This is a genomic window from Phormidium sp. CCY1219, assembly GCF_035615515.1.
GTDB lineage: Bacteria > Cyanobacteriota > Cyanobacteriia > Cyanobacteriales > Laspinemataceae > CCY1219.
Window position 1 is genome coordinate 1 of record NZ_JAJENT010000530.1, and the last position, 43671, is coordinate 43671.

The 43671-nt window shown below is 50.1% G+C and carries 48 protein-coding genes, 1 pseudogene and 1 riboswitch; of the genes and pseudogenes, 21 read left to right on the forward strand and 28 right to left on the reverse strand.

All coding sequences use genetic code 11. From position 1 onward, the window contains the following. The first annotated feature begins 326 nt into the window (after positions 1-326). Entirely contained in the window at positions 327-1397 is a 1071-nt protein-coding gene (locus LKK83_RS14155; RefSeq protein WP_324631824.1) for a C39 family peptidase, read from the forward strand. Between the two features lie 377 nt (positions 1398-1774). On the opposite strand, the gene LKK83_RS14160 is transcribed toward LKK83_RS14155, so the two are convergent. From LKK83_RS14160 to LKK83_RS14170, 3 genes are read right to left on the reverse strand one after another with little or no spacing between them, the layout of a single operon-like run. Then, a complete protein-coding gene (locus LKK83_RS14160) occupies positions 1775-2710 on the reverse strand; it encodes a phosphate ABC transporter substrate-binding protein (RefSeq protein WP_324631825.1) in 936 nt (311 codons plus the stop codon). Between the two features lie 59 nt (positions 2711-2769). After that, complete coding sequence (locus LKK83_RS14165; protein WP_324631826.1) at positions 2770-3699, reverse strand: phosphate ABC transporter substrate-binding protein; 930 nt, start codon at positions 3697-3699, stop codon at positions 2770-2772. 14 nt (positions 3700-3713) lie between these two features. Further along, positions 3714-4418 carry a PspA/IM30 family protein gene (locus LKK83_RS14170; RefSeq protein WP_324631827.1) on the reverse strand — a complete coding sequence of 235 codons (705 nt, stop codon included), beginning with the start codon at positions 4416-4418 and terminating at the stop codon, positions 3714-3716. 386 nt (positions 4419-4804) lie between these two features. On the opposite strand from LKK83_RS14170, the gene LKK83_RS14175 reads away from it, so the two are divergent. The 3 genes from LKK83_RS14175 (at position 4805) to LKK83_RS14185 (ending at position 7900) form a co-directional block, all read left to right on the forward strand. Beyond that, positions 4805-5053 (forward strand): hypothetical protein, encoded by a 249-nt coding sequence (locus LKK83_RS14175; protein WP_324631828.1) that lies wholly within the window; start codon positions 4805-4807, stop codon positions 5051-5053. A 272-nt stretch (positions 5054-5325) separates the two neighbouring features. Then, positions 5326-6567 (forward strand): AI-2E family transporter, encoded by a 1242-nt coding sequence (locus LKK83_RS14180; protein WP_324631829.1) that lies wholly within the window; start codon positions 5326-5328, stop codon positions 6565-6567. Between the two features lie 151 nt (positions 6568-6718). After that, positions 6719-7900 (forward strand): homocysteine biosynthesis protein, encoded by a 1182-nt coding sequence (locus tag LKK83_RS14185; protein ID WP_324631830.1) that lies wholly within the window; start codon positions 6719-6721, stop codon positions 7898-7900. Positions 7901-8024: 124 nt separating this feature from the next. On the opposite strand, the gene LKK83_RS14190 is transcribed toward LKK83_RS14185, so the two are convergent. Beyond that, a complete protein-coding gene (locus LKK83_RS14190; RefSeq protein WP_324631831.1) occupies positions 8025-9044 on the reverse strand; it encodes a hypothetical protein in 1020 nt (339 codons plus the stop codon). 933 nt (positions 9045-9977) lie between these two features. Between LKK83_RS14190 and LKK83_RS14195 the strand changes: the two genes are divergently transcribed. Then, positions 9978-10892, forward strand: coding sequence for a tetratricopeptide repeat protein (locus LKK83_RS14195; RefSeq protein WP_324631832.1), 915 nt, complete (start codon positions 9978-9980; stop codon positions 10890-10892). 408 nt (positions 10893-11300) lie between these two features. Here the strand turns inward: LKK83_RS14195 and LKK83_RS14200 are convergent, their stop codons facing one another. From LKK83_RS14200 to LKK83_RS14210, 3 genes are read right to left on the reverse strand one after another with little or no spacing between them, the layout of a single operon-like run. Further along, the gene (locus LKK83_RS14200; protein ID WP_324631833.1) at positions 11301-13028 is read right to left on the reverse strand and encodes a succinate dehydrogenase/fumarate reductase flavoprotein subunit; all 1728 of its coding nucleotides are present in this window, start codon (positions 13026-13028) and stop codon (positions 11301-11303) included. Between the two features lie 37 nt (positions 13029-13065). Next, positions 13066-13371: a hypothetical protein gene (locus LKK83_RS14205; protein WP_324631834.1), complete on the reverse strand. Its 306-nt coding sequence runs from the start codon at positions 13369-13371 to the stop codon at positions 13066-13068. Next, on the reverse strand, positions 13334-13648 hold the full coding sequence (locus LKK83_RS14210; protein WP_324631836.1) for a hypothetical protein: 315 nt from the start codon (positions 13646-13648) through the stop codon (positions 13334-13336). The genes LKK83_RS14205 and LKK83_RS14210 overlap by 38 nt, the downstream gene beginning before the upstream one ends. Before the next feature lie 677 nt (positions 13649-14325). Here LKK83_RS14210 and LKK83_RS14215 point away from each other — a divergent pair. Continuing rightward, entirely contained in the window at positions 14326-15018 is a 693-nt protein-coding gene (locus LKK83_RS14215) for a tetratricopeptide repeat protein (protein WP_324631837.1), read from the forward strand. Positions 15019-15355: 337 nt separating this feature from the next. On the opposite strand, the gene cobW is transcribed toward LKK83_RS14215, so the two are convergent. The 10 genes from cobW to LKK83_RS14265 all read right to left on the reverse strand — a co-directional run bounded on the left by cobW (position 15356) and on the right by LKK83_RS14265 (position 21768). Next, positions 15356-16417: a cobalamin biosynthesis protein CobW gene (gene cobW / locus LKK83_RS14220; RefSeq protein WP_324631838.1), complete on the reverse strand. Its 1062-nt coding sequence runs from the start codon at positions 16415-16417 to the stop codon at positions 15356-15358. Positions 16418-16656: 239 nt separating this feature from the next. Further along, a complete protein-coding gene (locus LKK83_RS14225; RefSeq protein ID WP_324631839.1) occupies positions 16657-17076 on the reverse strand; it encodes a DUF1636 domain-containing protein in 420 nt (139 codons plus the stop codon). Positions 17077-17205: 129 nt separating this feature from the next. Beyond that, a complete protein-coding gene (locus LKK83_RS14230; RefSeq protein ID WP_324631840.1) occupies positions 17206-18057 on the reverse strand; it encodes an energy-coupling factor ABC transporter ATP-binding protein in 852 nt (283 codons plus the stop codon). 42 nt (positions 18058-18099) lie between these two features. After that, positions 18100-18897: a cobalt ECF transporter T component CbiQ gene (cbiQ, locus tag LKK83_RS14235; protein ID WP_324631841.1), complete on the reverse strand. Its 798-nt coding sequence runs from the start codon at positions 18895-18897 to the stop codon at positions 18100-18102. Positions 18898-18946: 49 nt separating this feature from the next. Further along, positions 18947-19243, reverse strand: a complete 297-nt coding sequence (locus tag LKK83_RS14240) for an energy-coupling factor ABC transporter substrate-binding protein (RefSeq protein WP_324631842.1) — start codon at positions 19241-19243, stop codon at positions 18947-18949. Positions 19244-19246: 3 nt separating this feature from the next. Then, complete coding sequence (locus LKK83_RS14245) at positions 19247-20023, reverse strand: energy-coupling factor ABC transporter permease (protein WP_442957315.1); 777 nt, start codon at positions 20021-20023, stop codon at positions 19247-19249. Positions 20024-20031: 8 nt separating this feature from the next. After that, positions 20032-20217, reverse strand: a complete 186-nt coding sequence (locus LKK83_RS14250) for a hypothetical protein (RefSeq protein WP_324631843.1) — start codon at positions 20215-20217, stop codon at positions 20032-20034. A gap of 83 nt (positions 20218-20300) precedes the next feature. Further along, a complete protein-coding gene (locus tag LKK83_RS14255; RefSeq protein ID WP_324631844.1) occupies positions 20301-20444 on the reverse strand; it encodes a hypothetical protein in 144 nt (47 codons plus the stop codon). Between the two features lie 23 nt (positions 20445-20467). After that, a riboswitch (cobalamin riboswitch) is annotated at positions 20468-20645 on the reverse strand. Between the two features lie 141 nt (positions 20646-20786). Further along, complete coding sequence (locus LKK83_RS14260; RefSeq protein ID WP_324631845.1) at positions 20787-21374, reverse strand: Crp/Fnr family transcriptional regulator; 588 nt, start codon at positions 21372-21374, stop codon at positions 20787-20789. A 148-nt stretch (positions 21375-21522) separates the two neighbouring features. Continuing rightward, positions 21523-21768: a DUF7219 family protein gene (locus tag LKK83_RS14265; RefSeq protein ID WP_324631846.1), complete on the reverse strand. Its 246-nt coding sequence runs from the start codon at positions 21766-21768 to the stop codon at positions 21523-21525. Between the two features lie 496 nt (positions 21769-22264). On the opposite strand from LKK83_RS14265, the gene LKK83_RS14270 reads away from it, so the two are divergent. Next, entirely contained in the window at positions 22265-22462 is a 198-nt protein-coding gene (locus tag LKK83_RS14270) for a hypothetical protein (protein WP_324631847.1), read from the forward strand. A gap of 134 nt (positions 22463-22596) precedes the next feature. Further along, entirely contained in the window at positions 22597-22986 is a 390-nt protein-coding gene (locus LKK83_RS14275) for a hypothetical protein (RefSeq protein WP_324631848.1), read from the forward strand. A gap of 101 nt (positions 22987-23087) precedes the next feature. Here the strand turns inward: LKK83_RS14275 and LKK83_RS14280 are convergent, their stop codons facing one another. Then, a complete protein-coding gene (locus LKK83_RS14280; RefSeq protein WP_324631849.1) occupies positions 23088-24128 on the reverse strand; it encodes a metal ABC transporter solute-binding protein, Zn/Mn family in 1041 nt (346 codons plus the stop codon). 96 nt (positions 24129-24224) lie between these two features. Between LKK83_RS14280 and LKK83_RS14285 the strand changes: the two genes are divergently transcribed. From LKK83_RS14285 to LKK83_RS14295, 3 genes are all read left to right on the forward strand, one after another. After that, entirely contained in the window at positions 24225-25034 is an 810-nt protein-coding gene (locus LKK83_RS14285) for a metal ABC transporter ATP-binding protein (RefSeq protein WP_324631850.1), read from the forward strand. A gap of 29 nt (positions 25035-25063) precedes the next feature. Then, positions 25064-25960, forward strand: a complete 897-nt coding sequence (locus LKK83_RS14290) for a metal ABC transporter permease (protein ID WP_324631851.1) — start codon at positions 25064-25066, stop codon at positions 25958-25960. Between the two features lie 102 nt (positions 25961-26062). Then, positions 26063-28021 (forward strand): heavy metal translocating P-type ATPase, encoded by a 1959-nt coding sequence (locus LKK83_RS14295; protein WP_324631852.1) that lies wholly within the window; start codon positions 26063-26065, stop codon positions 28019-28021. A 123-nt stretch (positions 28022-28144) separates the two neighbouring features. Here LKK83_RS14295 and LKK83_RS14300 read toward each other — a convergent pair whose 3' ends face one another. Then, complete coding sequence (locus tag LKK83_RS14300) at positions 28145-28780, reverse strand: tetratricopeptide repeat protein (protein ID WP_324631854.1); 636 nt, start codon at positions 28778-28780, stop codon at positions 28145-28147. A gap of 179 nt (positions 28781-28959) precedes the next feature. Between LKK83_RS14300 and LKK83_RS14305 the strand changes: the two genes are divergently transcribed. Next, positions 28960-29427, forward strand: a complete 468-nt coding sequence (locus LKK83_RS14305) for a peroxiredoxin (protein ID WP_324631855.1) — start codon at positions 28960-28962, stop codon at positions 29425-29427. Between the two features lie 226 nt (positions 29428-29653). On the opposite strand, the gene LKK83_RS14310 is transcribed toward LKK83_RS14305, so the two are convergent. The 4 genes from LKK83_RS14310 to LKK83_RS14325 form a co-directional block, all read right to left on the reverse strand. Next, positions 29654-30451, reverse strand: a complete 798-nt coding sequence (locus tag LKK83_RS14310; RefSeq protein WP_324631856.1) for a glucosamine-6-phosphate deaminase — start codon at positions 30449-30451, stop codon at positions 29654-29656. A gap of 114 nt (positions 30452-30565) precedes the next feature. Beyond that, positions 30566-31735, reverse strand: a complete 1170-nt coding sequence (locus tag LKK83_RS14315) for a pyridoxal phosphate-dependent aminotransferase (RefSeq protein ID WP_324631857.1) — start codon at positions 31733-31735, stop codon at positions 30566-30568. Between the two features lie 70 nt (positions 31736-31805). Then, entirely contained in the window at positions 31806-32489 is a 684-nt protein-coding gene (locus LKK83_RS14320) for an SDR family oxidoreductase (protein WP_324631858.1), read from the reverse strand. A 144-nt stretch (positions 32490-32633) separates the two neighbouring features. Beyond that, positions 32634-33197 (reverse strand): manganese efflux pump MntP, encoded by a 564-nt coding sequence (locus LKK83_RS14325; protein ID WP_324631859.1) that lies wholly within the window; start codon positions 33195-33197, stop codon positions 32634-32636. 294 nt (positions 33198-33491) lie between these two features. Between LKK83_RS14325 and LKK83_RS14330 the strand changes: the two genes are divergently transcribed. Continuing rightward, the gene (locus LKK83_RS14330; RefSeq protein WP_324631860.1) at positions 33492-34100 is read left to right on the forward strand and encodes a cytochrome b/b6 domain-containing protein; all 609 of its coding nucleotides are present in this window, start codon (positions 33492-33494) and stop codon (positions 34098-34100) included. A 74-nt stretch (positions 34101-34174) separates the two neighbouring features. Here LKK83_RS14330 and LKK83_RS14335 read toward each other — a convergent pair whose 3' ends face one another. Next, positions 34175-35683, reverse strand: a complete 1509-nt coding sequence (locus tag LKK83_RS14335; protein WP_324631861.1) for a multicopper oxidase family protein — start codon at positions 35681-35683, stop codon at positions 34175-34177. 140 nt (positions 35684-35823) lie between these two features. On the opposite strand from LKK83_RS14335, the gene LKK83_RS14340 reads away from it, so the two are divergent. Continuing rightward, entirely contained in the window at positions 35824-36396 is a 573-nt protein-coding gene (locus LKK83_RS14340) for a DUF981 family protein (RefSeq protein WP_324631862.1), read from the forward strand. Positions 36397-36763: 367 nt separating this feature from the next. Here the strand turns inward: LKK83_RS14340 and LKK83_RS14345 are convergent, their stop codons facing one another. Then, complete coding sequence (locus LKK83_RS14345; protein ID WP_324631863.1) at positions 36764-36970, reverse strand: hypothetical protein; 207 nt, start codon at positions 36968-36970, stop codon at positions 36764-36766. Positions 36971-37123: 153 nt separating this feature from the next. Further along, positions 37124-38482 (reverse strand): two-component system sensor histidine kinase RppB, encoded by a 1359-nt coding sequence (rppB, locus tag LKK83_RS14350; protein ID WP_324631864.1) that lies wholly within the window; start codon positions 38480-38482, stop codon positions 37124-37126. A gap of 475 nt (positions 38483-38957) precedes the next feature. Between rppB and LKK83_RS14355 the strand changes: the two genes are divergently transcribed. The 4 genes from LKK83_RS14355 to LKK83_RS14370 all read left to right on the forward strand — a co-directional run bounded on the left by LKK83_RS14355 (position 38958) and on the right by LKK83_RS14370 (position 42009). Further along, complete coding sequence (locus tag LKK83_RS14355; RefSeq protein WP_324631865.1) at positions 38958-40196, forward strand: permease; 1239 nt, start codon at positions 38958-38960, stop codon at positions 40194-40196. A 97-nt stretch (positions 40197-40293) separates the two neighbouring features. Continuing rightward, complete coding sequence (locus LKK83_RS14360) at positions 40294-40557, forward strand: hypothetical protein (protein ID WP_324631866.1); 264 nt, start codon at positions 40294-40296, stop codon at positions 40555-40557. A gap of 51 nt (positions 40558-40608) precedes the next feature. After that, complete coding sequence (gene msrA / locus LKK83_RS14365; RefSeq protein ID WP_324631868.1) at positions 40609-41289, forward strand: peptide-methionine (S)-S-oxide reductase MsrA; 681 nt, start codon at positions 40609-40611, stop codon at positions 41287-41289. A gap of 513 nt (positions 41290-41802) precedes the next feature. Next, positions 41803-42009 (forward strand): hypothetical protein, encoded by a 207-nt coding sequence (locus tag LKK83_RS14370; RefSeq protein ID WP_324631869.1) that lies wholly within the window; start codon positions 41803-41805, stop codon positions 42007-42009. 232 nt (positions 42010-42241) lie between these two features. On the opposite strand, the gene LKK83_RS14375 is transcribed toward LKK83_RS14370, so the two are convergent. After that, on the reverse strand, positions 42242-42382 hold the full coding sequence (locus LKK83_RS14375) for a hypothetical protein (protein ID WP_324631870.1): 141 nt from the start codon (positions 42380-42382) through the stop codon (positions 42242-42244). A gap of 22 nt (positions 42383-42404) precedes the next feature. Here LKK83_RS14375 and LKK83_RS14380 point away from each other — a divergent pair, with 22 nt between their 5' ends. Next, positions 42405-42611 (forward strand): hypothetical protein, encoded by a 207-nt coding sequence (locus tag LKK83_RS14380; RefSeq protein ID WP_324631871.1) that lies wholly within the window; start codon positions 42405-42407, stop codon positions 42609-42611. A gap of 27 nt (positions 42612-42638) precedes the next feature. Here the strand turns inward: LKK83_RS14380 and LKK83_RS14385 are convergent, their stop codons facing one another. After that, a complete protein-coding gene (locus LKK83_RS14385; protein WP_324631872.1) occupies positions 42639-42926 on the reverse strand; it encodes a hypothetical protein in 288 nt (95 codons plus the stop codon). 43 nt (positions 42927-42969) lie between these two features. Here LKK83_RS14385 and LKK83_RS14390 point away from each other — a divergent pair, with 43 nt between their 5' ends. After that, positions 42970-43266, forward strand: coding sequence for an NfeD family protein (locus LKK83_RS14390; protein WP_324631874.1), 297 nt, complete (start codon positions 42970-42972; stop codon positions 43264-43266). Positions 43267-43510: 244 nt separating this feature from the next. After that, a pseudogene (locus tag LKK83_RS14395) lies at positions 43511-43671 on the forward strand (photosystem II q(b) protein); the annotation flags it as partial.

Consider the following 43671-nt stretch of genomic DNA (forward strand, 5'->3'; position numbering starts at 1 on the left):
CGTAGGGCTTAGGCTGGTCAGCTACCTAAAGTCAGGGGCTAGAAGCCCCGTCTCTTTAGAGCGGGGTGCTGACAAGTTCGCGATCGGATGTTCTAGCAGGATAATCTTTTCCAAGATAGCAAGGAAATCCCCACCGAGGAGAGAAGGGGGAGGCGGGGGCGGTTAACTCTGGGGAAGGAATGGAGAATTTGGGTTTGTATTTCCCCACCGGGGGAACTCGAAGGAATTTTCCGGAGCGATCGCAATTTTGCTCGCAATAAATTTTAGACGCTAAACCTCGATTGTAGCGTTCTATTTGCCCTATTGTTTGCCCCACTCTTAACATTATGTCTGTCGTCAAAGAAAACACGCTCGCGGTTCTTCAAGCACAAGATAAGATTTTACCGCTCTCGCAAGTGGCACAGAATGAAATTCTCACCCGGGACGTGCAAGAGCGATTGATCGAGTTAAAATTACTCGACCCCCCGGTAGATGGCAAATTCGGTCCGCTAACCACCGCATCTTTGCAACGGTTTCAAATTTTGGCGGGGATTAAAGGAGAGTCAGAAGCATTGGGTCCGAAAACTGTGGCGGCGCTGCTGACTTACACCCCGGATAATTTGCCCTCACCTGCGATCGCCCTGCGAACCCGCCGGGAAACCATTTTTAAAACCCGTCCCCTGCAATCTTCCACCTTAAGTCCCCACGAACAATTTAAAGTAGACGGGGGTCAAGGTTTTGCCCTGGCGAATTACGAAGGGGGTCATCGCCGTCACTATCGCATTACCTTGCAAGACGCCATCCAAAACCAATACATTTGGTATGCCTTCGAGGAGCATGTGGAACTGCTCTCCGACAACCAACCGATGTCTCGACCGCAACAGCTTGCCAGTTCCGTGCGCTTAAACGTGCCGTATAAGTCGCAAATGGATAACTGGTATAATCCCAGTGGGTCTTGCAACGTCACCTCGTTGGCCATGTGCTTGGAGTATCTGGGTGTCCCGCGATACGATAACCGCTTTCGCCAGTTAGAGGACGAGTTATATCAATGGTGTCTGGATAAAGGGTATAGCCGTCACCATCCGGAAGATTTAGCCCAGGTGGTGCGTGACTACCACCGCACCGATGACTTCACCTATTGGGGCACCATCGAGCGCTGTCAGGACCACCTGCGCGGCGGGAACCCTTGTGTGATTCACGGCTATTTTACCAGCTTCGGTCACATTATTGTGCTGGTCGGGTTTGATGAAAAGGGCTTTATCGTCCACGACCCTTATGGCGAATGGTTCTCCTCCGGATATTGGCGCAACCAACCCGGGAATCAAAACCGGGGCAAATATCTGCACTACAGTTACAATCTGATTCGCCGCACTTGTCTGCCCGATGGCCAGTTTTGGGTTCACTACATCAGTCGCTAATGCGTGGTTTGGTGTAAACTAACATTTCTCCCTGGTGTCATCGCCGCCTTGAATGCTGATGCTTTGTAGCTGTTGCATTCGGGCGGCTTTTTTGTGGGAGCCAAAAATTTCCCAGTGGGACTTGCGATCGCCCTTGGAAATTGGCCACCGGGGGCGATCGCATACACCGTCCCCCCCATTCCATCCGTAATCAATTATACCAAATCTCGTCCCTCGGCCAGCAAATTATCGTGCATCCTCACAGTCAGACAGGAGCCTGGAAAGGGGAGACCCGGGCAAATGGTATAAGGACAGAGCCATGCTTTTTCCCTACGTTATTTCGCTATTTTATTAGCGCAAAAAAGACGTTTGCTATTTAACTTTTTATCTATTCTTAGTTATTTATTCTCTATTTTAAATGACTTATCCTCGATAATTGCTTGCCCTGTTGCAGAATTTATATATCCTAAAAAAGCTTTCACTGCCGCAGTGGGGGGATAGGAGTAAACGTAAAATAACTGACGCTGATAGGGATAGTTTGCTGCTTCTGGGGTCAAGCCGGCGATCGGCACCACCCGCACCGTTTGCTGGTTGGCAACCTGAGCGTAAGTAGCATAGCCGATTCCATCGGTGCCCAAAGCTTGCAGCAGGGGGGTGGTAGCATCCCGGTCCATCTGAGCGATATTGGGGGTGGTGCCAAATTCAGCCCCATCGAGCACCAATTCTCGAAACACCTGATGGGTACCGCTCACCGGGGGGCGATTGATGACCCGGATTTCACCGGCACTTCCGCCAACTGCAGACCAATCGGTGATTTTCCCCTGAAAGATCTGCCGCACTTGTTCCGGAGTCAAGCTGCGACGGTAGGGATTGTTGCGACCCACCACCACCGCGATCGCATCCGTTGCCACAGGCATTGCCATCAACCCCTGACTTTTTTCGGTCTCACTCAGGGGTCGAGAGGATGCCGCAATATCCGCTTCGCCTCTGAGCAGTGCCGCGATGCCCTCACTCGAACCTGTGGCTCGAGCGGTGACGGTAGTACCGGGAAACTGACTTTCAAACCCATCTTTGAACCGCTGATTAATCGTCACCATCGTGGTAGACCCTTCGATCCGCACCGTGGTACCCGCCGGCAAAGCATTGGGCGGGTCAATCCCAGACCCCGAGGGCGGAGGTGCCTGGGGCAGGGGGGCGCTGGGCAAATCCCCTGGCGTTACCACATCCCGCCGTTGGGGTGGGGATTCCCGGAAAAAAAACCAGTAGCCCCCACCTTCCAAGGCGAGAATCAGTAAAACGTAAACAATGCTAGGAATGCCACCGCTTTTAGCCATCAAACTCTCTGTGACAATTGCAGCTATTGTATCCTAGTCAAGGCTTAAGCCTAAAACAGTTAATTCCCCGACAACATAGCTTGCTGTCCTTCCGGGGAAGTGGCATATCCCAAGAAGTATTGCACTGCTTGATTCGGCGGGGTTTTGTACGCATAATAGAGAATGCGTTGCAAGGGATAGTTAGCCGCTTCCGGGGTCATCCCCCCAATCGGCACCACCCGCACCGTTTGCTGGTTGGCCACCTGAGCGTAGGTGGCATAGCCGATACCATTATCCCCCAATTCGCGCAGTAACCCGGTGGTTTCGTCCCGGGGCATCGTGGTAATGTTTGGCGTGGTGCCAAAATTGCCCCCATCGAGTACCATTTCCTGAAATGCCTGATGGGTTCCGCTCACCGCCGGACGATTGATGACTCGGATTTCCCTATCCGGTCCGCCCACTGCAGACCAGTTGGTGATTTCTCCTTGGAAAATTTGCCGCACTTGCTCCCGGGTTAACCCCTGGCGATAGGGATTGTCTGCCCCCACCACCACGGCAATTCGATCCGAGGCGATCGCCACCGCCGCCAACCCTTGCCCTTGTTCTTCCGGCGTCAGCGGGCGCGAAATCGCTGCGATATCTGCATTTCCCGACAGCACCGCTTGAATTCCATTGTCCGTGCCATTGGCTGTGGTTGCCACAGTGGTGCCGGGAAATTGTCCCTCAAAGCCTTGTTTGAGGTTTTGATTGATGGTTACCATACTGGTAGACCCATCAATGTTCGCTGTAGTCCCTGCCGGCACGGAGGTGGGCATGGAAAAATTCTCTCCGGAACTCGCCGTGGGTGCGGCGGGGGGTGCGGCGGGGGGCGTCTGTTGCGTCTCAGAAGTTCCCATCGGATTTATCGATTCTGAGCCTTGGTTGCGGGTAAAAAACCAGTATCCCAGTGCCGCGAGAATCAGAATGATGAGAATATATACAATTGGAGGAGGTCCGCTTTTTTTTGCCATGATGATTCTGTGCCTTATGGTTCGTTTGTAGACCCTTCTAACCGTTGCAAGCGGCGCGCTACTTCGTCGTCTAAGCTCATTTTTTCTAAGTCGGCTTGCAGTTTTTCGTTTTCGTTTTCCGAGAGTTCTGCCAACGCCTGTTGTTCGAGATTGCGCCGCTCTACTGCGCCTTTCGCCGATTCAAATTGCGATCGCGCCGAATCGATATTCAGGTCGCTATTGACTTTCGCCATCGCCGCGAGGGCTTCATTGATTTCCGACATATCTTTCATGTTTTGCATATCGGTTTTGTAGGCTTCGAGTTTGGCTCGCTCGCGATTGAGTTTATCTTGAGAAGCGTTTACATATTCTTCGGCTTGTTTTACTTGCGTTTCGAGCTGTGGCAGCAGTTGCTCGATTTGAATCACTTTCGACATCGCCAAGCGCGCGGCTGCTCGATTGCCATTTTTTTGGGCCGTCAGCGCTTGGCGCTCGAAGGTTTGCATTTCTTTAACTTTGGCTTCGTATTTTTGCTTGGCTCGCTGATAGGCGGCAACTTGAGTGGCGACGGCTTGTGCCAGTTTTTCGACGGATTCTTGCATCGATCGCAAGGATTCTTCCGCCACTGCTACGGCAACTTTGCCCCCGGATTCTACCGGGATGCCCCACAACCAGTTCCAAGTGCCCACAATGGTTCTGCCGGCTTTTTCGCCGAATAACCAATAAATTGCTTTTTTCATAAGCCCTCAACCCGCTACGGTTTGCTAGTTTTTTAGCCGATTGTACATCAGCAATCTGGTGGCGATCCGTTTCTTAACCCGTTTTTAACTCCTGTGAGTAAAATAGCGTTATGCAATGAAAATTGATGGGAGATTTGAGCCGAGCGAATTGATGGCAACACAGAGGCGAGGGAGGTTACCGAAGCCTTGTTTGCATGGATGTGCTTTTTTTGTGGTTTTGAGAATGGATCGCTCATCCCGGAATCCCCCAACCGATGCCCTTTGTAGACTGCTTTAGCATAAGTTTTTTAAATTGTCAATAGATTGAGTCAAATTTGTTGGATGTAATTGACGGTTCGATCGCTTCGGGTGGGCGTGCTTGAAAATCTGCTGATTCTGTCGCGATAATGAGTCAACAATCGAGCATCGAACCCAAACCCGGAATGACTATGGAGAGTAATATTGGATTTGTTCTCAAAGTGGCGATCGCCTCAGGGGTACTTTCGGCGGCGATCAAGTACCTCGGACCGTATTTGTCCATTCCCCCGACTTCGGCGATCGCTGGCATCTGCGTTGTTCTCCCCACCCTCGTTTTGCTGGCGGTGTTTGCCCGGCGGCTGTATTTTCAGCGCCACACCCCAAACCAATCCGAGTAAAATAACGAGTTGATGGTTGGTGATTTGTCATGCGTTACTGTCTGAAGAGAGACTCGCGATCGCTGCCTTGGTGAATTGAGGGCCAAGTGGGCAACTGCCCGGTAAAAAGATAGGGTAGGTAAGTCATTCAGGGAGAAGACGCAGGATGAAAAGCCAGGATAGGGCACAGACGGATCGGGGGCAAGGGGGGGAGAAATGAGCGTGAAAGGGAGAGAAAAAGCCACCGGGCGATCGGGGAGCTTAAACGGGCAGGAGAGGAGGGAATTCATATCGTGACATTAGGTCAGTGGCTCGGCTTACTAACCATCATCATTTCGTTATATATTCTGTGGCAGATTCGCGAAATTGTCCTGCTCGTTTTTGCGGCGGTGGTATTGGCAACGGCGCTGAATCGACTGGCGCGGCGGTTGCAAAATTTGCGAATCGAGCGCGGGTGGGCAGTGGCGATGTCCATCGCGATTTTACTGATTATTTTGGTGGGATTTTTCTGGCTGATCGTGCCGCCATTTGCCGCACAGTTTCAGCAACTCATTCAACTGCTGAACTTAGGATTTCAGGAATTAAACGAGTGGCTCGATCGCGTCAGAATCGTAGTGCCGCCGCAGTTGAAGCAATATCTGCCCGACCTGAACAGTATTTTCCAACAACTCCAGCCGTTAGTCAATCAACTGGTGGGCGGCGCTGGTGCGGTAGTGGGCGGAACCTTGGGCGTGCTGCTGAGCTTTTTATTGGTGTTAGTTTTGTCCCTGATGATGGTGACGAATCCGCAAGCGTATCGCAAAGCATTTGTGCGGATGTTTCCCTCATTTTATCGGCGACGAGTGGATGGAATTTTAGATAAATGCGATGTGGCATTAGGGGGGTGGTTAATTGGGATTTTGTTTAACATGATGGTGATTGCCGTATTTAGCTGGATTGGCTTATCCATTTTGGGCGTGCCCTTAGCGCTGGCGAATGGAGTATTGGCGGGATTGCTGACATTTATTCCGAATATTGGGCCAGCATTGAGTGTGATTCCCCCGATGGCGATCGCCCTCTTAGATGCCCCCTGGAAATCCCTAGCCGTGTTGATTTTGTACGTGGTCATTCAGCAAGGGGAAAGTAACTTCCTCACCCCTTACGTGATGGCGGAACAAGTTGCACTGTTGCCTGCGGTGACGTTACTCGCGCAAGTGTTTTTTGCCTCATTTTTTGGGTTTTTAGGGTTATTTTTAGCCTTGCCGCTGACCGTGGTAGTTCAAGTTTGGCTGCAAGAAGTATTGATAAAAGATGTGTTGGATGCATGGCGCATCCATCATCACTACCAAGGGGAGGAAGTCAATCCTCCAGAACTGATAGAAGGCGAGTCAGAAGCGGAAGAACCAACCGCCGCTTTACCCCCAGCAGAAGAAGAATCGATGCCGGAGAATATAGGGGAGCGAGATAACAGCGATCGCGAGGATAAACATCAGCAGTCAAAGAGCGATCGCTCGCCAAATCCAGATAATAGAATTGGCGAACAAAGCAGCTCTTAAAACCGAACTAGAATCGGCAATCATCCGAGCAATGATGGTTTAAAATATTGCAGGTTTTTCCCGGCGAATCGCCACAGGTTTACCCGGTATCAAAGCCTGCAGTGCGATTGGCCAAACCTGAAAGAGTTTCTCTCGAGATGTAATAGCGAATATGCGAACGATTGGCGAAATTAACGACAAAATCAGCCGCAAAGAAGCGGTGGTGCTAACGGTAGAAGAAGTTAAAGCCCAAGTTGCCGAACGGGGCGTAACGGAAGTGGTGAAGGAAGTGGATGTGATTACCACCGGCACCTTTGAACCGATGGAATCATCTGGGGCGATGATTAATCTGGGTCACACGGATCCGCCGATTAAAATACGTCGGTGTTGGTTAGATGGAGTCTGTGCCTATGCCGGTTTTGGCAGCGTAGATTTGTATCTCGGAGCAACCGAAATTTGCGAAGCGCAAGAGGGAGAAGATGCCAAAGAACGGGGTGGGGGTCATGTGATTGAAGATTTGATTGCCGGCAAACCGATTCATTTGCGAGCGATCGGGCAGATGACTCATTGCTATCCCCGGGGGTCTTTTGAAACCACGATTACCCGGGACACAATCAATCAGTTTTACTTGTTCAATCCCCGAAGTTTATATCAAAATTCTATCGTGGGGGTGAATGGCGGCGATCGCCCCCTGTTTACCTATCTCGGACCGTTGCAACCGAATCTCGGCAATGCGGTTTACTGCAATACCGGCGCACTCTCCCCATTGCTCAACGACCCCGAATTGAAGGCGATCGGCATGGGGACGCGGATTTTTCTCGGCGGAGGCACCGGTTATATCATCTGGGAAGGCACCCAGCATTTTCCCAAACAAAAGCGCTTACCGAATAAAACCCCCATTGGTCCGGCGGCAACCTTAGCCTTAATCGGGGATGCCAAACAAATGAACCCGCGCTGGGTGCGCGGGTGCTACTTCAAAAACTACGGTCCGTCATTAATGCTCGGCGTCGGGGTTCCCCTGCCGGTTTTGCAAGAAGAAGTAGTCTTGCGATGTGCCGTGCAAGATGAAGACATTGTAGCCCCCGTGGTGGATTTCGCGATTCCTCGCCGAGTGCGCCCCACCTTTGGGTTGGTGAGCTACGCCCAACTGAAAACCGGGCGAATCACCATCGAGGGCAAATCCGTGCGCGCCGCGCCCCTGGCGAGTATTTTCTTATCCCGTCAAGTGGCATTGGAATTGAAGCAGTGGATCGAAGCGGGGGAATTTACCCTCACCGAATCGGTTGGCCCAATTCCAATGGATCGCGCTTTTTTACCCCAAAATATGTGGGGGTCTCAAATGAATTTGGAATAGGAAAATCATTACTCGGCTCGATGTGGAAACCGAAACGCTTTGCGGAGGAAATGAAAAGAGAAACCGGGGCAATTTAATCATCTCCCCATTTCTGCTTGACCCTTCCTCCGGGCGCGAGTATTCTTTATCCCTCCTCTTTCGGTTTTGGCTTACTGGGCTTCACCGGACCCGAAGCGGAACCGCTGCGCGAAGATGACGAGTAAGACGGTGGTTTTCCAGAGCGTTTGGGACGGTTGGAATACCTTTTGCCTTGTGGTTTGCGCGAGGAAAATTTCTTCCGCTTCGAGGGAATCATTCCCATATCATTGCCTTGGCTAATTTTGAGAATATCTCCTTGGCGTTCCACGTGCAAATCCCAAAAGTGACCCACGGCTTTTCCCGGTAAGGTTCCTTGAAGTTGCAACTTGAAAAACTTCGCTTTGGCAGAATCCTTGCGACTCTGTTTGATTTTGACAACGATATATTCCTGGTCTTGGGATTGATAGACCACCTCACCTCGAACGGAAAAATAGCCCTCGGGCATATTGGGACTCATGGCTTCAGCTATGACACTTTCCTCAGAGGTGTCCGGGGAAGGTGGGGTAGCTGAGTCCGGGGTGCTGGTGGCTGACTCCGATGAGCGATCGCGACGGGCAAATTTCTCCACAGCGGTTGAGAGTTTTTCTGGCTCCCAAACCCCCATGATTTGAGCGTGTAAATTTTGCTCTTTTTGCCTGGTTCTCGGATAAACCACCCACAGGTGATCTTCTTCTAAGTTGAGGTGGTTTTTCACCAAACTCATCACTTTACCCAACAATACGGCATCGATGAGGGTTCCATCTTGCGTCACCAGGTTTCCGCGCGTGAATTGTTCGTCCGAGGGCTGATAGCGACCTTCTACTAAGCCGATCGCCCGGTACTGTCTGGGTTCAGACGGAGGCGGAATCGGCTGTTGTCGCATGTCTTGGACCTCCGCCTGGGGGGCGGTGTCTGTCTCGGTGGTACCCTCGGCGTTAGTGGCAGCATGATTCCCACTGGTGGGTTCTGCTGCTGCTGGAGTCGGTGGCGACTCTGACTCGGAGGACTGGACTGGCTCAGGCGGCTGAGACTGAGTGGGATCGGGCGTGTTGGGTGATTGGGAAAACTGATTGGGAGAGGAATTCATAAAACCTCCTTGCGGCGGAGACACATCCGGATAGGGCTAAATCAGAAAACGCGATAAAATTCTAAACCTGCTGGTTGGCAGGTTCTTGCAAAATCGCTGATGATATGGCAATCGACAATCCATCAAATAACAAATTCAACCCCTCAAGGGGGGGTCGATCGCGCTGATGTCTGCTTATTTTACCTAGAATGCAACGAGGCTAGGGAAAAATCCGCATTGTTTCTCGGTGGACCTCTAGCCCGGGAAAACACTTGCACCCGTGGAATCTACTCGGTTTCAGAGCGTCTCGGTGAGCAACGCGCGAAACACTCTGTTACATCGAGAGTGTTTGCGAGTGCCCTTCACTCTAGTCGAGGGAATCCCATCGCTACATTCTATTGGGTTGCCATTTCTCGATGCCGCTAAATTCCTAGTCAAGAATTTAATTGCACTGGCAATTGATTTTTTTGCATTTTCCCCCAGAATGGGCCAGGGGATATGGATTGACAAGAGGATAAGGCGATCGCGGATGACAGAGGCTTGCTGCTTTGAGAGAGCTAATACCATTTTTATTTAACAACGAAACCGTTAGGATGCCCCCCGTCGCTCCCCCTTGGATCCCCCTCCCGTGCCCCTTAAAAAGAGGGGGAGGCGAGAGGAATAAATGTTTATCTCACGGGGGAAACAACTCAGCCCCCCAATTCATCGGGGGGTTGGGGGGATCCGCTCGTGAATTCCTGGGGGATTCTTTTCGGTTAGGGGAGAAAGTAGATGCGGCGGGGCAATGGGGCCGCTGACCTCTCTACAATCCCCAGGTAAAAATTCCCTCGGGGTTCTGTGACAACCGAGGCAAATTTTGGCCCCTAAACGACTCACCGCCCACATCGGATCCCCTGACATTTGCTGGGGGAGAAACGCTCACAAAACTGTCATCGAGCGTTAGGATGGACTAAAATGGCAATTAGAGTTCAAGGGGATATTGTGTCGGAAAAGCGCGGGCGTTGGATGGTGAAGCTGGTGATGGCGGTTGGGCTAGTCGCCTTTTTGGGGATAGGACTCTATCCCGTGGTCAATGGAGTGCTCGAGACCACTCAAGCCAATAGTCAGACCCCTGCGGCTGAAACCACCCAGCAGACAACTAATCCGCAGCAGGGGGATCTCGAGGCGCGAGCTCGGGGTTACGAACTGGTGCTGGAACGGGAACCGGAAAATGAGACGGCGTTGCGGGGATTGTTGGAAACCAAGCTGCAACTGCAAGATCTCCCCGGGGCAGTGGCGGCGCTGGAAAAATTAGTGGAACTGAAGCCGGAACGTACCGATTATGCGGTGCTGCTGGCCCAAGGAAAGCAACAAATTCAAGATTTTGAGGGCGCGGCGCAAGTTTATCGCTCGATTATTAAATCGCAACCGGGCAATATCAATGGGTTGCAAGGGTATGTGAATTTACTGCTACAACAAGATCGACCCTCAGCGGCGATCGGTTTGCTCGAAGATACCCTGCAAAAGGCGGGACAAGCCAATCAACTGCAACCCGGAAGTGTGGATGTGGTGTCGGTGCAGGTGATTTTAGGGCAGGTGTACGCCGATCGCCAACGCTTTGAAGAAGCCCTGGCGGTTTATGATGAAGCCATTAAAGCCGATCCCGAGGATTTTCGCCCGATATTTGCTAAGGCGATCGTCCTGCAACGTCAAGGCAAATCTGAAGAAGCAAAACCCCTGTTCGATACCGCCGCACAATTGGCCCCGCCAGAGTATCGCGACCAAATTAACCAACAAGCCGAACAGCTTTCGGCTGAACCCCCAGCTAGCCCCTCCCCCGAGTCGGAAGAAGCCGCTTCCCCAGAACCGGAAACTGAGGCTGCAGAGTAATTTATCCGCCAAAGCGCGATCGCTTCACGGCTCAATTGAGCCTGGGTGGGCAGTGACCCACCCATTTTTAATGGCATTTTGCGATCGGGTTTCCCGCCTTTTGACACATTTAATTTGCAAGTTTCAATCATGCAAAATAATTGGCACGTTTTAACTCGTTAACTCGTTTAACTCGTTCCCCCCAGGGGGGAACGTCCCTCCCAAGGCTCCGCCTCCCCCCCAATCAATGTGCAACAAAATAATTTGCACCCTTGCTTACCGAAGGAGACGGGGACTGAAAGTCCCCGCCTCATAGCTGAAGTCGTCTAAAGACGACTGGGGGAATTGGGCATTGCTGACCCGAATGGCAATGCCCGAATTTTCCGATAACCCACGCCAAATAAATGTGCAATTTAAACGTTTCAGCGCTTAATACTTGCGTTCTTTTGGCTCGAACTGGGTGATGGTCACTGGGCGATAGCGAATATCCACCCCCGCCGGAGAATAATACGCAAGAGAGTGCTTCAGGAAATTGGCATCATCGCGATCGCCATAATCTTCCCGACAGTGGGCACCGCGACTTTCCTGGCGATTCAGAGCGCTGGTCAAAATCAACTCACCGACAATGGTCAAACTGCGAAGTTCTAACGCTTCCACAATTTCCGTATTCCACAACTTCCCTTTGTCATCTAAATAAATTTGTTCGTAGCGCTGCTGAATCTCTTGCAACTTCTCTAACCCCGTCTGCATCAGAGATTCGCTGCGAAATACGCCACAATATTCGCTCATGCAGTCTTGAAACGCTTGGCGGACTTCGCCGATGCGAGAGGAACCGTTGCGATCGAGCAGGGATTGAATTTCTTGGTGGGCGTCTTTCAGATAGCGTTGCTCGTTAACCGAGGGCAGTTTGCGGTTTTGCACGTAGCGGGCGATCGCCGCCCCGGTGAGTTTTCCATACACCACGCACTCCAGCAAGGAATTGCTCCCCAGGCGGTTTGCCCCATGCACGGACACGCAAGCGGTTTCCCCCGCCGAGAAAAACCCTTCCACCAATCCATCCGGACCGCTACGCACCTGTCCTTCGGTATTGACGGGAATCCCCCCCATCGAGTAATGGGCGGTGGGACGCACCGGCATGGGTTCATGTACCGCATCGATCCCCAGCAGACGGTGCGCTTCTTCCCAACAAAACGGAATCCGGTCCATAATTTTTTCCCGTCCCATGTGGCGCAGGTCGAGAAATACGCAAGGGCCTCCACTCCCCCCGTCGGGATGTACCCCGCGACCGGCGCGAATTTCCCGGGTGATGGCGCGGGAGGTAATGTCGCGCGGGGCGAGTTCCATGCGACTGGGGGCATAATTCGCCATGAAGCGATCGCCGTCACTATTAATCAAATACGCCCCTTCCCCGCGCACTGCTTCGGAAATTAACACCCCGACTGGATACAACCCGGTGGGATGAAATTGCACGAATTCCATATCCTGCAAGGGCACTCCCGCTAACGCTGACATGGCTAACCCGTCGCCGGTGGAGGCAAAATCATTGGAGGTGGTATTAAACACTCGTCCGTACCCCCCGGTGGCAAACATCACCACTTTGGCGCGCACTACTTCGATATGACCATCCACCAGACGGTACATCACCAACCCTTTGGCCACTCCGTCTTCTAAAATCAGGCGCATGACGTACCATTCGTCATAAATCCGCACCCCATACCGCCCCAGGTTATTCACCAATTCGTGCAACATGGCATGCCCGGTTTTATCGGCGGCGTAGCAGGTGCGGTTGTGGCTGTGTCCGCCAAAGGCTCTCTGGGCAATGCGTCCATCGGCCAACCGGGAAAACATCACGCCCATGTGTTCTAGGTCGATGACTACATCGGGCGCTTCTTTGGTGAGAATTTCTACCGCATCTTGGTCGGCGAGGTAGTCGGATCCTTTGACGGTATCGAAAGCGTGCGCTTCCCAGCTATCCTGCGAATCTACATTTTTTAGGGTGGCTGCGATCCCGCCTTGCGCCGCTACGGAATGGGACCGAATCGGGTGGGTTTTGGCCACTACGGCTACATCTAAGCTGGGATCGATACGCCCGATTTCTACGGCGGCGCGACACCCGGCAAGTCCACCACCTACGATAATAACGTCGTGTTCTAGCATTTCTGTGTCGGTTCTATTTCTTTTATTTAACCCACGTTTAATTGAATTGAAATTCAATCCGGGGAAAGGGATTCGTTTCGAGGGTACAACATTTTTCACCCTCTATTCCAGTGCCGGTCAAGATGCGATCGCCGGTTTGTGCGCTCAAAAAAAATTCCCCACCCAAGGGCGAGGAGTTTTTACTTGGGTTTGGCGATCGCCGCTTCTGGCGGCACAATCCATTGAGATGTCCGCCGGGGGTTGTGGTTTGCTCGGAGTCGGCGGCGATCGCGCTGCGTTTTTTCCTTCCCGGGTGCTTTTCGGATTTAGCTTGGTGCTTGGGCGGGATTACTGCTGGGAACATTTCTAGATTCGGATCCGGCGGGTTGGGTGGCGCTGTCTACCGGGTTGAGTTCGATGTGATTGAGCAAGGTGGTGACAAAGGCAAACACCAGAAATGGCAAGGATAAGACGAGAATCAGTCCTACGGTGGCGAGGGCGTAGATTTGGCGCTCGGTACTCCATAATGCTAATGCGGAGGCCAAACTGAGGAAAATCACGATTAACCAAATGATGATTTGTCCGTAGATATCCCCAAAGGTTAGGGTGCAGCTAAGCCGGTATTTTTGCAGATTTTTCATAAATCATTGCCTCTCAAATGCTAATTGTCAGATACTAAGGTACTATTTTGACGCAATTTGCATCGATGTCTAAAGATTTTTAACGGATTTGCAACATCACTTTACAATTGGCTTATCTTTGCTGCCTCGAGAAATATCCGGGGATTGCGAGGGGCTTGGTTCCTTTAAGCGAGAGGCTTTGCCCGCTTTTGAGCTGGGGGATGACAGGGGCAAAATTGGCTCGAAAAAAGCCTTTCTCGGGAGTCGCGATCGCCCTTTAATTGTTACAAAATTTTACATCCATTCCGGCGTTGCTTCAGGGTTGGGGGATTTTACGGCGTGGTTGTGGGTTGTTTGCGCCGCAATGAGTGCTCGGCAACTGGCCGATCCACCGGAAGAAGAGGGTTTGAAGGTTATAAAAAGGGAGTTCGAGGGTGCAAGGTTTCGGCGATCGCCGGAAAAAAAGCTAGCAGATCTAGGGGCTAAAAATGTAAGCTATATTACAAAATACAGTGAATTTTTGCCGCAATAATTTATAAAAAAGCAGGTGATTTCCATCGCCAATTCGGCAACTCTGTTAAGGAAAGTTAACTAAAATTACAAAAAACTCGGAACTATAAAATTTTCCCTAAGAAAACCCGGAGGGATAGAAAAGTTGGGATAAGGTAAGAAGCAAGCAGGTTGAGAGAAAATGTCCTATGGAACCAGTCATAGCTGCAGTAGCATTAATCGCGGTAGTTTGTTGGGCTTTAAGCCTCAACGAACAGCCTTGCGCCCCGATCGCGCCTGAGATAGAAGCGAGCGATCGCTTGTCTGTGACATCGCCGCAATCGAATCTAGTCTCGGGAATTGCCACTGCCACGGAGTCGGATAAATCGGATAAAATCGAATATAGCGAGCCGAGGGAGGAAAAACCGACGGGGACTTATGAAGAGTGGAAGCAAGAAGGCGATCGCTTGCGGTTGCAGAAAGCCTATATTCCGGCGATCGCCGCTTACGAACGCGCATTGATCCTCAAACCCAATGCGTCTTATGTCTGGCAACAGCGGGGTGAGGCGCTGAAGCGATTGCAACTGTACGAAGAAGCGATCGCCTCTTATCGCAAAGCTATTGAAGTCAGTGCCAATCCGATTTCGCGTTACCAAGGTTGGAATGGTTTAGGGGCATTGCTATTCACCCTCGAACAATATGAAGAATCGATTTTTGCCTACAAGCAAGCCTTAGCCTTGTGCCCCAATGGCATGGGTTCGCCTCATATTTTGGAAATGGAAGGAATTGCCTGGTCGAAGTTAAATCGCTTCCACGAAGCGGGGGATTGCTACACGCAAGCCTATGATAAAGCCGTAGAACTCTCGGAAAGCACGTTCGGAAAATTCAATTCCCTCGCCTAAGAATACTTGAGGAAGCCAATATGAGTGCAACTGGGAACTCCAAACCGATAACATGTGGGTGGGCGATGGTTAACTCCCTGCACAACACAACATGACATCCAAGGGGAGTTCTCTCAATTATTATCTAATTGCAAATCCACCCTCGACAATGCCCATTTTCCAAATCCCTAAAGAGACGCGCCGAGGCGCGTCTCTTCTGTTGCAGGGGGGGTGGGCAACGAGTTGCCCACCCTACGACTTGCAGTAAAAGCATTTCAGTCGGTTTCAACCGAATGCAATGTTGTGAGATGGGGGGATTTATCCCCCGTTGGGTGTTGCAACTGGTGCAAGATATGGGTTATACAGCACTCAGCGATGGTTCGGCGGACAAGCGAGACTCGATCTGCGTCCCATCTAAAGCGCGACCGATAAACACCAGTTGCGTATGACGGGCTGATTCGGCTTGCCAGGGGCGATCGTAGAAATATTCAAAGCGGTTGCCTACCCCTTGTACCACCAGGCGCATGGGTTTATTCGGCACGGAAACAAACCCTTTAATCCGATAAATTTCCTGCTGTTGCACCAGTTCTCGTAACTGCGCCACCAGGGATTTCGGGTCAAAGCTGCGATCGAGACTCACATTCACCGAGGTGATGTCATCGTCATGTTCGTGCTCTTCCTCGGTGTCGTGATGGCTGGGACGAGTTTCTAAATTATCTTCCACTGCAGCATTGAAGCCAAGCAGCAAATCCGCACTCACATCGCGACTTTCGCAGGGCACGATTTTGACGCTGGGGGGCAGTTGACTTCGCAACCAGTGGATAACTTTGGTTTGGGTTTCGGCGCTGACTAAATCTACTTTGGTCAGCAGTACCAAGTCCGCACAAGCGAGCTGATCTTCAAACAGTTCCTCGATCGGGGTTTCATGTTCCAGGTTCGGATCCGCTTGGCGCGCTTGCTCGATCGCCTCGATATCCCCCACCAGGGTTCCGGCGGCGATCGCCTCACAATCCACCACCGTCACGACGCCATCCACCGTGGCACCGGTGCGAATTCCCGGCCACCGGAAGGCTTGCACCAAGGGTTTGGGTAACGCTAACCCCGAGGTTTCGATCAAAATCGCATCCAGTTGGTCTTTGCGCTTTAGCAATTCCTGCATGGTGGGCAAAAATTCTTCTTGCACGGTACAACACAGGCAGCCATTGGTCAACTCCACAATGTTCCCCTCGCCGGTTGCGCTTGACTCTTCTTCGCACACTTGGCAAGATTTGAGAAACTCTCCATCAATGCCCACTTCGCCAAATTCGTTGACGAGGACCGCAATGCGCCGCCCTTGAGTGTTTTGCAGTAAGTGACGAATGGCGGTAGTTTTGCCAGCGCCGAGAAATCCAGTAATGACCGTAACGGGTAATTTGTGCATCGATATTCCTCCTGAGGATAACAATAAACCTGATTTGTCGGGTGGGCAATGCCCACCATCCCCTATCTGTCTGATGGCCTCTCGTTGAAAATTCTGGGTAACATCAAGTAAAAACGCAATAAATCGGCGTCGATACAGTAAAATTCACCCATCGCTTTCACCACGAAACGAATCGGGGGCGTTTCTCTCACTAATCGAACCCACCTGGGAAAGGCTAGCCTGTAGCGAGAATACCTCACTTAAACCGATTCGGCAGTTGGCGAGGCAACCGTCACCGACGAGAGGGGCGGAATTTTGGCCAACACCCCTTTTTTCAAAGCTTCGGGTCGCTCGGACCAGGGAAGTTGTCCGTCGGGTTTGGCGACATACTGTGCGGCACAGGCTAACACTGCTGTGGGGGTACACTCTTCCGTGGCGGGTAAGTCGCCGAACAGGTAAGTATATTTCCCGGGGGCAGAAAAGGCCACGGTACAGGCGTGAGTGCAACCGCTCATGCAGGCGACCGGTTGCAGGGAAACGCGATCGCGCAATTCCCACTTTTCGTGCAGGGTAGTGAGCTGTGCGAGCAGTTGTTCGCCGCCGCTGGTGCCGACTCGCTGCCCGTTTTTCCACGTGCTGGCGCAGGTGGTACAAACAAACACAGTATGGGTTTGATTCATGGCTCGACTTTTCCTAATAAAAATCAACGGGTTAACAAGTGTAAGAAAATTTATAGCTTATTGGGTTGACTCACTGGGGTTGGGTTGTAAAGAGGCGATTCATCGCCTTTCTCCGGGGAGTCGGTAATTTTATCTCCATTCCTCCAGTTGGGACATTCTTTCTTGCCATTCTCGAACGGTTTTCGGGGGAGTACCATAGCGCAACCGCATCTGCGGGGGTAACGCTTGCCAAACTTCCCATAAAATCGGGAAACCGAGTTGCAATTGTTCCAGAATATCGCGGCGATCGAAGATATCGGTTGCTTCTCCTTCCATCACCAATTGACCCCGATGCAAGATAAATATCCAATCGGCCCATTCATAGGCTAAATTTAAGTCATGGGTGGCCATCACAATGGTGGTGCCGGCTGCATGAATGCGATCGAGTTGGGCAATCAGATGTCGCGTCTGCATTTTATCTAAATACGCCGTGGGTTCGTCGAGTAATAATAGTTCCGGTTGCAGGGCCATGACGCCGGCGAGGGCGACGCGGCGTTTTTGTCCTAAACTCAGGTGATGCAAGGGGCGATCGCCTAAGCTTTGCAAGCCAAAATCCGCGATCGCTCGTTCTTGCCTTTTGTGGATTTCTGCTGGCGCTAATTTTAGGTTACATAATCCATAGGAAATATCCTCCGCCACCGTACCGGCAACTAATTGTTGTTCTGGATCTTGAAACGCCAGTCCGATTCGCTCTCGCCAGCGCTTTAATCGGTGGCGATCGTAGGTCAACGCTTCCCCGCGCCATGCAATCGTTCCCTTTTCCAGTTTGTGCAACCCATCCGCTAGCAATAACAAGGTGGATTTACCACAACCATTTTGTCCCACCAACGCACTTTTTTTTTCCGCCGGTACCGACAGGCTGAGTCCGTTTATGGCAGGGGTTTCTCCCCCGGGATAGCGGTAGTAAACCTCCTCAAATTTTAGCAGCGGATGGTTCATCATTTTGCCTTAATCTGACGCGCGGTGGATACCGAATATGCGATATTAACTGACACGCATCCAGACCTCCAATCCCCCTAATACAATACAGCCGATCGCCGCTTCTAAAGCATATCGTTTAGAATAGCACGATTGCCGGAGGGATTCAACCCGAAATTCGCCTTCAAATCCTCGGGCGGCGACGCCCAAAGAAAACTGTTGATAGCGCTGCAAACTGCGGGCCAGCAATTGACTGACGAGCAAACTAATGCTGTGCATCGATCGCGTCCAACTGCGGTATCCCCCCCGGGCTTCCTGTGCGGTTTTTAACTGATAAGCAGTTTGCAGCAGAATAAACACAAAACGGTACATTAATAACAACAATTCCCCCAGCAGGGCGGGCATTCCCAGGCGGCGGAAGGTCTGCAACAATTGAACAAACGGCACGGTTAACAGCAGAAATAACAAGCAACTGATGCTCGCCAAACTGCGGATGGCAATTAAAGCGGCTTGTCCGATACCGCTGCGACTGATATAAACGTACCATTGCCCGAAGTTGGCTCCCTTCCAGGCATCGCTGGCGATGATTTTTATCTGCGCCGAGGACACAATTTGCACCGCCAAAGCGGGCAAGCTCATTAACAGAAATACCGACATGACTGCCATCAGTTTCCAATACACTCGCGGGGGAATTCTCGCATAGGCCAATATCCACAGTGCCATCCAAATCGCGATCGCAATTTGAGTGGGAGGATGGGCGATCGCTGCAATTGCCAACAACACTACTGCGAAAATTAACTTCTGTTCTGGTGGCAAACTAGACAGACGATTTCTATAAGCGAGGGTATCGATTTCCAGATGCATTCTGCCGAGTTTACTGCCCCAGAGTCGGTGAGTGTCATCACGAGAACTTTTATTTTAACCGATGTTGCGATCGCCCTTTAAATACTCCGATCGCATAGCCGATGGTTCCCGCGCCAATTGCCGCTTGCAAGGCAAATAACAGACTTTCCGTTTCGCCTCCGGGCGGTTCGACAATCGGGCCAAACCAAGGCTCGTACTCGGGCTTAACTTCGCCGATCGCTTCTTCTGCTTGTCCATCTGCTCCGCCGAATTCCGAATCGCGAATTACAATCAATGGAATGGTGGCAAGCAGGATAACGCCAGCGAGCAATAGCCAATTATTCCATCTGGTTTTTGAAGCATTCACGGCTTATCCTCCTCGTTTGATGGGTTTCAAAACTTCCAGGTCTTCTCGGTTATAAGATTCTAACCAATTCCACACCATTACGGTGAGCAATCCTTCACTAATTGCCAGGGGAATTTGCGTCAGGGCAAAGATGCCGGCAAATTTGAGAAATGAGGCAAAAATGCCTCCCACGGGAGCGGGAAATGCCAGGGCCAGTTGAATGGAAGTGACCAAATAAGTAGTCAAATTAGCCAGTGCTGCACCGAGAAAAATGGCCACCTGATTTTTACCGGTGCTGGTGGCGATCGCGCGATAAACGCCATAGGCGACAAACGGTCCGACTACTGCCATTGAAAAGGCATTTGCTCCTAGGGTGGTTAAGCCCCCATGCGCCAATAGTAGGGCTTGAAACAACAAGACTAACGTGCCGAGAACTGCCATTGTTAGCGGACCAAATAACATGGCTCCCAATCCGGTACCGGTGGGGTGGGAAGAGCTTCCCGTCACCGAAGGAATTTTTAAGGCGGAAAGGACAAAGGTAAATGCACCGGCGAGGGCGAGGAGCAGTTTCATTTCCGGATTTTCTCGTACTATGCGGTTGAGCGATCGCAACCCTAAAACGAAAAATGGCAGAAACACGACCCACCAAAAAATTGCCCAGCCTACGGGTAAAAATCCTTCCATAATATGCATGGCTTGGGCGGGTTTTGGATACAAAACCGTGACGCCAAATCCCACGCCGAATAGGAGGAATTGCGCGAAACCCCGGGGGTTAAAAACAGACGCTAACTTTTGCTTCATGTTGTTGCTTACTGGCTCAAAGAGAGAGAAAGTGCAGGTTCGTAATCCGGGTTTGGGTTGCCCGGATTTCCCCGACCCACGAACGGCGGATCCATTGTGAGTTTGAGTTCAAACAATCGAGCGATCGCCTCGACGGATGGTTGTGGGGGGAGTTTGAAACGCGGGAGTTTTGTGAGGGCTTTCCCGATAGGCATCGCCAAATCTCACCCGTGGCGACAGATATTTTTTCTGCCCTACTGCCCCCACAGGGAACGAATGCTGTCCGAATCAGTTATATTTAAGCCCCAAAAACGCGCTTTTTTACCACAAAAAAAAACTGCCCTGGGGTCAGAAAAATCCGATGCATGTCAAACGAGGCACCATCACGAGCCAGTGCCGCGATCGCCGTTACCCATTTTTGCTGTCGCGATTCCATTCTCATCCGTACCTCGCAGATGAATTCAAAAGTTTACCATCCTGTCGGCGGGTATTCTGACTCAGAGACCGAATGGGAAGCGCGCTGTTTGACGTTCAGACCCATCCCTCTCATTACAGCTGCGGGACAGCGCCGGACTTTGCACCGGACTTTCCCCCTGTTGTCTGATGGCTGACCCCCATCAGAACCGACATTAAGAACATATCTTATCATACCGAGGCGATTTTTCTAGAGCGCTCTATCAATTTTTTTGAGGGGGTGCTGCAGGTGTGCTGGATGGAGACGGGCAAAAAAAAGGCGAACGCCGGGTTCGCCTGTATCCTCGCTTTTCTGAGTGCTTTTAAATCCCTACGCCGGGGGCTGCAGGGTGAAGCGATCGTACAATATAAAGGCGCTGCGGCGAGGGCGATGCAGAACCCCCTCCCGTTCGAATCGCTGCAGGAGGCGGGTGACGGTGACGCGCGAGATGGCGATCGCTTCGCCGATTTCCTGATGCGTCAGGGGCACCTCAACTAACTGCCCCCCTTCCACAGGACGGCCAAATTTGCCCCCTAACCAAAATAAAAATTGCAGTAAGCGGCGATCCACTTGTTTGGAATGAATGATGCTCAAGAGTTGTTCGGTTTGCTGGGCGTGGGTGCGGATGGCGTCTAAGGATTGGGGCCACTGTTGGGCGGAAATCATGCTGACTTCCACATCGCTTAAGCATTCGAGTTGATAGCCTTTGATGCAAGACACGGGTTGTCCCACCACATCCCCCGGTCCCCAATAGCCGGTGGCGATCGCGCTACCTTCTTCACTCCAAGTCATGCTGCGGACAATGCCACGTTCGATTTTCCACAGCACGTCTTTCCATAGGGGAATCAAGTCTTTGCGGCTAAAGGTTCGCCGCGCCGGTAGAGCTGAAACGGAAGCCAAAGATGCAATGGTCATCATAAAACTGTGATTTGATAAGTTATCTCGAAATTGTCAGGTTCGGTCACGATCGCAGGAGGCGAACTGCAATCGATTTTGCTGGGTCAACTGGGATCCGTTTTTTCAGCTACGGCAATCCCACCCCGCCTCCCTCTCGTCCTCGGGGTATTTATTCTCCCGGCGTCGAGTTCTGACCGATTCCCAATTGTTTTTTCGTTTTTTTCAGGTTTTTCCAAAGCGTTTTGATTTCTTGGTACGCCTCTTCCGGCGCTAACTTTCCCCCCGTTTCCAGGCCGCTAATCAAACTCACCCGATGGGCAAATTCCTGCAAATTGGCATTAAACATCATGTTTTCTGGGGTGAATTCGCCATAGTAGCGACTTCTAGGATGTAAAAAGTTAAACTTGTCTGTCATGGCTTTACTCCAACCTTGTCCCTTTCTATCTACTGGAAAATCAGGACGGCTACCGGAATTCACCGATAAAGTAACCCGGCCACCATTTCAATAATGGGGGAAAAAGGTTCCATCTAGCAACAACCGCGAGCGATCGCCCTTGCGGATCTCGCCTCGGGGGGTTTGGCGATTCGGTTGCTCATTGCATTCCATTGTTCTTGCCTTCATCTAACAAAAAAGTCAATCGACTGTCAGTGAAATTTACATCGCACAACCTCCTGATACTGTCTGATTTCCTCTCAATTTATCTCACGGGAATCGATTTAAAATCAATCAAAAGGTAGATTATTCAGTAGCTTGCGGGTGTTACGTATTTTTCACATTTTTGTAAAGGATTTGCAATTTGAGAGCAAAGAGGTACCCACAATAGCATTCCGAGGCAGAGAATTGCGATCGCGCGGGGGAAACCCCACGCGGCGGCTAAGACAGAACACCCTGATGGTGAAAGGGGGTTTCGGTGGATCCATCTGGTGCCAGAGACATTCACTCTGTCACCAAACGATCGCTCATTCCGTCCCTTGGGAATTTCCCCTCGGGGTGGGCGATCGCCCTCGGGAACGAGCCGTCTCGGAACGCAAAACAGTTGCATGCAGGCACTTTGGCCGTTTTGCCCACCGCTGCAACTGTAGATGATTTCCGTTTGATTATCCCATAAATCTAAATATTTTACATCATCAGACCGGTAGACTTTCATCTATCTCAGGGTAGAATTAGCCTATACGGAGATTGTCCGATCGCTCACCCATCCGTGGGCGCTGACTGGAGATAAACGCAAAGCAACCATCGCGAATGAATAATTTAGAGCTAGAACGACAAACCGGCAAAATAGTTCGCGCGATAATGACCCGCAACCGGGCGATCGCCGCTGACGCGATCCAACATCTGAAAACCCAGATGAGTCCCGCCGATTTCATCGGTGTGATGCTCGTCAGTATCGAGCGCTTGGTGTGGTTTGAACCCGAGACGGTTTCCTGGGCGATCGAAAATGCAATTCCTCAAGATGTAACCCGGGAAATCCAAACCCTAACGCGCCATTCTCTCTACAAACAATTAATTGGCAAAGGATTCATGCCCGGAATCGATTTTAGTGTGAACCAACAAGGGGAACTGCTGTTAAACCAAAAAGCCAAAAAAGCCGCATCCGCCGGCTACTTCAAATCATCCCCAATCCAACGCTAAAAACTCGGTTTTCTCCCATGTTTCAAAATGGATGTTAACTCGTTCCCCCCAGGGGGGAACGCCTCTCTCGCCTTACCGCTTCCCCCCAATCTTATCGGTGTTTATGGCTCAAAAGGCTGGTAGGTACCCCCGAGGTTTTCCACCAAAGTGCGGGTATTGGACACCATCATTTTGATATAGGAATCCCCCTCGCTACCTGGGGAACCAATCGAATCCGAATACAATTCGCGATCGGCTAATTTAACATTTGCTTCTTCCGCTACAGTAGCAATCAACTTCGGATTAATAGTGGTTTCGGCAAAAATAGTCGGCACCTGCGCCTGGACGATTTTCTCCACCAAATTCGTCACTGTCTGGGCGCTGGGTTGTTCCTCAGTGCTGATGCCAATTAAAGTGCCGAGGGTTTCGAGTCCATAGGCTTGGGAATAATATGCAAACGCATCGTGGGTAGTCACCAGTAAGCGGTTCTGCGGCGGAATGGTGGCAATTCGCTCGACAATCCAGCGATCGAGCTGTTGCAATCTCGCCTTGTATTGCGCGGCGTTTTCGGCAAACACTTCCGCATCTTCCGGGGAAATTTCAATTAAGGCATCGCGAATGGCGTTAACCATGACGATCGCATTTTCCACATCGCCCCACACGTGGGGATCCGGTTCGGTGGCCCCAACGTATTCCATTTCCAGAGAGGGCACCTGCTCTCCCACGGCTAACTTTGCCGCACCCACTCCCGCCGCATTCATCAGCTTAATCAGCTCTGGCTCTAGATTGTAGCCGTTATAGAGAATTAAATCCGCTTCCTCGAAGGCGATCGAGTCTTCCGGAACGGGTTCGTAAATGTGGGGATCCGCACCGGGTTCGAGAATGCCTGTCAGTTGGATTTCGTTGCCGGCGATCGCCTCAGTTAAGTTGGTGAGGATGGTGCTGGTGGAAACCACCTGCGGATCCTCGTCGCCTGTTTGCGCGCCAGAATTGACCTGCGGTTCCGTGCAACTGGTTAACCACCACCCGAGAAATACCCCCACTGCTAGATGCCACAAGGCTTTCGGGGGTTGAAAATAAAAAGCAGAAGGGGAGAATCTCGAATCAGTGCTAGACCCCAATTGTGCATCGGAACTCTTCCGGTGAGCGATCGCTTTCATCATTGCTTCACATTTCTTTTCACATTTCTTTCATATTTATCTCATATTTTGCTCATTTTTGTCATAAGCTGGGATAGAAGACCCCATTAAATTTTTCAAATGAACATCAAACCTTTATCTCCCAAAACCCCCGCCACTCAAAGACTCGACCTGGGAACTTCTCGCCCCAGAGATTCCCAAGGGATCGGCATCAGTCATCTGGGGGTCGCCTACCGCCAAGTCACCGCGATCGCCGATGTGAACTGCACGATCCGCCCCGGGCGACTCACCGGCATCATCGGTCCGAATGGCGCGGGCAAAAGCACCTTAATGAAAGCCATGCTTGGATTAACCCCCGTAACTCGCGGATCGGTGCTTTATCGCGCCCAACCCCTAATGAACCAACGAAATCGGGTAGCATACGTGCCCCAGCGATCGCAAATTGACTGGACCTTTCCCGCCACGGTGTGGGATGTGGTAATGATGGGAAGAGTGAAAAAAATCGGCTGGTTCCGTCGCTACAGCGCCGTCAGTCGCCGGATTGCCGCCACGGCATTAGAACGGGTGAGCATGAGCCATTTTAAACATCGCAAAATTGGCGAACTCTCCGGGGGTCAGCAACAGCGCGTGTTTCTCGCCCGATCGCTCGCCCAAGAAGCAGATATTTACTGCTTTGACGAACCCTTTGTCGGCATCGACCAAAAAACTGAAGCGGTTATCTTCGATATTTTTCACGAACTTGCCGCCACAGGCAAAATCGTCCTGGTGGTCAATCACGATTTAGGCGAATCGATTACCCATTTTGACGATTTGATTTTGCTCAATCGCGAGTTAATTGCCTGTGGCATCCGCCAACAAGTCCTCACCCCAGACAATATGTACCGCGCCTATGGCGGACAAGTTTCTTTCTTTTCCGATGTCGCCGCTTAATGTAGCCTGATTCTCTATTTTCCCCGCTTATGCTAGACGGATTACTCGAACCCCTGCAATATAGTTTCATGCAGCGATCGCTAATTGTCGCCATTCTGGTGGGTTTAATTTGTGCGGTGGTTGGCAGCTATCTGATGGTGCAGCGATTGGCATTATTAGCCGATGCGATTAGCCACTCGGTACTACCCGGATTGGCGATCGCGTTTATGGTGGGTGCTAATATCTTTGTCGGTGCCTTTATCGCCGGGGTACTCAGTACCGGCATTATTGCCTGGATTCGGCGGCGATCGCCTATCAAAGAAGATGCCGCAATGGGCATAGTCTTATCCGCATTTTTTGCCCTCGGCATCACCCTGATTACCCTCATCCAAAAAGATAATAAAATCGACCTCAATCACTTTTTATTCGGCAACATTCTCGGCGTGACGGCGGGGGAAGTGCGCGAAACTGCCATCATTGCTGTAGTGATTTTGCTGGTGGTGATTCTGTTGTACAAAGAACTGTTATTTTACAGTTTTGATGCCTTGGGTGCGGAAGCGGCAGGTTTACCGGTTAATTTGCTCAATTTTGGCTTAATGGTTTTGATTGCCATGACGGTGGTTGCTAGTATGAAAGCCGTGGGAGTGGTGCTGGTGTTATCCTTAATTATTACTCCCGCCGCCACCGCTTATTTGTTGGTGCCGCGCTTGCATCAAGTGATGGTTGTGGGTGCAGGGGTAGGGATGCTTTCGAGCATTAGCGGCATGTATCTGAGCTACTATCAAAACATTCCCTCCGGTCCGGCGATCGTCCTCGTGGCATCCAGTTTTTTCCTGCTGGCACTGTTATTTAGTCCCAGTCAAGGAATTTTGACTCATCCCCAGGCGAATACCGGCGAGTCGGCGTTGTGGCGCGAAATCAAAGGGTTATTTCAGCATCAGCGTTAGTCTTAAAATTTTATAAGGTTTTCCCGGCGGTACCCAGTGCCGCTGTTTTTTTGCTATCATACCTGAAAGTTTATTCATGTATTGTAATATATCGGTAAAAAAATGAGCGATCGCAGTTCTGCCAAATCTGGCTGTTGTAGTTGCAGTGGGGAGACAGACAATCAAACGGCTAACCCGAATCAAACCCAAGAAAAAGAAGAAGACTTGCAAGGAAAAGCACTTTCCATCGGAGTGGTGGTGGGTTTATTCCTGTTGGGGTTAATCTGGAGAGAAACGTTACAGGAGACTCCGTATCATATTGGCGAATATCTGGTTTTTATTCCCGCTTATCTTATTAGCGGATGGAACGTTTTGTGCAATGCGGGGCGCAATATTCGGCGCGGGCGAATTTTTGATGAAAATTTCTTGATGACGGTGGCAACTTTAGGCGCGATCGCCATCCATGAATTACCCGAAGCGGTGGGCGTCATGTTATTCTATCAAGTGGGAGAATTTTTCCAAGAAAAAGCCGTCAGTCGCTCTCGTCGGTCGATTAAATCCTTGCTAGAAGTTCGTCCCGATCGCGCCACCCTTCAGAAGAACGGACAACTGCAAGAAGTCTCCCCAGAACAAGTGGATATCGGCGACATTATTCTCGTCAAACCTGGGGAAAAAATCCCCTTAGATGGCAAAGTTCTCGAGGGCATCTCTCAAGTGGAAACTTCCGCCTTAACCGGGGAATCGGTGCCCCGGAAAGTGCGCGAAGGCGAAATGGTTTTAGCCGGCATGGTCAATCAATCCAACACCCTGCGGATTCGCGTTACCAAACCCTTCGCCGAATCTTCCATTTCCCTGATGTTAGAATTAGTGGAAAATGCCAGAAGTAAAAAGGCGAAAACCGAAAAATTTATCACCCGATTTGCCCGCTACTATACCCCCGTGGTAGTGGCGATTTCTCTGCTCACCGCACTGTTACCGCCGCTTTTCATTCCCGGCGCAACTTCCCAGGAATGGATTTACCGGGCATTAGTGATTTTAGTGATTTCTTGTCCCTGCGGATTGGTGATTAGTATTCCCTTGGGATATTTTGGCGGAGTTGGCGCGGCGGCGAAACGGGGAATTTTAGTGAAAGGCTCGACATTTTTAGATAGTTTAACCCAAATCGGTACGGTGGTCTTTGACAAAACCGGCACCCTGACGAAAGGGGTATTTCAAGTTCAGGAAATCGTGCCGAAAAATGATTGGAACGCGGAAGAATTGCTCGAAATTGCTGCTAACGCAGAGTTACATTCCAATCATCCAGTAGCGAAATCCATCCGCGATGCTTATGGCAAAACTCTCGATCCGGATCGGGCAAGCAAGTCGGAAGAAATTGCCGGCGAGGGGATTCGGGCGTTGGTTGGCGATCGCACCATTCTCGTCGGCAATTCGCGGTTGATGGCGCGAGAAAAAATTGCCTGCTCCTCGCCAGAGAGTTTGGGAACCGTGGTGCATGTGGCGGTGGACAATTCCTATGCGGGATATCTGGTGATTGCGGATGAAATTAAAGAAGATGCGGCGGCGTCGATTGAATGGCTCAAACGTCAAGGGGTCGATCGCGTGATGATGCTCACCGGGGACAATCGTACCGTGGCGGAGAAAGTGGCATCGCAATTGCAGTTAGATTCCTATTATGCCGAATTATTGCCCGAAGGAAAAGTAAAGGCGATCGAAAAGCTATTATCCACCAGGGATACAAACCGCAAACTGGCGTTTGTCGGCGATGGAATTAATGATGCAGCGGCGATCGCGAGAGCGGATATCGGCATCGCAATGGGCGCGTTAGGTTCCGATGCGGCAATTGACACCGCAGATGTGGTGATGATGACTGATGCACCATCAAAAGTACCAGAAGCTATGCAAATCGGCAGAAAAACGCGCCAAATTGTCTGGCAAAATATCGCCTTTGCCCTGACAATTAAAGCAGGGTTTATCGCCTTGGGCGCGGTGGGTTTAGCCTCCATGTGGGCGGCGGTTTTTGCTGATGTGGGGGTGGCACTGTTGGCAATCCTCAATGCCATGCGATTGTTGAAATTGAAGTAAGGAAAAATCATAAAAAGCGGGCAATTAAAATCGCGCCGAGGCAAAGGCATTCGTCCGCCTAGGCAGAGGATGAAAATGCTTTTACCGAGGCTTTGCTTCCCCATCAAAACTAAGCAAAATTATTCAAAACTGTTGGTTTTCAATTCGCTGCAAAAGGCGGTTGATTTCATCTACAGCGGGGCGGTTATTGAGCTGTAGGTACAAGGTTCGGGCTTTTTTCAAAGGCGCGATCGCTTCGGAAAGTTTCCCTTGGTTTAACAAGGCTAAAGCAAAATTATAATGGCAATCCGGAATATTGGGATTGAGAAAAATTGCCTCTTGAAACGCATCTGCCGCTTCGGGAAATCGACCCAAGGAACCGAAAGCGCTGCCGAGATTGTTATGGGTTTCCCAATTGCGCGGATTGATTTCAATCGCGCTTTCAAAGGCATCAACTGCTGCGGAAAAGTCGCCGAGGGAGGCGTAAGCAATGCCGAGGTTATTGTAGGCATTTTCATAGTCGGGATAGAGTTCGATCGCTCGCTGAAATGCGGCGATCGCTTCGATAAATCTTCCCTGACTCGCCCAATCTACCCCGAGGTTATTGTAAACTTCTGCCTCTTGCAGATCTGTGGGACTCGGTGATGGGTTTCTCTGTTGCACCAAGGGTGGCGTTTCCCGGGAGAGGGTCGGCTGACTAACTAAGGTGAGACAGCACGCCGAGACGCCAATCGCGAGGGATTGTCGCATCGGCAAAATAAACGAGTCGATTGATATCACTTAAGTATGCTTCTCCGACGCAACTGCTGGAACTTGTGTGAGTTGCCAAACCAGAGGGCGATCCGGAACAAGCTTTTCGCGATCTCAACTTCCACGGCGATCGCGCTTCATTACTGATGCCAATGGCGCTACTATAACAAAAGTTAACATTTTACTCAGCGTTTAGACAAGTCACCGTTATGGCAGTTCAAGTTGGAGACAAAGCGCCGGACTTTTCCTTACCCGCCCACACCGGCGAAACCGTCAGTTTCAGCGATTTTATCGGCAAAAAAAGCGTCGTCTTGTACTTCTATCCGAAAGACGACACCCCCGGATGCACGAAAGAATCTTGCGCCTTCCGCGATCGCTACGAACAGTTTCAGCAAGCCGGCGCGGAGGTCCTCGGCGTCAGCAGCGACTCGGTGGAATCTCACCAAAACTTTAGCGCCAAGTACAATTTGCCCTTTACTTTATTGAGCGATCGCGGGCAAAAACTTCGCAAACTCTATGGGGTTCCTTCCACCCTGGCGATCCTTCCCGGGCGGGTCACTTATGTGATAGACAAACAGGGGATCGTCCGCCACATCTTTAATTCGATGATGAATTTTAACGCTCACGTGGAAGAATCCCTCAAAACCTTGGGCGAAATTGAAAGCGCAACGGTTTAAACCGCAAACCTTTGCTTGGTTTATCGCGCGGGATGCGACAATCGTCGTATCCCTCTGTTTTTGCCCGCCACTTCCACTCAGTTATCCCCTGTCTCCATCCGGCGATCGCGTGGGTTCTGGTTTTTGGCTAAAATTTCCCCTATTATACCAAATTTTTCCGAAATTGCAAGCATTTAAAATCAAGTCAAATCAACCCCACCAATGCTTTGGCAACTCTCCCCTCTTGCTATCCGAGTTTGCTCGCCGATTCTTTATCTAAAAATAAAATTGCCTGGGATTGCGATCGCAAAATACTCGTCGGCATCTCTGGGGCGATGCTTCCCCTTAACATCTGCTTCACGGCGGTTGCTTTTCGCAATTCCGGCGCGAGACAAATGATTTTTTTTGCCGCACAAATCGTCGGAATTGTCAGGGTAAACGCATATTTGGGCACGGATTCCGCCTCGGGGAAATGCCCTTGATTGACCAGTTGTTGGTGCGTGGCTCTATCTAATTTAACCAGCTTAATCGCTTCGCGATCGGCAAAATTGGCCACCGAAGGTTCGTTAAACGCTAAATGACCGTTTTCTCCGATTCCCAAACAGCACAAATCGATGGGTTTTTCTAACAACAATTGCCCATAGCGATCGCATTCCGCAAAAGGTTCTATTGCATCCCCTTCGATGTAGTGAAATGCTGCCGGCTTCACCCGCTTTTCCACGCGATCGCGCAGGTAGCGCCGGAAACTCGCGGGATGATTTCCATCAATTCCCAGATATTCATCCAAATGAAAAAATGTAATGCACGACCAATCTATTTCCCGAGATGTGAACGCCTCTAAAAACGGGATTTGCGAATTTCCCGTGGCTAAAATAACCCGCGCTTCCCCCTGCTGAACCAGGATTTCTTGCAAATAATCCCCTGCCATTTTCCCGGCGTCACGTGCCAATTCGGCTGATTTTTCATAAAGCCGCACGGTGAGGTTATCTACAGAAAAAATTTGCCGGGGTTGAGAACCTGGAGAGGAATTGGATGGAGAGGACATAATTGTAGTATATTGCCTTGAAATTTACGCTTCATTGACTGCTTTTATTATAGCTAACTGTTAGGTGAATGATGCAGAGACCCAAAATGCGAGGGTCTCTACAACAGTTCCGATTTAAGCCCGTACAATCGCTTTCAGACCTCGAACCAACCGATTAATCCCTTCGGCGGCAGTTTCTTTTTCCAGCGCCCCATAAGCCACGCGCAAATAACAGCCGTTTTCGAGGCCAAATGTAGTGCCGGGAATTGCGGCCACTTTATACTCTTTAATCAATCGTTCCACCACTTCCATTGGCGGTAACGCTGTCTGGGTTTTTAAGAAGCAATAAAAAGCCCCGTTGGCTTCGGGAATGGTGCAGAAATCCGTTAATTCCGAGAGGGCGTCTAGAACGATTTCTCGCACCTCGGAAATGGCTTTAATTTTTTCCTCACAATACGCGCGACCCAGTTTTAAAGCCCCTAACGCCGCCCACTGAGAAATTACCGCCGGACAAATCAAAATCGTATCTTGAATTTTTTTCACCGGGACTAGCAAATGAGAGGGAATGACCATGTAGCCAATCCGCCAAGAGGCAAATCCATAGGCTTTAGACAGGCTAAACAGAGAAATGGTGCGATCGCGACTCGAGGCGATCGACCCGGGGGAAAAATGTTGGGCGTCGCCATAGGTAAAATATTCATATGCCTCGTCATGGATATGATAAATGTCATGGTTTTGGCACAGTTCGTTTACCTGGCGCAATGTGGATTCCGGGTAAACAACCCCAGTGGGATTATTGGGCGAAATTGTCACCACCGCTTTGGTTTTTTCGGTCATCGCATCGGCGATCGCTTGGGGACGAAGCTGGTAATTTTCATCGGTACCTACTAACACCGCTTTACAACTGGCAATCGCGATCGCCATTTCGTGGTTGAAATAATAAGGGGTTTGGATAATAATTTCATCCCCTGGGGAAGTAATCGCCAAAATGGCATTCATAAACGCCATATTTCCCCCAGCAGTCACCACAATGCAGTTGTCTTCATCGATGGGAATCTGATTTTCCGCTTCCAGTTTTGCCGCGATCGCCTCTCGTAACGGCGCAATTCCTTCCACCGCTTTATACTTGTGCTGGTTCGGATCGGCCAAAAATTGCGGAATCATATCGAATGCTTCTCGCGGGGGCGGATAATACACCACCCCTTGTCCGAGAGAGATAGTTCCGGGAGAATTGCGAATCAATTCCCCCACCACCGGAATAATCGGCGACTGGACCGCCTGCATTCGCGAAAAAGGGGTTTCCATTTCTCGTTTCCTCAGTACACTGCATTCAATTTATCAAATAACAGCAAGTGAAGGAAACGAGATTGCCCGACTATGCGGGAACTGTGAGGGGACTTCCGTTATCTTTCGGTTTTAATTGAAGCAAAAACGGCACGGCTTTTTCCGCCCATTGTTGCGGAGAAATGTAGGTTTCAGCTTCTTTTCCCAAGCAAGTGTCGAGCATTTCGGTATGAATGATACCCGGATTTAGCGGAATCGCTGCCATCCCGGGGGGCAATTCTTGGGCCAGCGATCGCGTTAGTCCTTCGATCGCCCATTTGGAGGTACAATACGGCCCCACTTGCGGCGAAGTGGACCGTCCCCAACCGGAACTGAAATTGACAATAATCCCACTTTGGCGCGCGATCGCAGCGGGAACAAAGTGGCGAATTACGTTCATCACCCCTTTAATATTTACATCGATTAATTGAGAAAATTCTGCAGCGCTAATTTCCCACAGCGGGGCCGGTTCGTTGATTAATGCCGCATTATTAATCAGCAAATCCGGCGGCGAATGCTGCGCTAAAACGCTTTCCGCCCAGGTTTTCACCTGCGCGTCATCGGCAATATCCACCGTGGCAAAAGAATGAGGATTCCCGAATTCCTGGGAAAGGCGTTCTATCGCTTCCGGCGATCGGGCGCAACCACAGACGGTATGCCCCAATTCGATAAATTTCTCGGTCATTACTCGACCCAACCCGCGACTCACGCCAGCGATAACAATTAACTTTTTCATGGCATTTATCTGATGCTGATTATCCCTGCATTGGTTTCTAGTTTAACCGATAACAAGCACCATCCGCAATTCCCAGCGTCTCCCCCTACAGCGCCACTTTTTCTGGGGAATGCAAATGCACAGGAATGCCCACGCCAGAGACAGTTAGAGTAACATTAAATCTTGAATGAGGATTTTGAATCCAATCCCAATCAGGATGATTCCGCCGATTAATTCCACTTGGCTTTCAAATACACAGCCAAATTTATTGCCAATAAAAACTCCAGAAAAGGAAAGCACAAATGTGACGATGCCAATCGCTACCACTAACCCGGCGATCGCACTGTTGAGCAGGGAAAAGCTCAATCCCACTGCCAAGGCATCAATACTCGTCGCGATCGCTAATCCCAATAACACATACAAATTTCTCGGATTCTCTCCTTTTGCTTCGCATCCGACTTCCCGAGATTCCACAATCATTTGCCATCCGATCCACCCCAGCAGCGCAAAGGCAATCCAGTGGTCTACACTGGCAATAAACCCTCTTAACCCCAGTCCGGCTACCCAACCGATTAAGGGCATCAAAAACTGAAATCCCCCAAAAAATGTCGCCACCAGCAGCGCATCTTCTATTCTTGCTTTTTTCAAGGTGATGCCACTGCTAATAGACACCGCAAAGGCATCCATTGCCAATCCGAAAGATGTCAGCAGAATCGTTAGTACACTCACCGGCCTTGCCTGCAATTACATAGTTTATCTTTGCAAAGATAACAGAAAAAATATTTGTTTGCAACATTTTTTAAATATGAATCAAATATGAACAAAATATCAGAAATACTGCTATCGGAATCGTCGGTTTTGCGGCTATTTTTCATTTTTAAATCATTTTTCAAACTGTCACCCAGCCTGCTAGAGGGACAAGGGATGATATAAACCGCAAGCATGGAAAACCTGCGATCGCGTTCAATTCACCTCTACCTCAAAATCTCCTACAATCAAAGGGTTGGGTTAAAAAAACGGAATATGTCTCCTCGCACGAAACCTTATCAGCCATTGCTGCTGCGCCTACTGCACGGTCTCAATGCCTTCTTGGCGATCGGTGCCCTGATTACGGGATTTTTGGTTTATGACAGTTGGGACCGCCAATTTGGCGGACTTGCTCTTTCCCAAGCCAATCGCAGCTTAATCGACATTCACGGCACCTTTGGTTTTTTTGCATTTTTTATCTTTTTGGCCTTTGCTTTTTATAGTATCCGAATCGGCAAAAAACGCTTGATTCAGCCGGATTCTTGGGAAAAATTACGCTTAGTGGGAAAACCGATTTGGTGGTACAGTCTGCATCGCTTGACCAATACGGCGATGTTATTTGCGGCGGGTTTAGCGGTGATTTCTGGTAAATTTCAGGATGAAAATTGGCTTCCCCAAGGAGAAAGCGATCGCCTCTGGTACTTCCTCCATCTCATCGCTTGGGTCATCCTGTTGGTGGCGATCGCCATCCATCTCTTAATGAGTGCAAAAGTAGGAGGCGTCCCGCTTTTTATTTCCATGATAGACAGGCAATATCGTCCGGACGAGCATCCTCGCTTATGGCCGCATAAAATTCGCCAGTGGTTGCGCCGCCCGAGGTTTTAATCGGGCAAATTCATCGAGCAGTTGTCGGAAAAAGCCAGGAAACCGACAACTGCCCAAAAAACCACCCTTTGCTCCTACGCTTGCATCTGAATATTGCCCATCATTCCCAAATCTTCATGGTCGAGAATGTGACAGTGATAAACCGTTTTTCCGGGAAAATCCCGGAAGGGAACGCGGATGCGAACCACTTCGCCGCGCCGCACTAATACCGTATCTTTCCACGCGCGATAGGGTTCCGGTTGCTGGTTTCGGCTGATAGTTTGAAAGTGATTTGTATGCAAGTGAAAGGGGTGATCCATCGTGCCAGTGCTGGTCAGTTCCCAGTCTTCAATGCGGTTAAGTTGCACTTGGGTATCGATGCGATCGCCCTTGAATGCTTTGCCATTAATTAAGAAAATCATCCCCCTTCCCGGGGCCATACCGTGATTCAGGGTAAAGCGCTTCACGCCATTCGGTTCCGGTAAGGTTTCTACCGGGATTAATTGCTTCGGTAAAGGCACTTCAGGTTGCGCGCGATCGCCATAGCGCAGGGTAGCTAATGTGCGAGTCTCCCCATTATTCCCCTGCCCGGAACCGCGCCTCATGTTCCCGCGACCCATCATTCCGCCTCCCATCATGCCACCCGGTCCCATTCTGCCACCCGGCCCCATTCGACCGCCACCCATCATTCCCATTCCGCCACGGTTGTAGGGCAGGTCTAACAAGCGATATTCTCCCGGCGGGCGATCGCCTTTCACCAGCACTTCCACTCGCTCTCCCGGGGTGAGTAGCACTTCGTTTGTTTCCACCGGTTCGGCGATCGCACCTCCATCGGTAGCTATGATATAAAACGGATGCTCTTCCAGGGACAACCGATAAAACCGAGAGGTGGATGCGTTAAGCAAACGCAAGCGCAGCAGTCCTTTTTCCGGTATCGAAAATCTCGGGCGCACTTCACCGTTTACCGTCACCAAATTTCCCTCGCGCCCGTGCATTTTTTCCATTGGATTGGGCGGCAAAAGTTGCCCATTTTGCCCGATCGAAAAATCTTTTAAAACCACAAATTCTTCCCGCGCCGCTTTAATTTCCGCAATCTCATCCAGTTCCCCGCGCACGATAAATAAACCCGCCAAACCGCCAAACACTTGATCCGCTACAAACCCATGTTTGTGGGGATGATACCAAAACGTCCCCGGCGGATGATTCTTTGGTAGGGTAAATTCATAGGTCAAACGTTCCCCGGGCGGTACGCTTAAAAACACGTTGTCCGCATTTCCCGTAGGCGGTACGTGCAATCCGTGATAGTGCAAATTGCTCGGATTTTGTAAATTATTCAAAAAGCGAATTCGCACCGTATCTCCCCCCCGCGCTTCCAATCGCGGCCCGGGGATTTGTCCGTTGAAAGTCAGCAAATTCGCTTGCGTACCCCCCAAGGATACCTGACTCTGGCGCGCATCCAGGGAAAGCTCTAAAAGACTGCCATTACTGGCATAGCTTTCCGATAGGGTTGGCTGGGCTTTTATCTGATTGGATGCGGCACATCGGCTCATCAATATCGCCGCCGCACTAGCACTACTAAGAGTGAAAAATTGTCTGCGTTTCATGGCACTTTTCTCTTAACTTCTATAATGCGATCGCTTCCACTTTCATTCGAGCTGACATCCGCTATAATAGAGTCCAATCGTTGTTGTAATCAGGTCTAAACCACCAAAACAATCGATTGAGTAACTAACAGAGGTAAATCGTGTTTATCAATTATATCACCTTAATGCTAATTAATTTAGTGGCAGGGCACGCTCTCCTGGCATATTACGTTTATCGCGGACTCAATGATTCCTATCAAAAACGCTGGATTCCTGGATTTGGGATGACTGGTGCGATCGCCCTTGCAACTGGCTTTCACATGATTTTAACTTGGCCGGTTCCGGGCAGTTTTAACATTGCTTTTGGGGAAATGTCGGTGCTGTTTGGCATCGTTTTTGTCGGTGCCGCCATTGCCCTCGCCGCCGGTTGGGAAATGATTACCGTCACGATTTACGCCTTTTTTGCCGGTGCCGCTGCCATGTTGATTGGCTTGCGAATCATTAATTTAAGTTTGACCCGCCAACCGTTCCTCTCTGGCCTGGGTTTTATTATATCCGGATTGGGGGGCGTGCTGTCAACCCCAGCACTTTATCTGCGAACCAACAAAACCTTCCGCATTGTCGGCGCGATCGCCATCGCCATCGCCGCCCTAATTTGGGCATTTACGGGCTATAAAGCCTACTGGGGTCACATGCTAGAATACCAAAATTGGACACCTCCAACTCTGAAATAAACCTCCTGAATTATTGCTAACTTTATCGGCGTCTTCCAATTGCAAGGCGCTGTTTTTTCGGGGGTTCTCAGTCATCCTTCAAATGCGCGATCGCCCCTTTTCCCCCACAACTTAGCGTTACAGGTAAAAATGAAATCGGGATGAAATTGCCCGCCCTGATGGATCGAGTATCAAAATTAGGAGAAATGCCAGATGAGAGAGTCCTCGGAAGCGCAGCAGCACTGTTCCCATTAATCTCGGAAAATGGTCGCTGAGTTTTATGTGTCGATCGCCTGTTTTGCCCCGCGCGATAAGGGGAACCCCCCCGATTTTACCGCTTTCCGAGATACTGCTTTTTACCACCCCGATGGCTTAATTTGCCTTACGTTTACCACCGAGGGCAATCCCCGTTACCGCCGCCTCGACCGCGACCTCGGTGAGGCGTACCGCGATGGTGAATTTCGGTCTGTTCCGTCACGCTTTCTCTGTGGTGGAAATTGTTGGCGGAATGAGCGATCGCCGGCAGTGCTGCTATGGTACTGACCCCAGCGATCGCGCCGCATACTGCTATCCAACTTACTATTTTTTTGCTCATTTGAACCTCCTGTCACCATACTTTTTGGTGCTTGTCTTTATTTTAACACCTAGAAGCCAAAAAATCGGCGCACTTGCTATTTGACGAGCGTTTTTTTTGTAAAATGTTGTAAAACATCCCCGCTTTTGCGACCACGATTTAGTGTTGGTGCAGTTAATCGATCGCCGGAAGATACAGGGTAAAAACACTGCCCTTGCCCAATTCGCTTTGCACCTGAATGGTACCATTGTGGCTTGCCGCGATCGCCCGAGCAATTGCCAATCCCAAACCCGACCCCCCACTGTGGCGAGAGCGATCGCTATTTACCCGATAAAATCTATCGAAAATACGCGGCAAATCTGCGGCAGCAATGCCAATTCCCGTATCTGCCACCTGAATAACTGCCTGGGTATTTTCTCGCTTTAAAATGACCATCACCTTTCCTCTTCTTTCCGTGTATTGAATCGCGTTACTCACTAAATTAAACACCAATCTATAAAGCTGTTCTTCACTCCCTTTGACCTGCAATAAATTTTTGACGCGAATCTCAGTGGTGAGGGTAACATCTGCGGCGATCCCCAGGGCGGCTACCTCCTCTTCCACATCGCTAATAATATCATTCAAACAGCAGGTTTCTCGGGTAACGGGCAACACCTGTCTGTCCATGCGCGAGAGCCACAAAAGGTCTTTTACCAATTGAGATAAGCGATGATTTTGACGGTCTACAATTTTCAACGTTTCCAGCGCTTCTGTTTTGCTTAATTCCTTCATTCGCAAGGTCGATTCCACCGTTGCCCGAATTGCTGCTAACGGCGTTCGCAATTCATGGGCAGCATCTGCGGTAAATTGTTGAATTTGCTGATAGGATTGAAAAATTGGCTGCATTGCCAACCCCGCCAACCCCCAACTCGCAATTGCCACAAACAACAAAGCCATCGGCAATCCCACAATCATAATCAGTTTAACCAACGCCAAATAATCCTGAAAGTCGCGCAGACTTCGACCCACTTGCAAATACCCCCACTTTTGCCGATCGCGGGTATGCAATAACAACGAAATTTGGCGATAACGAGTGCCAGACGGATCGATTAATGTTTGCCACCGTTCTGTCAGCGGTGCAGGGGGCAATTCCGAAGGCATTCTTCCCGCCACGGCGATCGCATTCCCCGACAAATCGATAAATCGCACGTAATAACTGCCTTGATGAATTGCCCCGATCGCCTGCGGATTTTCCGGTTCTAAATCCCTCAATTCCTCACAGGGAATTTCTTCTTTTGCACCCACCCAACACAAGTCCGGTAATAGGCGTTTTAAATCCGGTTCCAGGCGAGGAGATTGCTTTAGAAACGGCGTCAGACTATCGTGCAGCGTGCCCGCCACCGAAGACACTTCGCGATCGAGGGTCATCCAATGGGCGTGAGCGATCGCCTCGTAAACCCCCAATCCACAGATGCTCAGAATCACGCCCATCACGCCAGCATACCAACCAGCGAGTCGGAAGCGAGTTTGTTGAAATAGTCGATCCTGGTTCATGGTTCCTCGTTTGGTATTCGCGATCGCCCCCCTTTCTTTACCCTACCCGATTAACTCTCAATCCTATCGATGGCGGGAAAGCTGACGTCAAGGCAACGGCGTTTAAACCCATCATAATCCCATACCGATTCCGAGCAAGCAATGGAAAAAAGCCATAATTTCTTAGCCTATCACCCAAAAATGAAATGAGGATGAAATGACGCGATATCCGGGAAAATTCACCCGCATTCCTCCCTTAGATAGACGCGCCTGTTCCTCCAACTTCCTAAACTCATTACAGTAATCAATCGATGGAGGACAACTTCATGGCTCATTTACCCGATCCAATCCCCTCGCCGAATCGTAAGAAATCTGAGCGCGATCGCCGCCTCAGCGGTGCTAATTCTCCTTTGCCCGCTGACTAAATCCAACCAATGGCAACCGCAATCGGCATTTTTTGCTAACTTCTGACCTTTAACCACAGTAGGTATTCTATATGAACGACGCGAATTTTTTGCAAATGTATAGCGAAGCAGTCCTTACTTCCCTAAGCTTTTTTTGGAAAGCCCTCTGGGCGTTTGTACTGGGATATGTTATCAGTAGCGCCATTCAAGTCTTTGTGACTCGCAAACGAATGCAGCAGACAATGGGCAAAGCCGGTGGGGGAAGCGTTGCCCTCGGCACATTTTTCGGCTTTATTTCTAGTTCCTGTAGCTTCGCCGCCCTCGCCGGCACCAAATCTCTCTTTAAAAAAGGTGCGGGATTTGTCCCTTCCTTAGCCTTCTTATTAGCCTCGACAAACCTAGTTGTCGAACTGGGCTTTCTGATTGCTATCTTTCTCGGTTGGCAGTTTGTGGTGGGCGAATATCTGGGCGGAATTTTGCTCATCCTGTTTATGTGGCTGTTCGTTCGCTTCACCCGCCCGAAAACCTTAATCGAAAAAGCCCGCAGGCGACTGCGAAATCGCGAAGGAGAAGACGAATCCGGGGATGAGGAAAATGTGCCAAACTGGAAAGAAAAAATCAAAAGTATTGATGGATGGCGACAAGTTGCCCGCAAATACTTTATGGAATGGAAGATGGTTTGGAAAGATGTCACCTTTGGTTTTACCGTCGCCGGTGTCATCGCCGTATTTGTGCCGCGCTCCTTTTTTCAAACCCTCTTTATCGGGTCTGGCGAAGGAAGCAACCCCAGCTTTTTAGCAATTTTAGAAAATACGATTGTCGGTCCTCTTGCCGCATTTTTTACCTTTATCGGTTCGATGGGTAATATTCCTTTGGCGGCGGTTTTGTTTAGCAATGGCGTCAGCTTTGCGGGAATTATGGCCTTTATTTTTAGCGATTTGGTGGTGTTTCCCGTCATTCGCATTAATGCCAAATATTATGGCTGGAAAATGGCATTTTACATTCTCGGCGTATTTTTGGCATCGTTAGTCTGTTCCGCGATCGCGTTGCACTATGGCTTTTCCCTGTTGGGAGTATTGCCCCAAACCGGCACCGGCGGATCTACAGAAACCCAGCGCTTTGCGATCGACTATACCTTCTTTTTGAATCTCGCCTTTGCGATCGTAACCGGAATCCTCGCTTGGCTGCGTTTTGCTGGCGACAAAAAGCAGGGGGGAATGCATCACGGTGGTGGTGGCAAAAGCGGAATTATCGAGCGCGTGGTTTTTTGGCTGGCGATCGCCTCTTATATCTGGTTGGCTGGCGGTTTGATTGTCACCTTCTTCGTCTAGATCCGATCCATCTTGGTGAGGATTTCCTCACCCCCCTCCCCCAGCAGATTCGTTAGAATGTTTACAAAAGTTAACGAAAGCTAATTTTACATCTTCTATGATACCGAATCTGCTACAAGCCACCCAGAAATACTGGCGCAAACTCGATGAACTCGAAGCCGCCTATCGCCGAGGAGAAGTTTCCCTCCAAGAAGTAGACGATCGCGTGGAATATCTGATGGGGGAATTAGGGCGAGAACGTCGCGCCGCCTTCAACGCTCTGTTTCAAAACTGGAGCAATCTGTGGAGCGATCGCAGAGAAACCATTCTCGGCATTGCCTTTCTCCTCCTCTTAACCTATGCCTGGATTTTAGCCCAGTAGCACTGTTTTTCTCACAAATGCTGTCAGTTCAATTTATTAATAAAAATCACCATGAGTCCATCAAAAAATCTTCAAGCCGCACCCGCAAATACCCTTCCCCTGGATGCCCAAATGCCGGAAAATACCGAAACCGCTACCTTTTGTATGGGATGTTTTTGGTCGCCCGATGCTCGGTTTGGTTGCCTTCCCGGTGTAGTTCGCACCCGCGTGGGTTACACGGGGGGAACGAAGCTCAATCCCACCTATTACAGCCTCGGCGACCATATCGAAACCGTACAGGTCGATTACGACCCGAATCAACTTTCTTACGCGGAATTGCTCGATATCTTTTGGCTCAACCACGACCCTACTCGTCCCAGCGTGAAGCGACAGTATATGTCCGCCGCTTTCTATCATTCTGACGAACAAAAACAACTGCTGGAAGAGACCAAAAAGCGCGAATCCGAGAAACAAAACAGCGAAATTTATACGGAAATTGCTCCCATCCAGCAGTTTTACCTCGCCGAAGATTACCATCAAAAATATCGCTTGCGCGGCGATCGCGATTTGATGCAAGAGTTCGAGGGCGTTTATACAGATGCCCAGTTTATTAACTCCACAGTCGCCGCTCGAACGAACGGCTATCTCAGTGGGTATGGCCAGTTGTCTTCTTTGCAAAAGGAAATTAAAGAATTTGGTTTTTCTGATACAGCTCGCCAGAAGTTGCAGAAAATTGTGGCCTCGCGAGGGTAAACAATCCCGCTTCTTAAATCTCGGCCATTCAATAAGTAAAACCACTTATGGCTTGTCGGCATCATTAAAATCTGCCCCTAGCTGCGCTGGGGGTTTTTTCCGCAGTGGGTCAACTGCGTTGCCGGTTCTCAATCCTCAGCTCAACAAAACTTAGCAAATTAAATCGATTTGAGTACCGCAATCGGTGGCATTTGGTGTACACTATTGTGGGATTTGTTTTTGCCCGCCGCTACAGTCTGCGATACCGGCTCAATTGCAAGCCGCTCCCAAACCCCAGTGTTTCTGCCCTTCGGCAGTTTCATTCACCCTGCGCCTCGGATATGAAAAGGCATCAAATCCCCCCAAAATCCGCCCCGAACCCGGAGTAAGTATTTCCTCGGGTATTTAGAAAAAGTTATAGGAACTAAAAGTAATTTGAATGAGAGATGTTCTCCATTTTCCTCTCTTTGCCTTCATACTAAGTTGGAGAGAAAAACAAGTTGATAATCCTGTAAGAAAGAAAGGGGGAAAGCTATGCTAACCAATTGGGTAGATTTTACTTTATTGACCTTGTTAAACGCGGCGGTCTGCTTGTTTTTGCCGCGCATCCTCACCATGAACTGGGCGGCACTGTTGAGCAAGCTTAAACCACAACAGCGTTGCGAGCGGGAAATGGTATCCGAACGAGTGTCTCCTCGTTCTTTCCTGTCTGCGTTGGAGAATTCACCCCTGCAAAAATAAACTTGGCAACGCGATGACGGGTGGCGATGATTTGTTTTTGCACTCCATCGCGCTACCCTAACCTCGAACTTAAATGCGATCGGACGATCGCAAACACAGGGGAGTGAAAAAATAGCGGGCGATCGCGGTGTTATTTCAAACACTCCCTTACGGCACATCAATCATTAAAAATTCCAGATTAAGCCCCAACAACGAACAATTAAGAGTAAGTATTTCTGCTCGTTTCCATTTTTCAATTTTTCCCGTTCGCCCCGCCCTCAGAAGTCCCGTGGCGGAAGGGATAATCGGGAGGCGATCGCCGCAATTGACAAAACGCCCCTCGGATATCCTTTGCCAAACATAATCCCAATGGAGGATGAAACTTTTTCGCCATCGCTCTTATCCTATGGGACATAATGAGCAAGAAAAACGGCGATCGAGAACCCCTTCGGAAGTTCATCACCCCAGCGCAATTCGGACTTTTGGCCTTTGTCATTCTGTTTTGGGTGATTACCATTTATTATGCTGTAGAAGCATTACTCCAGGAGAATGTTTATTGCATCCAGCAGACCGAAACCGGACAAAATATTGGCTATGGAGAGGAGTGCAAGGAATCGGAGTAATGCGGTTTTTTCATCTCACTTTACCGCCTATCGGTTTTCCAAACGAACGATGCACATATCACTTCTTCCCATCCAGGTGGGTGGAATTCCCGCCTTTAGAAACCGATCGCCTCGGTGAGAAAATCGCGGGCAGCGATCGCCACAGCAATGGGTAGATTGCCTATCCTTCTCACGTTCGCGCTTACCCGCCCTGGGCGCGGCTTCCAGATGGAGAACCGTCCACTCTTTTAGCCCATTGCGCCATGCGATCGCCCAGTCACATCGCCCCGTTTCAACCAGATAACATACTGACACTTTCCCCTCGCTTTGAGCCATTTAAAAAGTTTAGGGTGGAATCGTAGAGTTCAGCATCAAAAGTATGTTTGGTCTTTTCAAATGGCCCGATTCTTCCCGTACCCCAGCCAACGATTATCCCGACTCCAACCTGAAATATAAAATCGGGCGACCCGGGGAAATTGCGGTGGTGGATGAAATGATTCAAGGACCGTATAAACCGGGGAGAGTGCATTTTCGCGATAGCTATTGGCCCGCGAGTTGTCATCAAGAAATCGTCTTAGGTCCGGGGGATTTAGTTCGGGTGGTGGGGATTGAAGGGATTACATTATTAGTCCAACCCCTCGGCGTGTTCGAACCGCCCCATCGCCAGACCTTATAAATAGGCGATCGCTTCGGGGTGCTTCCTCCCCACCCGAACCGCGCCCCCTTCTCAGAAAAGGCGATCGGGTGGACAGATGGTAAAGAATACTCAAATGCTGCCAATTCAGGGCTTCTACCTTTCATAAGTCCTGCTTATGACACAGTTAAGCAAAACTATTCCTCAACCCCTTTACAAACCTTCACAATTTCGTTAATATAGGAAACATCATAACCTTGAAAACCAAATAGCAATCATAAGAACTATGACGACCACCTTACAGCAGCGCGAAAGCGCCAATCTGTGGGACCGGTTCTGCGAGTGGGTCGCTAGCACCGAAAACCGCCTCTACATCGGCTGGTTCGGCGTGCTGATGATTCCAACTCTGCTCACCGCCACCGTCTGCTACATCATCGCGTTCGTCGC

Excerpts from the sequence above, each read along its gene's own strand:
- LKK83_RS14155 (WP_324631824.1), top strand. The coding sequence starts at position 327 with ATGTCTGTCGTCAAAGAAAACACGCTCGCGGTTCTTCAAGCACAAGAT.
- LKK83_RS14160 (WP_324631825.1), bottom strand. The coding sequence starts at position 2,710 with ATGGCTAAAAGCGGTGGCATTCCTAGCATTGTTTACGTTTTACTGATT.
- LKK83_RS14165 (WP_324631826.1), bottom strand. The coding sequence starts at position 3,699 with ATGGCAAAAAAAAGCGGACCTCCTCCAATTGTATATATTCTCATCATT.
- LKK83_RS14170 (WP_324631827.1), bottom strand. The coding sequence starts at position 4,418 with ATGAAAAAAGCAATTTATTGGTTATTCGGCGAAAAAGCCGGCAGAACC.
- LKK83_RS14175 (WP_324631828.1), top strand. The coding sequence starts at position 4,805 with ATGAGTCAACAATCGAGCATCGAACCCAAACCCGGAATGACTATGGAG.
- LKK83_RS14185 (WP_324631830.1), top strand. The coding sequence starts at position 6,719 with ATGCGAACGATTGGCGAAATTAACGACAAAATCAGCCGCAAAGAAGCG.
- LKK83_RS14190 (WP_324631831.1), bottom strand. The coding sequence starts at position 9,044 with ATGAATTCCTCTCCCAATCAGTTTTCCCAATCACCCAACACGCCCGAT.
- LKK83_RS14195 (WP_324631832.1), top strand. The coding sequence starts at position 9,978 with ATGGCAATTAGAGTTCAAGGGGATATTGTGTCGGAAAAGCGCGGGCGT.
- LKK83_RS14200 (WP_324631833.1), bottom strand. The coding sequence starts at position 13,028 with ATGCTAGAACACGACGTTATTATCGTAGGTGGTGGACTTGCCGGGTGT.
- LKK83_RS14205 (WP_324631834.1), bottom strand. The coding sequence starts at position 13,371 with ATGTTCCCAGCAGTAATCCCGCCCAAGCACCAAGCTAAATCCGAAAAG.
- LKK83_RS14210 (WP_324631836.1), bottom strand. The coding sequence starts at position 13,648 with ATGAAAAATCTGCAAAAATACCGGCTTAGCTGCACCCTAACCTTTGGG.
- LKK83_RS14215 (WP_324631837.1), top strand. The coding sequence starts at position 14,326 with ATGGAACCAGTCATAGCTGCAGTAGCATTAATCGCGGTAGTTTGTTGG.
- cobW (WP_324631838.1), bottom strand. The coding sequence starts at position 16,417 with ATGCACAAATTACCCGTTACGGTCATTACTGGATTTCTCGGCGCTGGC.
- LKK83_RS14225 (WP_324631839.1), bottom strand. The coding sequence starts at position 17,076 with ATGAATCAAACCCATACTGTGTTTGTTTGTACCACCTGCGCCAGCACG.
- LKK83_RS14230 (WP_324631840.1), bottom strand. The coding sequence starts at position 18,057 with ATGATGAACCATCCGCTGCTAAAATTTGAGGAGGTTTACTACCGCTAT.
- cbiQ (WP_324631841.1), bottom strand. The coding sequence starts at position 18,897 with ATGCATCTGGAAATCGATACCCTCGCTTATAGAAATCGTCTGTCTAGT.
- LKK83_RS14245 (WP_442957315.1), bottom strand. The coding sequence starts at position 20,023 with ATGAAGCAAAAGTTAGCGTCTGTTTTTAACCCCCGGGGTTTCGCGCAA.
- LKK83_RS14250 (WP_324631843.1), bottom strand. The coding sequence starts at position 20,217 with ATGCCTATCGGGAAAGCCCTCACAAAACTCCCGCGTTTCAAACTCCCC.
- LKK83_RS14255 (WP_324631844.1), bottom strand. The coding sequence starts at position 20,444 with ATGAGAATGGAATCGCGACAGCAAAAATGGGTAACGGCGATCGCGGCA.
- LKK83_RS14260 (WP_324631845.1), bottom strand. The coding sequence starts at position 21,374 with ATGATGACCATTGCATCTTTGGCTTCCGTTTCAGCTCTACCGGCGCGG.
- LKK83_RS14265 (WP_324631846.1), bottom strand. The coding sequence starts at position 21,768 with ATGACAGACAAGTTTAACTTTTTACATCCTAGAAGTCGCTACTATGGC.
- LKK83_RS14275 (WP_324631848.1), top strand. The coding sequence starts at position 22,597 with ATGAATAATTTAGAGCTAGAACGACAAACCGGCAAAATAGTTCGCGCG.
- LKK83_RS14280 (WP_324631849.1), bottom strand. The coding sequence starts at position 24,128 with ATGATGAAAGCGATCGCTCACCGGAAGAGTTCCGATGCACAATTGGGG.
- LKK83_RS14285 (WP_324631850.1), top strand. The coding sequence starts at position 24,225 with ATGAACATCAAACCTTTATCTCCCAAAACCCCCGCCACTCAAAGACTC.
- LKK83_RS14290 (WP_324631851.1), top strand. The coding sequence starts at position 25,064 with ATGCTAGACGGATTACTCGAACCCCTGCAATATAGTTTCATGCAGCGA.
- LKK83_RS14295 (WP_324631852.1), top strand. The coding sequence starts at position 26,063 with ATGAGCGATCGCAGTTCTGCCAAATCTGGCTGTTGTAGTTGCAGTGGG.
- LKK83_RS14305 (WP_324631855.1), top strand. The coding sequence starts at position 28,960 with ATGGCAGTTCAAGTTGGAGACAAAGCGCCGGACTTTTCCTTACCCGCC.
- LKK83_RS14310 (WP_324631856.1), bottom strand. The coding sequence starts at position 30,451 with ATGTCCTCTCCATCCAATTCCTCTCCAGGTTCTCAACCCCGGCAAATT.
- LKK83_RS14315 (WP_324631857.1), bottom strand. The coding sequence starts at position 31,735 with ATGGAAACCCCTTTTTCGCGAATGCAGGCGGTCCAGTCGCCGATTATT.
- LKK83_RS14320 (WP_324631858.1), bottom strand. The coding sequence starts at position 32,489 with ATGAAAAAGTTAATTGTTATCGCTGGCGTGAGTCGCGGGTTGGGTCGA.
- LKK83_RS14330 (WP_324631860.1), top strand. The coding sequence starts at position 33,492 with ATGTCTCCTCGCACGAAACCTTATCAGCCATTGCTGCTGCGCCTACTG.
- LKK83_RS14335 (WP_324631861.1), bottom strand. The coding sequence starts at position 35,683 with ATGAAACGCAGACAATTTTTCACTCTTAGTAGTGCTAGTGCGGCGGCG.
- LKK83_RS14345 (WP_324631863.1), bottom strand. The coding sequence starts at position 36,970 with ATGAGCAAAAAAATAGTAAGTTGGATAGCAGTATGCGGCGCGATCGCT.
- rppB (WP_324631864.1), bottom strand. The coding sequence starts at position 38,482 with ATGAACCAGGATCGACTATTTCAACAAACTCGCTTCCGACTCGCTGGT.
- LKK83_RS14355 (WP_324631865.1), top strand. The coding sequence starts at position 38,958 with ATGAACGACGCGAATTTTTTGCAAATGTATAGCGAAGCAGTCCTTACT.
- LKK83_RS14360 (WP_324631866.1), top strand. The coding sequence starts at position 40,294 with ATGATACCGAATCTGCTACAAGCCACCCAGAAATACTGGCGCAAACTC.
- msrA (WP_324631868.1), top strand. The coding sequence starts at position 40,609 with ATGAGTCCATCAAAAAATCTTCAAGCCGCACCCGCAAATACCCTTCCC.
- LKK83_RS14370 (WP_324631869.1), top strand. The coding sequence starts at position 41,803 with ATGCTAACCAATTGGGTAGATTTTACTTTATTGACCTTGTTAAACGCG.
- LKK83_RS14375 (WP_324631870.1), bottom strand. The coding sequence starts at position 42,382 with ATGGCGAAAAAGTTTCATCCTCCATTGGGATTATGTTTGGCAAAGGAT.
- LKK83_RS14380 (WP_324631871.1), top strand. The coding sequence starts at position 42,405 with ATGAGCAAGAAAAACGGCGATCGAGAACCCCTTCGGAAGTTCATCACC.
- LKK83_RS14385 (WP_324631872.1), bottom strand. The coding sequence starts at position 42,926 with ATGGCTCAAAGCGAGGGGAAAGTGTCAGTATGTTATCTGGTTGAAACG.
- LKK83_RS14390 (WP_324631874.1), top strand. The coding sequence starts at position 42,970 with ATGTTTGGTCTTTTCAAATGGCCCGATTCTTCCCGTACCCCAGCCAAC.